We start from the raw sequence: 55798 nt of genomic DNA on the forward strand, positions 1-55798 counted from the left end.
GGGCTCCGTCGTCGACGAGCCCGGCGTAGCGCGCCGCCACGTCCATGTCCGACTTGGCCAGCACCATCTCCATGTTGGCGAGCGTCGCGGCGAAGAGCGGCCAGCCTTCCGCCATGTCGGCGACGAGCGCGGGGTCGCCCGCCTCCAACGCGGAGCCGACGCCGTACCAGCCGGGGAGCATTACGCGCGCCTGGGACCAAGAGAAAACCCAGGGAATGGCGCGCAGGTCTTCGATGCGGTCCGACTTGGTGCGGCTGGCGGGGCGCGAGCCGATCTTGAGGTTCGCGATCTCGGAGATCGGCGTCATCTGTCGGAAAAAGGCGCGGAACCCGTCCGTGCCGTAGACGAGGTCGCGATAGGCGCGGAACGCGGCCTCCGAGAGCGCCTCCATCGCCGCCGAGAAGCTCCCGTTCTCCGCGTTGGACAAGCGCGGCGGCTCCAGGCTGGCGAGCAAAGTCGCCGACGCCATCGCTTCGAGGTTGGTGACGGCGCTCTCGCGCGTGCCGTATTTGCCGGCGATGACCTCGCCCTGCTCGGTGATGCGGATGCGGCCCTGGACGGTGCCGGGCGGCTGGGCGCGGATCGCGGCGAAGCTCGACCCGCCGCCGCGCCCGACCGCACCCCCGCGGCCGTGGAAGAGCTGCATGGCGACGCCCGCCTCCTCGAACACGGGCGCGAGCGCCGACGACGCCTTGGACAGGTTCCACGTCGAGGTGAGATAGCCGCCGTCCTTGTTCGAATCCGAATAGCCGATCATCACCTCTTGGTGCCCGCGCGCGCGGGCGACGGCGGCGACCTCGGGCAGCCGGAGCCAGTCGCGCATGACGGCGGGCGCGGCCTGCAGGTCCTCGATCGTCTCGAACAGCGGCACGGCCATGATCGCGGCCTCGGGCGGGTCGCCGGGCCGGTAGAGGCCGACCTCCTTGAGCAGCAGATGCACTTCGAGCAGGTCGGAGACGGACTTGCCCATCGATACGATATAGGTGGTGATCGCCTGAGGACCGTAGGTCGCGTGCGCCTCCGCGGCGGCGGCCATGATCGCGAGCTCGGACGCGGTCTCGTCCGAATAGGCGGCGTAGCGGCTGACGAGCGGGCGGGGGCCGGCGAGCTCGCGGCGGAGGAGCGCGACGCGGGCGTCCTCGGGGAGCGCGGCGTAATCGGCCTCGACGCCGGCGACGCGCAGCAGCTCGGCGACGACGCGCTCGTGCACCGCCGAGTTCTGGCGCAGGTCGAGCGCGGCGAGGTGGAAGCCGAACAGCTCCACGCCACGGATCAGGCGGCCGAGCGCGCCGTCCGACGCGAGCGTGCCGTCGCCTTCCGCGAGGCCGCGCGCGAGCGTGACGAGGTCGGCGCGCAGGCTCGCGGGGTCCGGATAGGGCTCGCCCGCCAGGCGACCTGGGCGCGGCGCGGGCTTGCCCGTGTGCTTCAGGTGCGTAGCGGCGAGGCGCGCATGGATGCCCGACAGCGCGCGGCGGTAAGGCTCGTCGGCGCGGCTCGCGGCGTCGTCGCCTGAGCGGTCGGCGAGCTGCCGGACGGCGTCGGGCACGGGCGCGTGCTCGGCGGAGATGGAGAGCTCGGCGCCGAGCGCGTGCACGGCGTCCAGGTAGAATTGGAGCACCGTCTCGCACGCGCGCGACAGCGTGTGGCGGAGCGATTGGGCGTCGACGAAGGGGTTGCCGTCGCGGTCGCCGCCGATCCAGTTGCCGGGCTTGAGGAACGACGGCGCGCGCGCGCCCAGCGCACGGCTCCAGCGCTGGTGCAGCATGGGCAGCACGGGCAGGAACACGTCGCGCAGGTAGGAGAGCGCGGTCTCCACCTCGTCGGCGACGCCCAGCCGCTCGCGGCGGAGCACCCGGGTCCGCCAGAGCAGCGCGATTTGGCGGGCGACGGCCTCGTCGATCAGGTCGCCGTCGGGCGTCTCCGTCAGGCCGCGGTCGCGCATCGCCATCAGCGTGGCTATGTGGTTGCGATGGTCGATCATGCTCTTGCGCCGGACCTCGGTCGGGTGCGCGGTGAGCACGGGCACGACGAGCGCGCGGGCGAGCAGCGCCTCCACCTGTCCGCGGTCGACGCCCGCTTCCTCCAGCGTATGCAGCGCGGAGGCCAGGTCGGCGCTCTCGGTCTGTATGCCCTGCCGGTCCTCGGCCAGGTTGGCGAGCATGGAGAAGAGCATGAAGCCGCGGACGAAGCTGAGCGTCTCGTCCAGGTCGAGCCCGCCGAGCTGCAGGTCGAGCGCATCGTCGCCGGACCCGTCGCCCCGACCCTCACGATGCCGCTCGACGGAGGCGCGGCGGATGCGCTCCGTCGCCTCGAACAGCTTCGCCCCGCCATAGGCCCGGATCACGTCCCCGAGCTGCGCGCCCAGGTATCGGATGTCGGGGTTGTTCGCGACCGGGGGCGGGGTGGGCATCGGCATAGGCTCCGCTGACAGGCCACTCACCCTACTGCCCGCTCCGGGCTCGCCGGAAGGTTGTTCTTCTTACGGCCGGTAAAGAGAAGGGCGGTGCGCCGATAAGCCCGGCACGGGTGGAAAAAGAGCGCCTCAGTCCGGCGCCAGCGTGCCGTTCCGCGTCGTCTCCTGCTCCTCGGAGGTGACGGTGCCGTCCTTGTTCAGGTCCATGCGGTCGAAGCGCGCGATGGTGGCGTCGCTGAACTCGCCCTTGGTCACCTCGCCGTCGCCGTTGGCGTCGGCGCGCTGGATGCGCGAGTTGGCGCGGGGGAACTCGTCGGGCGTCAGCTTGCCGTCGGCGTTGCGGTCCAGCTCGTTGAAGCGGCGTTCCTGCTGGCCGCCCCAGTCGAGGCGCGACATCACCGCGGGCGGCACGAAGCCCGCAGGTGCGGTGCTGGTGTCGACGCTGCTCCCGCCGCCGTCGCCGCAGCCGCTCAAGCACGCCGCGACCAGTCCCAGCACGATCAACCGCATGCGCCAGCCCCGCTCAAGCTTCCAGTTCGACGTCCCAGTATAGCCAATCGTGCCACGTGTCGTGGAGATAGTTAGGGGGGAAGGAGCGGCCGTGCTCTTGCAGATGCCAGGATGTGGGGCGGATGGGCGCGATGTGGAGCGGCATATGCGCCTGGCGCGGGGTGCGGCCGCCCTTTTTGAGGTTGCAGGGCGCGCAGGCGGTCACGACGTTCTCCCACGTCGTGCGGCCGCCTTGCGCGCGGGGGATGACGTGGTCGAACGTCAGATCCTTTCCGACGCCGCAATATTGGCAGGCGAAGCGGTCGCGCAGGAACAGGTTGAAGCGCGTGAAGGCCGGGAACTGCGACGGCTTCACGAACTGCTTGAGCGCGATGACGGAGGGCAGCTTGAACGCGGTGTTGGGGCTGTGCACCTCGCGCTCGTAATGGGCGACGATGTCGACGCGGTCGAGGAACACCGCCTTGACCGCCGTCTGCCACGGCCACAGGCTCAAGGGGTAATAGGACAGCGGAGTGTAATCGGCATTGAGCACGAGCGCGGGACATGAGTCCGGGTGACGGATCAGGTCGGGGTGAAACACGGGCCCTCCCTCAAGCGACGCTGTGGCCCCGCCTTTGCCGGGGCGCGGTGACGCCTTGATGACAGCAGGCGTAACGACCGGTCAAGCGGAACGGTTGCCACAAGCGGTGGTGGATAACATGGGTGACAGGGCGCAAGGGGTCGGGGAGGTGGGGGTCGTGACCCGCTTCGCGCCGAGCCCGACGGGGCGGCTGCACCTGGGCCACGCATACTCGGCGGTGCTGGCGCACGACCATGCGCGGGCGCGGGGCGGGCACTTCCTGCTCCGCATCGAGGACATAGACGGGACGCGGAGCCGGCCGGAGCATGTGGCGGACATCCTCGACGACTTGGCGTGGCTCGGGCTGGAATGGGACGGCGCCCTGGTGTTCCAGTCGCAGCGGCTGCACCTCTACGCGGACGCGCTCGAGCGGCTGAAAGAGCGGGGGCTGGTCTATCCGTGTTTCTGCACGCGCGCCGAGATCGCGGAGGCGCTGTCGGCGCCGCATGGGAGCGCGCCGGTCTATCCCGGCATTTGTCGCGGCGTCGATCCGGAGCCGCGCATGCACTTGGCTCACGCATGGCGGCTCGACATGGCGCGCGCGGTCGCGGACGCCGGGCCGCTGGACTGGTGGGACGAGCGCGCCGGTCTCGTCCGCGCCCGTCCGCAAGACCAGGGCGACGTCGTGCTCGCGCGCAAGGACGCGCCGGCGAGCTACCACCTGGCCGTCACGATCGACGACGCCGCGCAGGGCGTGACCGACGTGGTGCGCGGCGAGGACCTGTTCGAGGCGACGCACGTCCACCGGCTGCTGCAGGCGTTGCTAGGGCTGCCGACCCCGCGCTATCACCACCATAGCTTGTTAACGGGGGCGGACGGGAAGAGGCTCGCCAAGCGGCACGGCTCGCCGTCGTTGCGCGACATGCGGCTGGCGGGTGTTAACGGGCGCGACCTGGCGAACGATCTACGGAACGGGACGGCGACGGTTGGCGTTCCCCCGGTTTCGGCATAGGTGGCACGCGCATGAACACGTTCCTCGTCATCCTACTGGTCGCGGCGATGATCGCGACGCTCGTGGCGCTGGTGCGCGGCATCATCGCCTTCCTGCAGGAGAGCCACGCCCAAGCGCGCGGGCAGGGCGGGCCGACCGACGCACAGCTGAAGTCGAACCGCGCGATGCAGATGCGCATCTTCTTCCAGGCGCTTGCGATCCTGGTGGTGGTCGTGATCCTGTTCGCCAACGGCCGTACTTCGTGATCGTGCGCGCTCGCGCGCGCAGCGGCGCCGGCCCGCTCCCCCACCCGGCCTCCCACAGAGTAGCCTGGCTGGGTGGCCGGGTGGGGGAGCGGGCCGGTGCCGCCCACAACTGATGGTCAAGCTCAACAGGATCTACACCCGGACCGGCGACGCCGGAGAGACGGGGCTGGTCGACGGGTCGCGCCTGTCCAAGGCCGACGTGCGCATGGCCGCGATCGGCGACGTGGACGAGGCGAACTCGGCGATCGGGCTCGCGGTGGTGGCGCTGGGCGGTCACGCGATCGCGGACGAGCTGCGCGTGATCCAGAACGATCTGTTCGACCTCGGCGCGGACCTGGCGACGCCGGGCGAGGACTTCGCGCCGTCGGAGATGGTGCTCCGCGTCGTACCCGCCCAGGTCGAGCGTCTGGAGCGCGCGATCGACGCGTTGAACGAGCATTTGCCGCCGCTGACCAGCTTCATCCTGCCGGGCGGCACGCCGGGAGCGGCGGCGCTGCACCTAGCGCGGGCGGTGACGCGGCGCGCGGAGCGGAGCGTCGTCGCGACGGGCGAGAATGCGAACCCGCAGGCGTTGGCGTACCTCAATCGGCTGTCGGACTACCTGTTCGTGGCGTCGCGGGCGGCGAACGGGGCGGAGGGCGACGTACTCTGGCGGCCGGGGGCGTCGCGCTAAGTCCCGCTCCCGCCGTCACCCTGAACTTGTTTCAGGGTCCAGCGTGGTACGCGCGACCAAGCCTGAGTCGTCCGTACAGCCATGGATGCTGAAACAAGTTCAGCATGACGGCAGGGGTGGAGTGGGGGTCGAGCTAACATTCGTTAGCCCATCGTGCTAAGCCTCCTGCAGCGGAGGTGGGGATGACGGCGACTCAGGCGACGGCCGAAACCGACGCGCTCCGGGCGGGGTTCGCGAACGTTCGCGCCTTGTCGGTCGCGCTCGCCGCACCCTTGTCGGACGCGGACGCGACCGTGCAGTCGATGCCGGACGCCTCGCCCGCCAAATGGCACCTGGCGCATACGAGCTGGTTCTTCGAGACGTTCGTGCTGCGCGACCATGTGGCCGGCTACCGCGCCTACGACCCGGCCTACGCCTATCTGTTCAACAGCTACTACGAGGCGGAGGGCGCGCGGCACGCCAGGGCGGCGCGGGGGATGATCACGCGGCCGTCGCTGTCGCAAGTGCTCGCTTATCGTGCGCATGTCGACGCGGCGCTCGCCGATGCGCTGCCGGGGTTGCATGCGGAAGCGCGGGCTCTGGTCGAGCTGGGGATGAACCATGAGCAGCAGCATCAGGAGCTGCTGCTTACCGACGCGCTGCACCTGTTCGCGCAGAACCCGCTGGAGCCCGCCATGTGGGCGCCCGAGCCCAAGGTGCCCGTCGCCATGCCGGGGCCGACCGGCTGGATCGAGGGACGCGAGGGCGCGGTCGAGATCGGGCATGGCGGCGGGAGCTTCGCGTTCGACTGCGAGGGGCCGCGGCATGTCGTCTGGCTTGCGCCACACGCGACCGCCGACCGGACGGTGACGAACCGGGAGTGGTGCGAGTTCATCGCCGACGGCGGCTACGCGCGCCCCGAGCTGTGGCTGAGCGACGGCTGGGCCTGGGCGCAGCGCGAGGGCGTCGCGGCGCCGCTCTACTGGGAGGAGCAGGGCGGGGTGTGGACGCGCTTCGGGCTCGACGGGCGGCGGCCGATCGACCCCGCCGCGCCGGTGACGCGGGTGAGCTTCTACGAGGCGGACGCATACGCGACCTGGGCCGGCGCGCGCCTGCCGACCGAGGCGGAGTGGGAGGCGGCTGCGTCCGCGCATGATCCGGCGGGCGGCAACCAGCTCGACGGTGCGGGGCCGGTGGAGCCTCGGCCTTCCACGTCTGGTCCGGCCTTCTTCGGTGACGTGTGGGAGTGGACCGGATCGGCGTTCCGGCCCTATCCGGGCTTCCGCGCAGCGGACGGCGCGGTCGGCGAATATAACGGCAAGTTCATGAGCGGGCAGTTCGTGCTGCGCGGCGGATCCTGCGTCACCCCGCGCGGCCACCTGCGGGCGAGCTACCGCAACTTCTTCCAGCCCGAGAAGCGCTGGCAGTTCACGGGCGTCCGACTGGCCCGCGATCTGTGAGCTTTCTGGACGACGTGCTCGCCGGGCTGGAGGCGCGGCCGCGCGCGATCCCGGCGCGCTGGTTCTACGACCGCGAGGGATCCGAGCTGTTCGAGGCGATCACGCAGCTGCCCGAATACTACCCGACGCGCACCGAGACGGCGATCCTGGAGCATGCGTGCGACGAGATGGCCGAACTGGTCGGACCGGGCCGTGCGGTGGTCGAGTTCGGCGCGGGATCGGCGACCAAGACACGTATCCTCCTCCGCTGCGTACGGCCGGCGGCGTACGTGCCGATCGACATATCGGGCGACTTCCTGCGCGAGGCGGCGGCGGCGCTCGCGGCCGAGTTCCCGGACCTGTCCGTGGTGCCGTTCGAGGCGGATTTCATGCGCCCGCTGACATTGCCCGACGCGGCAATGCGCGCGCCCAAGCTCGGTTTCTTTCCCGGCTCGACGATCGGCAATCTGGAGCCCGCGGGCGCGGTCGACCTGCTGCGTGCGATGCGCGGGTCGCTGGGGGAGGGCGCGTTCCTGCTGATCGGCGCGGACCGGGTGAAGGATCGCGACGTGCTCGTGCGGGCGTACGACGACGCGCAGGGCGTGACGGCGGCGTTCAACATGAACCTCCTCGCGCGGATCAACCGTGAGCTGGACGGGGACGTGTCGCTCGACGCCTTCCGCCATCGCGCGGTCTGGAATGAGGACGCCGCCCGGATCGAGATGCACCTAGAGGCGGTGCGCGACGCGGGCTTCACCGTCGGCGGCCGTCGCTTCTTCGTCGCGGCGGGCGAGACGATCCACACGGAGAACAGCCACAAATACACGCCCGAGAGCGCGCGGCTGCTGCTGCGCGCGGGCGGCTGGGAGCCGGTCCGCGCGTGGGAGGACGCGCGCGGGTGGTTCTCGGTGATCCTGGCGGAGGCTCGTCCCGTGCCCTCCGCGCCTTGAGCGGAGGGGAAGAACATGAAGGCGATCGCGATGGCCGCGCTGCTGCTGGCCGGACCGGCGGCGGCGCAGACGGCGGCCTACCCGAAGCGCGTGCCCGCGCCCGGCGGCGAGGTGGTGATCCCGAGTGCGGGGGCCGAACGCGCCTATGACGAGTACCACTACGCCCCCGCGCGGCGCGCGGGCGACTGGCTCTACGTGTCGGGCGTGGTGATCGGGCGCGCGCCCGGCGAGGGCAACGATGCCGCCGCGTTCAAGCTGCAGGTGCGCCGCGGCTTCGAGGCGCTACGCCGCATCCTCGCCGCGTCGGGCGCGCGGTTCGAGGACGTGGTGATGGTGAACAGCTTCCACGTCTGGGACGGGCCGGACTTCAAGGGCACGCGGCTGGAGCAGTACCAGGCGTACGACGCGGTCAAGAGCGAGTTCATGCCGGCACCCCACGCCGCCGCGACGGCGGTGGGCACGACGGGGCTGCTCGCGCCGGGCGGGATCGTCGAGGTGCAGGTGATCGCGTACGTGCCGCAGAAGCGGTGATCACTACTAAATTCCTCCCCCGCTTATAGCGGGGGAGGGGGACCAGCGTAGCTGGTGGAGGGGGAACAACGGGATGCGGCATCGCGCTGTACCCCCTCCACCACGCCCTACGGGCGCGGTCCCCCTCCCCCGCTTCTACGAAGCGGGGGAGGAAATTAGGGGTTCAGCGGGCGGGAACCACCTCCGCGCGCCAGTTCACGATGTAATCGATCGACCCCCGGCACTCGCCCATCGCGGCCGAGCGCACGAGGCGGAAGCGCGCGCCGTCCCAGGCGTAGTCCGACGACGTGCCGCAGTCGCCCAGGCCGCGCGCTTTCGGGAACTCGGACAGGCGGCGCGTCCGCGGGTCCCAGTCGCCGTTGACGAGCACGTTGCCGTCGCCGCCCTCGAAGCCGGGCACGGAATCGAAGCGGGCGGGCGACGTGCGGCCCTGCTCGTCGAGGACGTAGACGCTGGTCATGATGTTGTACGCGCCGTTGCCGCAGGGGTGGGTGACCAGCGCGAGGCTGTGGGTCGCGTCGAGACGGAAGGCCTGGGGCTCGACGCGGCCCTGCGCGTACTCGCAGGTGGCGTTGTCAGGGCCGATCAGCTTCGCCGCCGTCGCGGGGGCGAGTCGGCGCGGCGGCTTGGTCGTGGGCGCGGGCTCCACAACGCGCGGGAGCGGCGGGGGCGCGGGCACAGCGGCGTCCGGCTTCGGTCCCGTCCGGCGCAGCGCGCCCTGCGTGCCGAGCCGGCGCTGCCGCTCGTCCATGTAGAGGAACGCCGCCGCCAGCCCGGTAAGCGACGCCGAGGCGAGCGTGCGGCCGCGCAGGTCGGTGACCGCGGCGCGCTCGCCGTTCACCAGCGCCGAGGCCAGCGCGCGGTTGAAGGGCAGCGGGTCGCCCGTAAGCTGGCCCACGCGCTCGCCGTCGACGCGGAGCGTGACGTCGCGGGCGGCGAGCTCGCGCTCGGTCGTAAAGCTCAGCACCGGCGGGGCGTTCGGCGCGCCCTCGCGGTCGATCACGAGCAGGAGATACTCGGCCCGGTCCTCCCCGTCCGGCACCAGCGCCACCGCGCGGCACGCGCGGGCGTTGTCGCAGCCGACCGTCCAGTCCCCGAACGTCTTCAGCTCGCCGGGTTGCGGTTGGATCGCTTGGGCGGCAAGGGCGAGGAGGAACATGGTTTGAAGCGTAGAGCGGGACGGGCTGGATGAAAACGGTCGGCGTGATCGGGGCGGGACAGATGGGCGCGGGGATCGCGCAGGTGTCGGCGCAGGCGGGGTTCCGGACGCTGTTGTCCGACGTGGGCCGCGAGCGCGCGGAAGCGGGCCGCGCAGGCATCGCCAAGCTGCTCGACCGCGCGGTGTCGAAGGAGAAGATCACGGGGCAAGCGCGCGACGCGGCGCTCGCGCTGATCGAGCCGGTGGGCGCGGTCTCAGCGATGGCCGAGTGCGACATCGTCATCGAGGCGGCGACGGAGCGCGAGGAGATCAAGCGCGCGATCTTCCGCGACGTGGGCGCGGTGCTCCGCCCGGAGGCAGTGCTGGCGACCAACACCTCGTCCATCCCGATCACGCGGCTGGCGCAAGCCTCGCCCGACCCTGCGCGCTTCGTCGGCGTGCACTTCTTCAACCCCGTGCCCGTTATGGGGCTGATCGAGCTGATCCGCGGGCTGGCGACCTCCGACGAGACCGTCGCAAAGGTCGAGAGGTACGCGCAGGCGCTCGGCAAGCGCGTGGTGCGCGCCAACGACGCGCCGGGCTTCATCGTCAACCGCGTGCTGATGCCGATGCTCAATGAGGCGTGCTTCGCGCTGGGCGAGGGCGTGGCGACGATCCCCGACATCGACGCCGCGTGCCAGCTGGGGCTCAACCACCCGATGGGGCCGCTGACGCTGGCGGACTTCATCGGCCTCGACACCTGTCTGGAGATCACGCGCGTGCTTCACGAGGGGACGGGCGACCCCAAGTTCCGGCCCGCGCCGCTGCTCGTGAAATACGTCGAGGCCGGCTGGTACGGCCGCAAAACGGGACGCGGCTTCTACGATTATTCGGGACCCGATCCCGTGCCTACGCGCTAAAGGAGACGCATGACCTCCATCGGCATCTACGGCTCGCTCGGGCGCATGGGGCGCACGGTCGCCGACGTGATCGGCGACGCGGGCGCGACGCTCGCGGGCGGCGTGGACCGGCAGGGTGACTGCCGCCCGCTGGCGCACGAGGCGGACGTGCTGGTCGACTTCTCCATCCCGTCCGCGCTGCCCGAGCATCTGGAGGCCGCGCGCGCGGCGGGGACGCCGATCGTGATCGGGACGACGGGGCTCTCCGCCAAGCACCACCAGCTGATCGACGAGGCGTCGCGCGACGTGGCGGTGCTGCAAACGGGGAACACGTCCTTGGGCGTGACCTTGCTCTCCATCCTGGTGCGCGAGGCGGCGGAGCGGCTCGGGCCCGACTGGGACATCGAGATCGTCGAGATGCACCACCGCCACAAGGTCGACGCGCCCAGCGGCACCGCGCTGCTGCTCGGCGAAGCGGCGGCGGGCGGGCGCAACACGCAGCTGTCCGAAGTGCGCGTCGACGGGCGCGCGGGGCTGGTGGGCGCCAGGACGGAGGGCACGATCGGCTTCGCCTCCTTGCGCGGCGGGTCGGTGATCGGCGACCACCAGGTGATCTTCGCGACCGAGGGCGAGCGGATCGAGCTCGGCCATCGCGGCGAGGATCGGGTGATCTTCGCCAAAGGCGCGGTGCGGGCGGCGCTGTGGCTCGCGAACCAGCCGCCGGGTCGGTACCGCATGGGCGACGTGCTGGGCCTGTGACCGAAGAACAGGTCTTCGAGTTCTATCGCCGCCTGGCCGAGGCGAACCCCGCGCCGGAAACGGAGCTGCGCTGGATCAACCCCTACACGCTGCTCGTCGCGGTGGCGCTATCGGCGCAGGCGACGGACGTGTCGGTCAACAAGGCCACGGGGCCGCTGTTCGAATTGGCCGACAACCCCGCCGCGATGGTCGAGCTCGGCGAAGAGCGGTTGCGCGACTTCATCAAGACGATCGGGCTCTACAACTCCAAGGCGAAGAACGTCATCCTGCTCAGCCAAATGCTCCTCGACGAGTATGGCGGCGAGGTGCCGCAGGACCGCGACGCGCTCGAACGGCTTCCGGGTGTGGGGCGCAAGACCGCCAACGTCGTCATGAACTGCGCGTTCGGCGCGGAGACGATCGCGGTGGACACGCACATCTTCCGCGTCGGCAACCGCACGGGCTTGGCACCCGGCAAGACGCCGCTCCACGTCGAACTCGCGCTGGAGCGGGTGACGCCCAAGCCTTTCCGACTGGGCGCGCACCACTGGCTGATCCTGCACGGCCGCTACGTCTGCAAGGCGCGCAAGCCCGAATGCTGGCGATGCATCGTCCGCGACCTCTGCGCGTTCGAGCCCAAGACGCCCCCGCCGCCGGGCGCGACCGAGGTCATCGCCGATGCGTAAACTCCTGCCCTTCCTCCTGCTCGCCGGCTGCGCCGGGTCGAGCGCCGCGCCGGACGGGCTCGCCGCCGCCGACCGCATCCCCGCCGCCACGTCGGCGGGCGAGCCGGAGCAGTGCATCCCGATCCGCTCGATCCGCGAGAGCCGCGTGCGGTCCGACCAGGTGATCGACTTCGTCACCACCGGCCGGCGTACCTACCGCGTGACGCTGCCGCAGCGCTGCCCGGGGCTCGGCTTCGAGCAGCGCTTCACCTACGCGACGTCGCTCGACCGGCTCTGCGCGCAGGACATCATCACCGTGCTCTATCAGGGCGGCGCCCCGCAACGTGGTGCGAGCTGCGGCTTGGCCCCGTTCCAGCCGGTGACGCTCGCGACAAGGCGCTAGCTTACGCGGTCGCGCCCTGCTAACGGCGGACTCCACGCACCCGTAGCTCAGCTGGATAGAGCGCTGCCCTCCGAAGGCAGAGGTCACAGGTTCGAATCCTGTCGGGTGCGCCACCGCGCAGCGCGGGAGAGGGCGGCCGAGCCGCCCCACCCGCGCAAGCGCGGCCGGCCTTGCACCGCGAGGACCGACGACGCGGCTTTGCCGCGGCGCTCCTACAAGACTCCTCCCTCATTTGACGCCAGCTTTGCCACCACTGCGTCCCGCAACTTGCCATTTGTAGATTGCACAGCTACGTCGTGCCATATGGCAAGTAGCTCGGCAGCGACGCTCACCAAAGTGGCCAGCGAGGCGCGGCCGTTCTCGCCCGAACCGATCAGCGACGAGGAGGCGGCGGCGATGTTTCGGGCGTGCCTCAACCTGTTTCGGCTCTGGGGCGTGACGGACGAGCAGGCGGCGGTGATGCTCGACCTGCCGCGGCGGACGTTCGCGCGGTGGAAGGCGGAAGGGCCGGGGCGGATGGGGCGCGACGGCAAGGCGCGGCTGTCCAACCTTATGGGCGTCCACAAGGCGCTGCGGATCATCTTCCGCGACCCGGCGCGCGGCTATGCTTGGGTTAAGGCCGGGAACGACGCGTTCGGCGGGCGGTCGGCGCTCGACGTGATGCTGGGTGGCGAGCTGACCGATCTCATGCGCGTGCGGCGCTACCTCGACGCGGAGCGCGGCGGCTGGTGATCGATCCGGCCGGCGTGCCGGTCGCGCCCGTTCGGTGGCGGGCGGCGCGGCGGATCATCCGGAGCCTGCACCCGCCCATCGACCTGTTCGAGGACGTGGCGGACCCGGAGGACTGGCCGCTGCTGATCGCGGCGGAGCAGAAGACCAACCCCCGGCTGATGGAGACGCTGGGCGCGCTCGACCTGGTGCCGCCCGCGCGCCGCATGTCGGGGCCGGGCGCGACGTTCCTGATGGCGCCGTTCACGCACGCCAGCCCCGACCGGCCGAGCCGGTTCGGCGCAGGGAGCTACGGCGTGCTCTACGCGGCCGAGCGGTTCGAGACGGCGCTGCTCGAGACGATGCACCACCACGCCCGCTTCATGGCGGCGACACGCGAACGGGCGGGCTGGACGTCGCAATTCCGCGAGCTGCTGCTCGACGTGGACGCGCCGCTGCACGACCTGCGCGGGCCGGGGTTCGCGGCGGCGCTCGATCCGGACGACTACTCGGTTCCGCAGCGGCTCGGGGCGAGCTTGCGGGCGGGCGGGTCGGAAGGGGTAGTGTACCCTAGCGTGCGCGATGCGGGCGGAACGTGCGTCGGGCTGTTCTTCCCGAATTTTGTGTCGAACGTCGTCCAGGGCCGGCACTTGGACTATCACTGGAACGGCGAGCGCGTGGACCTGTACCGTGACGCGGGCAGCGGCGAGGTGTACCGGGTGTCGCTAGCCGCGGCGGCGTAGCGACAGCACCGCGACGGGCGCTGCCAACCCCGCCCAGGCGAGCCAGTCGACCCAGCCGTCGCCGAGCAGCCCCGCGCCCAAGCCCACCGCCGTGCCGCCCGCGATCAGCGTCGGGGTCAGGAGCGTGCGGCCCGCCGTCCTGCGCCGTTCGAGGCGCGACACCGCTCAGTGCGCCTCGGCGAGCTCGCCCGCCTTGAGCAGCTCGCGCACGCGCACGCTTGCCGGGCCGGCGTTGCGGCGGGACCAGAGGCGCAGGCCCGTCCACAGGACGACGATCGTCATGACGTCGAGCAGCGCCCAGAGCAGCTTCATCGGCAGCCCGGCATAGTCGCCGAAGTGGAGCGGCTGTGCCAGCAGCAGCGCCTGCATGTACCAGGGCATGGGCCTGACCGCGTCGAGCGACCCGTCGCGCGCATCGACGAAGGCGGGGGTGAGCAGCTTTTCGGTCAGCGGCGTCGCGCCCTGCAGGAACACGGCGACGTGGCGGTCGCTGCTCCAGCTGACGCCCGGAAAGGCGATGAACTGCGGCCGCATGCCGGGTGCGGCGCGCATCGCGGCGTCTAGCGCGGCTTGGACGGAGCCGGGGCGCACGGAAACGGCCTCGCCCGAGGCGGCACCCGCGATGGCGGCGAGCTGGTCGCGCTTCCACACCTCGGTGATCGGGATCACGGCGGCGTTGATCGAGCCCGTCAGCGCGACGACCACCGCCCAGAGCGCGGTCGCGGCGCCGAACAGGTTGTGCCGGTCGAGCCGGCGGACGCGCGCGCTCTTGTCCGCCCGCACGGTGCCGAAGCGCAGCCGCGCCATGAACGGCACGTAGAGCACGACGCCCGACACGACCGCCGCGACGAACAAGAGGCCCATGAGACCGAGGAACAGCTCGGCGGGCAGGCCCAGCATCATGTCCTTGTGGATCTGTAGCAGCACGTCCGTGACGCCCGGCGGGTGCGGCGGCAGGGCCTCGCCCGTGCGTGCATCGAGCGACTGAAAGCGCATCAGATGCTCGGGCGCGTCCGGCGTAGGGCCGCTGGTGACATTCACGACCGGCCGGTCGGTGTCGAAGCTCAGGTAGAGCGGCACCTCGCCCAGCCGGTCGGCGAGCGCGCGGGCGAGGAGCGTGTCGAGGTCGAGCGGCTTCGTGCCCTCCGGGACCGGCGACAGCGCCTGCTCGGGCGCGAAAGCCGCGTCGATCTCGTCGTGGAAGACGAGCGGCAGCCCCGTGACGCAGAGCATGAGCAGGAACGCGGTGCAGACGAGGCTCGTCCATTTGTGGACGAGGAACCAGGCCGTGAGCGCGCGCCTGCTCACCGTCGTCAGAACCGCTTCGTGACCGCGAACAGCACTTGCCGCGGCGCGCCGTAGAAGGCGCCCACCGGCCCCGTCGCGCGCGCGACGTAGCGCTCATCGAGGATATTCGACCCGTTCAGCGAAAAGCGCCAGCCCGGCACGTCGTAGCTGACGATCGCGTCGACGAGCGTCGCCGCCTCGCCCCGGTACACGACGGGGTTGAACGGCCCCGGCAGCGACCCCGCGCTGGAGCTGGTGTAGCGGCCGCCGAGTCCCAGGCCGAGCCCGGCGAGCGCGCCGCGTTGGACGTTGTAGTTCACGAACAGCGACGCTTTGTGCTTCGGCGTCACGGCCAGCTCCACGCCGACCTCCTGGGCGACGTTGCTCTCCAGGATCTCCGGATCGTTGTAGCTGTAGGCGGCGTTGATCGACAGCTGCTCGCGGATGCGCGCGACCAGCTCCACCTCGCCGCCACGGATGCGGACGCGGCCCGTCTGCGTCCCGAACACCGGGCCGGTGCTCGGCGAGGTCTGGACGACGTCGTCCTGGGTGATCCGGAACAGCGCGGCGGTGGCGAACAGGCGGATGTCGGGCGACAGGCTGCGCGCGTCGTACTTGACGCCCGCCTCCCACTGCTCGCCCGTGGTCGGCTCGAACGCGCGGCCCGTGGCGGCGTCGCTGCCCAGCACCGGCTCGAACGAGGTCGAGTAGCTGACGTACGGCGCGATCCCGTCCGCGCTGACGTATGTCGCGCCGAGGCGGTAGGTGAAGCGCTCCTGCTCGACGCGCGTCTCGGCGGCGGGGGCGGTCACGGCGAGGAAGGGCGTCAGATAGTCGCTCCGGACCCAGTCGTAGCGGCCGCCCAGGATGAGCGACAAGGGTCCGAGCCGCAGCTGCTCCTGCGCGTAGATCCCGGTCTGCTTCAGGCGCTGGTCGTTGAAGCGGCTCTGATAGCCCGGCTGGAGCTGCTCGCCCGGCGTCGCGTAGACGGGGTCGAACACGTCCAGCGTGCCCGCCGGCCCGAAGGTGAACGCCGCCTCGTTGTCGACCGTGCGGTAGTCGACGCCGACGAGCAGCGTATGACCGACGAACCCCGTCGCGAAGGTCGCGTCCAGCCGGTTGTCGGTCGCGAAGCTCCGCACGTCCTCCGCATAGGTGAAGTTCGACTGCGTGCCCGTACGCCCGTCCTCGGCCAGCGCGGTGACGTACACGCCGATCGGCGCGCGCTCGCGATAGTCGTTCCAGCGCGTGTTCGACACGAGGCGCACGCCCTCCGCGAGCCGATGCGTCAGCTCGAACCCGCCCGAACCCTGGCGGCGCGTGAAGCGGTTGCGCGGGTCCGCCAAGTTCGTGCGCTGGCTGATCGCGCCGTTCGGGTTGGGGAGCAGCGTGCCCGCCACGGGCAGGAAGCCGCCGTTCCCGCCGCGCCCGCTGTCATACTGGTAGTATCCGAGCCCGGTCAGCGTCGTGTCGGCGCCCAGCCGCCACGTCGCCGTCGGCGCGACGTACACGCGCTTGGTGTTGGTGGAGTCCGCGATCAGGTCGCGGTCGCGATACAGGCCGGTGACGCGCGCGTCCCAGCCGTCCGCCACGGGGCCGGTGACGGTGCCCGCCAGCTCGTAGAAGCTGTCGGTGCCCGCGATCGCGCGCAGCTCGCCGCCCAACTCCGACTCGGCGCGGCGGCTGACGAGGTTATAGATGCCCCCCGGCGGCGCATTGCCGTAGAGCGTCGACACGGGGCCTTTCAGCAGGTCGAGCGATTGGAAGCCGTACAGGTCGACGCCGACCGACGCGATCGACGACGAGGCGGGCGCGGGCAGCCCGTCGACATATTGGCGCGGGATGAAGCCGCGCACCGTGAAGAAGTCGTACCGCGCGTCCGGCCCGTAATTCTCGCCGAATACGCCCGCCGTGTACCGCACCGCCTGCTGCACGTCGACGAAGGTGAAGAGGTCGATCTGGTCGCGGGTGACGACCGACACCGACTGCGGCGTTTCGATGAGCGGGATGTCGGTCTTGTTCGCCGACTGCCCGCCTTCGGGCACGTAGTTCGGCGCGCGGACGATCACGTCGCCGTCGGCCGTCTCCACCGTCTCGACGGAGGAGCCCTCCGCCTGCACCGTGTCCATCTGCGCGAGCGCCGCCGCGGGGAGACCCGCCGCCAGCACCATCGCGAGCGCGCCGCCCGCCCTGAGCTCGGTTCCATTCATTGCCGCGCGCATTGGCGCGACTGCGAACGATTAGCAATAGCAGACTGGGCCTGCTCGGACGATTTGTCCTACTTACGCCCGAGCGGCGGCGCGAAGTTAGCTCTCGCGGTGCGCGCGATGTCGCGGCCGAGCTTCTCGCCGGCTTCCGCCGAGTAGCGGAAATGGACGCCGCCCAGGATGCGGCTCTCGCTCGCCTGGCGCGCGTAATCGGCCCAGCGCATGCCGGCGATGCCCGCGCCCGGCATCGCCGACGACGCGAAGCGCGCGTCCGCCGTGCGCTCGCCCAGCTCCGCCTCCATCAGCGCCGCGAAGGTGGACGCGCCCGTGCAATGGCCGCACGGATATTCGGGCGACATCGGCGTGCGCAGCAGCGGCTCCCAATTGGGGTCGCCTTGCGTGGCGGGGTTGCCGTCCTTCTCGCCCAGCCGGATCGCGGTGACGGGCCGCCAGCGCAGGATCTCCAGCTTGGACGTGTCGATCACCATGACGGCGTCGATCTGCGTCATCCGGACGAGCGCGTTCAGCCGGGCGTTGTCGACCAGCCGCCGTCCGGGTCGACCGAACACGGCGCGCAGCGTCTGTTCGGGGTCCTCCGCCTCGATCCAGAAGCGCGCGGTCGCGGTCTGGGCGGGGGTGCGCGCCGTGCTGTCCTTCGCGCCCACGCGCTTCGTTTCTTCATAGCTTCGCGTGTACGCGTCCGAGGTGAGCGGCGGGGGCGGGGCAGGCTGCACCGTCTTCAGGCTGGGCAGCAGCCAGGGCTTGTAGCCGAACGCCCAGGGCGGCGGGCCTGGATCGGTGGTGCTGTCGTACAGCCCCGACGTCGTCGGCGGCACATAGGGCGGGAAGGGACCGGCAGGGTCGAACACGACGCGCGCCAGCGCCGCCTTGGCCGCCTCGCGCCCGATCCGCTCGCCTTCGAGCTTGGCGGGGCCGTCGGCGATGCGCGACAGGTTGAACGCGAGCGCCTCGTCGAGCGGCGCCTTCTTATCGGGGAACACCGCCACCAGCACGCCGTGCGCCGCGACCGACACCGCCGCTTCCGGCGACGCCGGGCCGCTCGCGGGCGCGATGCCGAAATAGGGGCGGTAGCGCCGGTCGGCGGCGTTGGCCGCCTCGAACATCGCCGCCGCGACGCGGCCGGGCGCGGCCATGGTCGCGGGCGAGCGGTTTGGCTGCCCGCCGGGGGTGGACGCGCGGTTCGCCTCGCGCAGGTGCGTGAACGCCGCCTCCATCCAGTCGCCCACCGGCTCGGCCCGCGCCGATCCCGCTACCAGCGCCAAGGCGGCCGCCATCATCCTGATCTTCATGCCTTCCTCCCTTTTATCGTCGTTCTCCGGCCGGGTCGGCGAGCCTGGACGCGTGCAGGTGCGCGATCCGCCAGCCCTGCGCGTCGCGCCGCCACAGGACCGAGCGACGGCCGGGCCAGGCGCCCTCGCCGAGGTGGAACGTCAGCAGCGCCGCGCCGTCGGCGACCCTGTCGACGCGCAGGTCGCGCGGCGCGATCGTCAGATAAGGCGGGCTGCTCTTCGCCGAGCGGGCGCGCAGCTTCGCGAACTCGGCGGTCCAGGTAGCAGGGAGCTGCGCCGGATCGACGCGCCGCCCGCCCGCTTGCCCCGGACCTGGCATGAACAGGCTGGCGTCGGCCGCGAAGAAGGTGAGGAAGCGGGGTAGGTCGAGGTCGTTGAACGCGGCGAGCCACGCCGCGGCAGCCTGCTCCACACCGTCCCGCTCCGCCGCCCCGGTGCGCGTGGCCAGCAGCAGCGCGGGGGCGGCGAGCACCAGCCGTCGCTCTAGACTTGTCGGCTCTCGTCTCGGTGGCGGCATCGGGCGCGGAGATTGGCCCCGCTCGGGCCCGCGGTATTGTTCAAATCCGCCATACCGCGGCGGCGATCAGCTCCACAGCGCGATGGGCTCGCGCACGCCCGCCGCCCAGCGGCTCATGATGACGCCGCGGGCCAGCGGCGCGCGGCCCTTCAGGAACGCGCCGGGCGTCGCGCCCACGAAGCGGTTGAAGCAACGGATGAAGTGCGCCTGGTCGGTGTAGTCCTCGCCCGCGGCAGCCATCCAGTCGGGCGCGTCGCCCACCGCCATGCGCGCCGCCGCGCGCAGCGTCCGGTATTTGAGCGCGAGCTGCGCGGGCGCGGCCCCGTGCGTCGCCGCCGTCAGCCGTTCGAGCTGGCGCTGCGACAGGCCGATCTCGTCCGCCAACGCGCCGATGTCGTGGCGGCCCGGCGCGCTCAGCCAGCGGTCCACCGCCGCGATGCGCGGGTCCGCCGCGCGCGCCGCCCGCTCGAACAGCCTGCGGTGGAACGCATCGGCGATCTCCGCGCGTCTCGCATCGTCGGGTGCCGACCGCGCCGCATCGAGGAAGCGCTCCGCCGGCCCGTCGCCCCAGATCGCGCCGCCTTCCACGCGGTCGTTCGCGATCTCGGCGGCGGCGAAGCGCGCCAGCAGCGCCCATCCGGCCGGCAGCAGCCCCGTGCCGAGCACCACATGGTGGTCGCGCCCCTCGATCGTCACCGCCGCATTGCTGGGCCCGATCAGCGCTACGTCAGGCGCGGGCAGCGGCGGGCCGTCGCCGACGCGGTAGGTGCACGTCCCCGACAGCAGCAGCTGCGTCTGCGGCAGCAGCGCGCCCAGTCGGTCCGTATAGACGGGCGCGTTGGACCGGAACACGTAGTGGAGCGAGACCAGACCCCGGAGCGCGGGGCTGGGCGGGAAATAGCTGAGCTGCGGGAACATCGGACGATCTCCCCCTAATCGCGACGCGCGTTCTACCCGATCGCCGCCGTCGCGAGAAGAGGGCCGGTCCGGCCCCTTCGCTTCCGCATCGAGCCTTTCTTAACGGCGGCACGCTAATCATCCGCGCCGATTCGGAACGGAGGGGAAAGGTGACGGACCGCGGCGGCCAAGAGATCGACGTGCTGACCCTGCTGGCGGAGCTGCCGGCGGGCGTGGCGCTGTTCGGCGAGGCGGGCGAGCTCAGGGAGGCGAACGACGCCTTCCGGCAAATCGTCGAGGTCAAGGGACCGCCGTTCGACTTCCGGGCGCTGTTCGGCGCGGAGCCCGATCGGTTCGCGGCCGGGGGCGGCGGCGACGCGGTCGTGCTCGGCGGGCGGCACCACGCCGTCGCGGCCAAGCGGCTGCCGGGTTTAGGCTGGCTCGTTCACGCGCAGGAAGTGACCGCCTGGGTCGAAGCCTCGGCCAAGGCGCGCGAGGCCGCGGCGCGCGACCCGCTCACCGGCCTGCCGAACCGCCTGACCTTCATGCCGGAGATCGCGCGCGCGGTGGCGGACGTCGACCACGCCTCCGCGTTGCTGATGATCGACCTCGACCGCTTCAAAGGCGTGAACGACACGCTCGGCTACCCGGTCGGCGACGCGCTGCTCAGGAAGGTGTCGGACCGCCTACAGGCGTCCCTGCGCGCGACGGACACGGTGGCCAGGCTCGGCGGCGACGAGTTCGCCGTGCTCCAGACCGGCGTCGCCCAGCCCGCAGGCGCGGAGACGCTGGCCAAGCGCCTCGTCGAGGTGCTCGGCCGCCCCTATGTCGTCGACGGCCACATGATCGACATCGGCGCCAGCGTCGGCGTGTCCTTGTCCGACGGCTGCGCGTCGCCGGACGAGCTGGTGAAGCAGGGCGACATCGCGCTCTACCGCGCCAAGCTCGGCGGGCGGGGCCGCTACTGCTTCTTCGAAGGCCGCATGGACAAGGAGATGCAGGACCGCCGCGCGCTGGAGCTCGACCTCCGCCGCGCGCTCGCGCTCCGGCAGTTCGAGCTCCACTACCAGCCGCAGATGGAGCTGGAGACGCGCACGATCACCGGCATGGAGGCGCTGATCCGCTGGCGGCACCCCACCAGAGGACTGGTGCCGCCGTCGGACTTCATCCCGCTCGCCGAGGAGACGGGGCTGATCGTACCGATCGGCGAATGGGTGCTGCGCCAGGCCTGCGCCGACGCCGCGCGCTGGCCCGCCGACATCGCGATCGCCGTCAACGTGTCCGCCAAGCAGCTCGCCACGGCCAAGCTGGTCGATGCGGTCCGCGACTCGCTCGACCGCTCGGGCCTGTCCGCCACGCGGCTCGAAATCGAGATCACCGAATCGGTGCTGATGAGCGACCTCGCAGGCTGCGTCTCCACGCTCCACAAGCTGCGCGAGCTGGGTTGCAAAGTGTCGATGGACGATTTCGGCACCGGCTATTCGTCCTTGAGCTACCTGCGCTCCTTCCCGTTCGACAAGATCAAGATCGACCAGAGCTTCGTGCGCTCGGGCGACGTGGAGAAGAACGCCGGCATCGTCCGCGCCATCACCGCGATCGGCAAGCATCTCGGCATGACCACCATCGCCGAAGGCGTGGAGACGGCGACCCAGCTCGGCTCCATGAGGCACGAGGGCTGCGGCTCCGTGCAGGGCTATCTCATCAGCAAGCCCGTGCCCGCCGACGAGGTCGCGGGCGTCCTCGACCGCCTGCGCGCGGAGCCGCCGCGCGAGGAGCGCGTCGTGGCCGTCGCGCCCGCACCCGAGCCTCAGCCGGTCGCGGTGGTGGAACAGGGGCTCTACCGCCTCGTCTACTACAGCCGCAACGCGATCTGGGGATTGGACGAGGAGGTGAGGGCGTCCGTCCAGAACATCCTTGCCGCCTCGCGCCGCAACAACGCGGAGGCCAAGGTCTCGGGCGCGCTGATGTTCACCGACGGCTATTTCGCCCAGGTGCTCGAGGGCGACCGCGCCGAGGTGGAGCGCGTGTTCGAGCGCATCCAGCTCGACGACCGCCATTCGGACGTGCAGCTCCTGAGCTTCGAGGCGGTCCCGACGCGCGTGTTCCCGACCTGGAGCATGGCGTTCGTCGGCAACTCGGCCGCGGGGCGCGAGATGTTCGGCCACTACGCGTCCACCACCGGCTTCGACTTCGGGGCCGCCGACGGCGACGCGATGGTCGCGCACCTCAAGCAGCTGCTCGTCGAGGAGGACCAGCCGACGCGCCGCGCGGCCTGATCACATGGCGAGCGGCGCGGTGTAGCCCGTCAGCTCCAGGTACCCGCGCCCGCCCGTGGTGCGTACCGCGCCCTCCCAATAGACGGGCAGCCCCGACCGCCGGCTGTCCAGCTCCTGCGCGGGGAAGAGCGGCTGGAGTGGGAAGCGGCGCACGCCCTCGGGCAGCCGCACGCTCAACTCCTGCGCGACCGGGTAGACCGCCCCCGTCGCAGCACTCCGCCAGCGCCGGAGCGTGCGGAAGCGCACGTCGCCGGGCGCGAACTGCGTCACGCGCCCGTTCGCACGCCTGAGCGATCCGCCCGCCCACACGACCCCGCCGCCTTTGCGCCGGACCTGGAACGCGGTCAGCGCCGAGCCGTCGTCGAGGTTGAGCCCCGTCCAGTCCCAGCCCTCGGCTTCCGGGCTCAGGAAGTCCGACGACCATTCCCGGTCGAGCCACGCCTCGCCCGTCACCCGCTCGTGCGCGGTCCCCCGCGCCGCGACGCCCGACACGCGCAAGTGGGGGAGGGAGTAGTAGTAGCTCGCCTGAGACGGCCGCGGCCCTTTGCGGCTGTAGCCGTTCACCCCTTGCGCGATCGGCGGCTGGGTGGGCTGGAACGTCAGGTCCAACACGAACTCTTCCGTCCCCACCCGCGTCGCGAAGCGCCCGTCGGGCAGCCGGCGCAAACGCCAATCGCGGATCGCCACGTCGGCGTCGCCCACCTTCGCACCCGCCAGCCCGAACCCCGCCCGCGCGGAGCGCTCCCCGTGCAGCAGCCGCCCCACGCGCGGGTCGGACAGCGCCGCGTGCGCGAACAGCACCTGGCGCGCCGCGAAACGGCTCGGATTGGCGTCACCCACCGGCGGCCGCGTGCGAAAGAAGGTGACCTGGAACCCCATGTCCTGCCCCCGCTCGGTCCGAAGCCAGCCCGTCACGTACCACCACTCGATCCGGTACGCCGGGTGCGCGCCGTGGTCGGCGGGGAAGCGGAAACCCGCGTGCGGGCGCACCTCCGGATACCGGACCGGCGCGGCGAGCGCGGCGCTCGCCACGAGCAGCAGGAGCGACGCGAGCACCCGCATCACCAATCCTCACGCACCGCCAGCACCGCATCCTTCGCGGTCGCGCGTCGCCCCGCCAGTACCGCCGTTCCCGCGCCCGCGAGCACCAGCGCCGCGACCACCCCCGCCACCGTTCCCCAGGGCACGCGCGTCGTCATGGTGAAGTTGAAGCTCTGCGGGTTGATGACGTGGATCAGCACCTGCGCCAGCGCCCCGCCGAGCAGCACCCCCGCGACCCCGCCCACCAACCCGAGCAGCGCGCCCTCCAGCCCCAGCATCGCCGTGATCTGCCGCTTGGCGACGCCCAGGTGCCGCAGCATCCCGAACTCCCGCGTGCGCGCCATGGTCTGCGCCGACACGGTCGCGGCCACGCCCGCCAGCCCGACCAGGATCGCCACCCCTTCGAGCACGTACGTCACCGCGAAGCTTCGGTCGAACAGCTCGAGCGCGAACCGCCGGAGCGCACGCGGTGCCGCGAAGCTCGTCAGTCGCCGCTGCTCGGGCTCCAACCGCGCGAGCATCGCCCGCCCGACGCCCTCGCCGCGCACGCCGGGCGCGAGCGTCACCGCCGCCTCGTCGCGCGTCGCGTCGCCCGTCAGCCGCTGATAGTCGCCCGCGCGCAGCACCACCGCCCCGAACTGCCGCGCATAATCGCGCCACACACCCGCGACGTGAAAGCGCGCGGCTCCGCCGCTCACCGGCAACCGTATGGTCTCGCCCGGATCCCAACCGTAGAGCCGCCGCGCCGGCTCCGATACCCAGACGGGCACCGTCCCCGGCGGAGAGCTGACGCGCTCGACCGACCCGATCAGCGCGTCCGGCCGCCCCGTCTCAGCCCGCGCGATCAGCGTCACGGGCGGCCGCTCGGGCTTGATCGTCAGCGGCAGCTGGCGGCTGAACGCGATCTCCTGGACGCCCGGCGTTGCGCGCAACGCCGCCTGCGCCGCCGGATCGAACCCCGGCCCACCTTCGACGCGCAGGTACAGGTCGGCGGCAAGCACCTGGCCCAACCACTCGTCTACGGCACCACGAAAGCTCGTCACCATGGTCGCCATCGCGATCATCAGCGCGGTCGAAGCGACGATGCCGCACAGCGCGGTCGCCGCCTCGCCCGGCGCGCCGTGGATATGACGGACCGCGAGCAGCGCGGGCACGCGCGCCGTCGGTCGCTTCGCCAGCGGCCCAAGCAGCCGCCGCGCCAGCCACGGCACCCCCGCCACGCCGCCCGCCAGCAGCAACGCCATGCTCGCGAAGCCGAACAGCGGCAGCCCGCCTACTGCCGGCAGCAGCGCGGCGCCTGCGCCTGCAACGAGCAGCACCAGCGCCGGCCGCCACGGCACCGGCGCGCGCGGATCGAGCACGTCGCCCGCGTTCTTGAGCGCGGCCGCCGGTGCCGCCCGCGACGCCGCCCGCGCCGGCAGCACCGATCCCAGCACCGCCGCGGCGAGCCCGAGCAGGAAGAACACGATCGCCGCCGCCGGCTGGAACGCCACGCGCCCGCTCGCACCGTTGAAGTAGCCCGCGCCCAGATCGCCCCCGAACAGCCGCAGCGCGAGGCTCGCCAGCCCGTACCCGATCGCCAGCCCCGCCGCCGAGCCGATCAGCCCGATCAGCAGCCCCTCCGCCGCCACCGCCGCGACGATCCCGCGCTTGGGCAGCCCCAGCGTCCGGAGCAGCGCGAACGCCCGCAAGCGCCGCGCGACCGACAGCGACTGCGCCGAGAACACCAGGAACCCGCCCGTCAGCAGCGCGACGAGCGCCAGCATGTCGAGGTTCACGCGATACGCCCGCGACAGCCCCGCGCCCTGTTGCGCCTCGGCTTCGGCCCCGCTCAGCGTTGCGTCGGCGGGCAGCAGGTCGGAGAGCGCCGCCTCCGCCGCGGTCCGGTCCGCTAGTTTCAAGTCTATCCGATCAAGCCTACCCAGCCGCCCGAACCGCCACTGCGCCGCGGCGATGTCGAGGACGCCGATCGCCTGCCCCTCGCCGATCGCGGGCAGCAGCCCCGCGACCGTCAGCGGCACGGTGCGCCCGTTCGCGGTGACACTCACCCGCGCGCCCACCCGCGTCTCCAACTGCGCCAGCGCCTCGCGCGACAGGAACAGCGCGTCCTCGCCGAACACCTCGTCGCCGCGCGCATCCGGCCCGTTCGGGCGCTGGCCGACCAGGCTCGGCGTGACGTTGGCGGCGCGCATCACGTCGAGCCCGAGCAGGTCGAACCGCCGTCCGTTCGCTTGCGCGCGCAACCGCACCACCGGGCTCGCATCCGCCACGCCCGCCGCGAGCGCCACGCGCGGGTACAACAGTTCGTCGAACCCCAACGGGCTCGACGCCCGCACGGCGAGTTCCGCCGCCCCGTTCACCCCCGTGACCGCGCGGTCGAACGAGCGCAGCGCCGACCCGTTCACCAGATGCACCGCGAACCCCAGCGCCACTCCCACCGCGATCGCGACCGCAGTGAGCGCGAACCGGAGGGGATGCCATCGCCACTCGCCGGCGATGAGCCAGCTCAGGGCGAGGCGGGAGCGGACGAGGCCCGGTTCCGCCTTCATGATCCTCCCCCAGCTTGCTGGGGGAGGGGGACCAGCGAAGCTGGTGGAGGGGCCCGCCGCGCCAGCGGCGTCCCGCCGCTCGCCCCTCCACCACGCCCTGCGGGCGCGGTCCCCCTCCCCGAGACGAGCTCGGGGAGGATTGACGGATCAGCTCGACTCACCGCTCCACCAGCCCCTCCGCTGTCAACGTCAGCACCCGGTCCGCCACCGCCGCCGTCGCCTCCGAGTGCGTCACCAGCACCGCCGCGGCACCCCGCTCGCGCACCGCGTCCGCGAAAAGCGCGAGCACGCGCCCCGCCGTCTCCGGGTCGAGGTTCCCCGTCGGCTCGTCCGCCAGGATCAGCGCCGGCGAGTGTACCAGCGCCCGCGCGATCGCGACCCGCTGCAGCTCGCCCCCCGACAAATCGCGCGCATAGCCGTCGCCGCGCCCCGCCAGCCCAACCGCCCCCAGCATCTCCTCCGCTCGGCTAGCCGCCGCCCGCGCATCCGGCCGCACCAGCGCCAGCGGCAGCGCGACGTTCTGCCGGAGCGTCAGATAGGGTAAAATGTGGAAGGCCTGGAACACGAACCCGATCCGCTCGCGCCGGAGCCGCGTCCGCGCCGCCTCGTCCAACGGCCCGAGCGCCACGCCTTCCACCAGCACCTCGCCCTCATCGGCATCGTCCAGCCCCGCCAGGATGTTGAGCAGCGTCGACTTGCCCACCCCCGACTCCCCCAGGATCGCGACCAGCTCGCCCGCCTCCACGGCGAGGTCGAGCCCGCCGAACAACCGCCGCGCGGGCGGGACTGACTTGGCGAGATCGCGGACGGAGAGGAGGGGGGAGAGAGCAGGCATGTAGAAGTGCTTCCGTAACGCGGAGCGTAGGAAAACGAGCCGACTACTCACGCACCGTATGAACGGGATACATAGCTCGCTGGCCCCATATTTCGGCTGTGGCACGCACGAGGGTTGAGATGACCGAACGCGAGCGTCCGTACTTGGTCTGCTACGATTACGGCACGGGTGGTCTGTGGTGGTGGATCACCGCGCGCTCGCCAGATGAAATTACCCGCACGTATCGAGACGTCACCGTACTCGACCCGCCGCCCCTTTGGTGGAATGGTGAGCAGGACCGGCTCGCCACCCACCTGCGAGTTGGCGAAACGAGACCCGGCCTCGACCTGCTCAAGGTGGACTGACGGTCAAGCGCCCGACGCTAGTTCGTCCCCGTGCCGGGGAGGAACTTAGGGCTGTCCTACAAGCCGCGGTTGTGATCCAAGCTGTTCGATGCACGCACGAACCGCCCGCCAGTTTAGCGCCACCAGCGCCGTAGCGGCCGGCCATATGCAGTCGCACGACGTGCACGAAAGTTTCACGGCGACGACACGGAATTGCCGAACGGGCGGGAATGTTGCGAAGTTAGCCGAACGGCGGCGGGCGGAAGCGTACCGGAGGTCGCCCGCATCCTGCACGCTCGTCCCGATTCGCCCGGCGACCCGCGCGTGTCCTTCCGACCCGTCCCACCCCCGTCATGCCGGACTTGTTCCGGCATCCATCGTCGTGCGGGCGATCCCGCCGGAGTGCGCGGACCACGATGGACCCCGGAACAAGTCCGGGGTGACGACAAGGGAACTAGGAAAGTGACTATCCCTCCCATTCGCGCTGAGCTTGTCGGAGCGCCGTCCTTCTCTCTACCGGTGCAACCGAGAACAGCGCTTCGACGAGCCTAGCGCGAACGGACGTGAGAGGACCCGCCCCATGCCCCATTACGGCGATTACCAGAACCAGATCTACTTCGCCGGCCTTCAGGGCGTGACGCCCAAGCTCCCCGTCGACTACGCCACGCTCGTCGCCCGCGCGCAGGCCGCGATGCCGCCCCAGGTGCTCGCTTACGTCCAGGGCGGCTGCGGCGACGAGCATACGCAGGACTGGAACGTGCAGGCTTTCCACCGCTGGGGCATGGTCCCGCGCATGATGGTTGACTGCACGGCCCGCGACCTCTCCGTCGAGCTGTTCGGCCGCCGCTATCCGAGCCCGCTCTTTATGGCCCCCATCGGCGTGAACGGTATCTGCACGCAGGACGGACACGGCGACCTCGCCGCCGCCCGCGCGTCGGCCATGACGGGCGTGCCGTTCTGCGCGTCGACGCTCTCCAACGATCCGCTCGAGGACGTAGCGAGGGCGTGCGGTGACACGCCCGCTTTTTTCCAGCTCTACACGCCGCGCTCCAGGGAACTCGCCGAGAGCCTCGTCTCCCGCGCCGAGGCCGCCGGCTACCAGGCGATCGTGGTGACGCTCGACACCTGGGTCACGGGCTGGCGGCCGCGCGATCTGAACGTCGCGAACTTCCCCCAGCTCCGCGGCGCGGTGCTCCGGAACTACTTCTCCGACCCGGTCTTCCGGTCGATGCTTCCCACGCCGCCTGAGGAGGATCCGAAGGCCGCGATCCTCGCCTGGGCGGGCGTGTTCGGGAAGGTGCTCACCTGGAACGACCTGCCCTGGCTGAAGGGCATGACCAAGCTGCCGATCATCTTGAAGGGCATCTGCCACCCCGACGACGCCCGCCGTGCGGTCGACGGCGGGGCCGACGCCATCTACTGCTCCAACCATGGCGGCCGCCAGGCGAACGGCGGGATCGCCGCGATCGACTGCTTGTCCGCCGTCGTCGAGGCGGCGGGCGACACGCCCGTGCTGTTCGACTCGGGCGTCCGCTCGGGCACTGATGTCGTCAAGGCGGTGGCGCTCGGCGCGCGCATGGTGGGACTGGGGCGGCCCTACACCTACGGCCTCGCGCTCGACGGCGCGGAGGGCGCCGCACATGTGATCCGCTCCGTGCTCGCCGAGGCCGACCTGCTCATGGCGGTCAACGGCTATCCGACCATCGCCGACGTGCGTCAGGCGGGAGCGGTGCGCCAGTGACGCCGCGCGAGCTCCTCGGCACTGCGCGCGTGCCCGGCGGCGAAGAGCTGCGCCTGTTCCGCCGCGGGGCCGACCACATGATCGTGCTCGACCGCAACGAGCTCATGAACAGCCGCATGAGCGGGTCGGAGGAGGCGCTGGCCACGATGACCTGCGCGCGCCTCCGCGGCCGCGCCGCGCCCAGGCTCCTCATCGGCGGCTACGGCATGGGCTTCACGCTCCGCGCCGCGCTGGCCGTGCTCGGCCCGAAAGCGCGCGTCATCGTCGCCGAGCTCGTGCCGGAGATCGTCGAGTGGGCGAGGGGGCCCATGGCCGCGCTCACCGCCGGCTGCCTCGACGACCCGCGCGTGGCGCTGGAGATGGCCGACGTCGCCGACGTGATCGCCGCTGCGCCGGGCGCGTACGACGCGATCCTCTTGGACGTCGACAACGGCCCCGACGGCCTGGTGCGCGCCGACAACGACCGCCTCTACTCGCCCGCCGGCCTCGCCGCCGCTTGGCGAGCGCTGACGCCCGGCGGCGTGCTCGCCGTCTGGTCCGCCGCGCCCGACTCCGCCTTCACGAAGCGCCTCGCCCGCGCCGGCTTCGCGGTCGAGGAGGAGGCGGTCCGCGCCCGCGGCAACGGCAAAGGCCCGCGCCACGTCATCTGGTTCGCCCGACGACCATCCTGACCCGACCGCGCCACGATCCGGCGCAATGAACTAGCGGTGTTCACATCTGAAAGCGCAACTTTCCGAGCGAGAGATCAGCAAAGCTGTCCCATTTACGTCATTGACCCGGCTCGATAATCCGGCCATTAACTTCTCTTAACGCTGGGGCGCACGAACGCCCGGCATCGGGTTGGGGGTCGCTTTGGGGTTGTTGGCGTTGGCCGCATCGGCGGCGTTGGCGGGTTCCGCCCCGGCGATCGCGCCCGCCCAGGGTGCGTCGCCTGCGCTGATCTGGCGCGACATCGCCCGCCTCAACATCCTCTGCCTCGCCCAGTCGAGCGCCGGCGTCGACCAGGCGGTGCAGGCGCGGCTGTGCGAGCGCGCGCGCGGCCTCGCGGCGCAGGGTGCGCCCGTGCCGGTGCGCGCCGTCGCGCTCGGCGACCCGGCGGTGCTCGCGCCGGACGCGGTCACCATCCTGATCCACGCCTCCGTCGAGCCCGGCGCGCGACTGCTCGCGCTGTCGGTGCGCCCGTTCCGCAACTCGGCCGAGCAGACCGCCACGTTGTTCGCCGCCGCGCCGCGCGCGGTCGACCTGCGCGGCGGCGACGCCGCGACCGACCGCGCGCTCGCCGCCGCGCTCACCGAGACCTTGCCCTGGCGCGCACGTCCCGCCGGCGCGCGCCCGATCCGTTAAACCAGTCCACAAAGGGGAGAAGTCGATTGTCCGAATATTATGAGGTAGTTTCCGCTGACGCCGAGCACCTGGCGCTGGAGGGCTGCACCTGCCCGATCTGCACCGGCGACGTGCTCGTCACGGGCTCCGATGAAGCGTCGCTCGATCCGTCGGCGGGCGGCACCTTCAACGGCAAGCCGATCTGGACGCCCGAACAGGTCGCCGCGCACCTGAACCGCACGGGCGGCGGCTTCGCCGACGGCTATCGCGACACGGCCAATGTCGGGCGGCAGAACAATATCGGCGACGACAACAGCGTCATCACCTTCGGCTTCTTCAACACGCAGCAGCAGCTGTTCGACAACGGCTATGTCTACCGGAACGCTTCCGGGCAGCTCGCCGGCCTGAGCGAGTATTTCAACTTCGCCGCCTTCTCCGACGCGCAGCGCGCCGCGACGCGCGAGGTGATGCAGGCGTGGGACGACGTTGCCGCCGTCAGCTTCCGCGAAGTCGGCGCCGACGAAGCCGACATGAACTTCGGCAACCTCGCTAGCGCGCCCACCACCCAGGCCTATGCGCGCATCCCGACCGCCGCGCTCGACGCGACCTTGGGCGGCCAGGTGCGCGAGATCGGCGGCGACAGCTGGATCTCGGCCAGCCAAGCGAGCAACTTCCAGCTCGACGAGGGCGGCTACGGCATGCAGACGCTGCTGCACGAGGCCGGCCACTCGCTGGGCCTGAGCCATCCGGGCGGCTACAACGCGGCGCCGGGCGTCTCCATCACCTACGCCGCGAACGCCGAATACGCGCAGGACACGCGCGCCTACAGCGTCATGTCCTATTTCCAGGGCAACGTGATCGCGGGCGTGCGGCACTTCGACTTCAACATCTCCACCACCGTCTATTCGGCGGTGCCGCTGATCCACGACATCGCGGCGATCCAGGCGATCTACGGCGCGGACACCACCACCCGCACCGACGACACGGTGTACGGGTTCAACAGCACCGCCGGGCGCGACTCCTACGACTTCGCCAAAACGCCCGCGCCGGTCATGGCGATCTGGGACGCGGGCGGCGTCGATACGCTGGACGCGTCGGGCTACGCGACCGAGCAGCTCATCGACCTCACGGCCGGCTCGCTCAGCAGCATCGGCGGCGTCACCTACGACACCGCGCCCTCCTTCGAGCAGGTGAACGCCAACCGCGCCGCCGCAGGGTTCGCGCCCGTCGCGCGGGCGACCTACGACGCGAACATGACGGCGCTGCAGGGGAACGCGTTCGTCGGCCGCCTAACGGATAATGTCGGCATCGCCTATGGCGTGACGATCGAGAACGCGAAGGGCGGCTCCGGCGTCGACACGATGATCGGCAACGACGTGGCCAACATCCTGGAGGGCGGGGCCGGCGCCGACAAGCTGAGCGGCCGCGCCGGCGACGACAAGCTCCTCGGCGGCGAGGGCGACGACCAGCTGTTCGGCGACGCGGGCGCGGACCGGCTCGAGGGCGGCGCGGGCGCCGACCGTCTGAACGGCGGCGACGGCCTGGACCTGATGATCGGCGGCGCGGGCGCGGACCTGTTCGTCGGCGAGATCACCGCGACCAAGGTGGTCGGCAAGATCGGCGCCGTCTCGGTCGACATGGTCGCCGATTTCGAGGCCGGGCTCGACAAGCTCGACCTGAGCGGCATCGACGCCAACGCGCTGGTGGACGGCGACCAGGCGTTCAGCTTCATCCGCTCGGCCAACCCTAAGAACGCGGGCGAGCTCGCGCTGCGCTCCTTCGGCAACGTCAACGCGGCCGAGTCGGTGCTCGGCTTCGACATCGACGGCGTCGACGGCGCCAGCCCCTATGCCGGCCAGGTGACGGTGCTGCTGGGCAATGTCGACGGCGGCGAGCCCGACTTCGCGCTGGTCCTGTTCGGGACGCGCTCGGTCGCGCTGGACGATCTGCTCCTATAAAGGCGCGAGCCTCGCGCGACGAACGCCCCCGGAGCGCCATGCTCCGGGGGCGTTTTCGTTCAGGCGGACGAGGTGAGCCGCAGGCCGACCGCGCCGGCCAGGATCAGCGCGATGCAGACGAGCTGGAACGCGCTCAGCCGCTCGCCGAAGAACATCACGCCCAACGCCGCCGCCGCGACGATGCCCACCCCCGACCAGATGGCGTACACCACGCCCACGGGCAGCACGCGGAGCGCCGGGGCGAGCACCCAGAAGCACAGCGAGTAGCAGAGGATCGACAGCGATCCCCATCGCCACTTCTCGAACCCGTTCGACAGCTTGAGGAGGAACGTACCCAGTATCTCCAGCGAGATCGCCAGCGCGACCAGCACCCAGGCCGTCACGCCCGCACCCGGTTCGCCACCAGATCGTCCACCACCGCCGGGTCGGCGAGCGTGGAGGTATCGCCCAGGCCGCCCGTGTCGCCTTCCGCGATCTTGCGAAGAATGCGCCGCATGATCTTGCCGGACCTCGTTTTCGGCAGGGCAGGGGCGAATTGTAGCGCGTCGAGCGTGGCGATGGGCCCGATCTCGCGCCGTACCCAGGCTCTGAGCTCACCGTGCAGCTCCTCGCTCGGGGATGCGTCGGCGTTGAGCGTCACATAGGCGTAGATGCCCTGGCCCTTCACGTCATGCGGCATGCCCACCACCGCGGCTTCCGCAACCTGCGCGTGGAGCACAAGCGCGCTCTCCACCTCCGCCGTGCCCAGCCGATGGCCCGACACGTTGATCACGTCGTCCACGCGGCCCGTGATCCAATAGTACCCGTCCGCGTCGCGCCGGCACCCGTCGCCGGTGAAGTACATGCCCGGATAGGTGGTGAAGTAGGTCTGGAAGAAGCGCTCGTGGTCGCCCCAGACGGTGCGCATCTGCCCCGGCCAGCTCGCGGCGATGCACAGGTTGCCCGACGCCTCGCCCTCCAGCTCGCGCCCGTGCTCGTCCACCAGCACCGGCCGGACGCCCGGCAGCGGCTTGGTCGCCGATCCCGGCTTCAGGTCGGTCGCGCCGGGCAGGGGAGCGATCATCGCGCCGCCCGTCTCCGTTTGCCACCAGGTGTCGACGATCGGGCAGCGACCCTCGCCCGCGACCTCGTGGTACCAGCGCCACGCCTCCGGATTGATCGGCTCGCCCACCGTGCCGAGCAGCCGCAGCGACTTGCGCGACGTGGCCAGCACCGGCTCGTCGCCCTCCTTCATCAGCGCCCTGAGCGCGGTCGGCGCGGTGAACAGCGTGTGCACCTGGTGCCGGTCCACAACCTGCCAGATGCGCGACGCGTCCGGCCAGTTGGGCAGGCCCTCGTACATCAAGGTCGTCGCCCCGTTCGCGAGCGGGCCGTAGAGGATGTAGCTGTGCCCCGTGACCCAGCCGATGTCCGCCGCGCACCAGAACACGTCGCCGGGCCGGTAATCGAAGCAGAGCGCGTGCGTGTAGCTCGCCCAGAGCAGGTAGCCGGCCGTCGTATGCAGCACGCCCTTGGGCTTGCCCGTCGAGCCGCTGGTGTAGAGGATGAACAGCGGATCCTCCGCGTCCATCTCGGCGGGGACGCAATCGTCGTCGGCCTGCAGCAACTCCTGGTGATACCAGCGGTCGCGCGGCCCCATCGGCACGTCGGCGCCGGTCGCCTGGACCACCAGCACCGTCTGGAGCGACGGCGCCTTCTCGGCCGCCTGGTCGACGGTGCGCTTCAGCGGGATGCGCTTGCCGCCGCGCCGGCCCTCGTCGGCGGTGACGACGATCTTGGACCCGCAATCCTCGATCCGCCCCGCCAGCGCGTCCGCCGAGAAGCCGCCGAACACCACCGAATGGATCGCCCCCAGCCGCGCGCAGGCCAGCACCGCGAACGCCGCTTCGGGGATCATCGGCATGTAGATCGTGACCCGGTCGCCCTTGGCGACGCCGAGCCGCGCGAGGACGTTCGCGAACCGGCACACCTCCGCGTGGAGTTCGCGATAGCTGATCCGCCGCGGCTCCTCCGACGGCTCGTCCGGCTCCCAGATGATCGCCGTCTCGTGCCCTCGCTCCTTCAGGTGCCGGTCGACGCAGTTGTACGCCGCGTTGAGCTTACCGTCGGCGAACCAGCGGACGCGGAAATCGGCTTCGTCGAACGACCAGTCGCCCGCCGTCGTCGGCTCGGCGATCCAGTCGAGCCGCTCCCGGGCGCGGGCGAGCCAGAAGCCGTCGGGATCGTCGACCGACTCGCGGTACAGCCGTTCATACTCGGCGCGGTCGACGCGGGCGCGCTCCGCCCAGTCCTGCGGCACGGGGTAAACGGCTTCTGTCATGCGGGCCTCCCTTCGCCGCTTCCTGCCGGACGGGGGGCGGATTGCGCAAGCCCGCAGCTTGCGCCTACAGGCTTGGGTCAGGTCGTGTAGCGAGGAGAGGGTCGTTGTCGTCGACGATGCAGGAGCTGGAGACGAAACGGGCCGCGGCGCGCCTCGGCGGCGGCGAGAAGCGCGTCGCCGCGCAGCACGCCAAGGGCAAGCTCACCGCCCGTGAACGCCTCGACGTGCTCCTCGACGAGAACTCGTTCGAGGAACTGGATATGTTCGTCGAGCACAACTGCATCGACTTCGGCATGGCGGAGCAGGTGTACCCCGGCGACGGGGTGGTGACCGGATCGGGCACGATCAACGGCCGCCTCGTCTTCGTCTTCTCCCAGGATTTCACCGTGTTCGGCGGCTCGTTGTCGGAACGGCACGCGCAGAAGATCTGCAAGGTCATGGACATGGCCATGAAAGTGGGGGCGCCCGTGATCGGCCTGAACGACAGCGGCGGCGCGCGCATCCAGGAGGGGGTCGCCAGCCTCGCCGGCTACGCCGAGGTGTTCCAGAGGAACGTGCTCGCGTCGGGCGTCGTGCCGCAGCTCAGCCTTATCATGGGCCCCTGCGCGGGCGGTGCGGTCTACTCGCCCGCCATGACCGACTTCATTTTCATGGTGAAGGACTCGAGCTACATGTTCGTCACCGGCCCCGACGTGGTGAAGACGGTGACGAACGAGGTCGTGACCCAAGAGCAGCTGGGCGGCGCGGTGACGCACACGACCAAGACGAGCGTCGCCGACGTCGCGTTCGAGAACGACGTAGAGGCGCTGCTCGCCGCGCGCGACTTCGTCGATTTCCTGCCGCTCTCGAACCGTGAAGGGGTCCCGGAGCGTCCGACCGCCGACCCCTGGGACCGCGTCGAGGACTCGCTCGACACGCTGATCCCCGCCTCCGCCAACCAGCCCTACGACATGCACGAGCTGATCCGGAAGGTCGTGGACGAGGGCGACTTCTTCGAGGTCCAGCCCGCCCACGCTGCCAACATCATCTGCGGCTTCGGCCGCGTGGAGGGCCGTACGGTCGGCGTTGTCGCCAACCAGCCTATGGTCCTGGCCGGCGTGCTCGACATTAACTCGTCCAAGAAGGCCGCGCGCTTCGTCCGCTTCTGCGACGCGTTCGAGATCCCGATCATCACCTTCGTCGACGTGCCCGGCTTCCTGCCCGGCACCGCGCAGGAGCATAACGGCATCATCAAGCACGGCGCGAAGCTGCTCTTCGCCTATGCCGAGGCGACCGTGCCCAAGATCACCGTGATCACGCGCAAGGCCTATGGCGGCGCCTACGACGTCATGGCGTCCAAGCACCTGCGCGGCGACTTGAACTACGCCTGGCCCACCGCCGAGATCGCGGTGATGGGCGCCAAGGGCGCCGTCGAGATCATCTTCCGCGGCCGCACACCCGAAGAGATCGCCGAGCGCACCGCCGAATACGAAGCACGTTTCGCGAACCCCTTCGTTGCCGCCTCCAAAGGCTTCATCGACGAGGTCATCCAGCCGCACTCCACCCGCCGCCGCATCGCGCTAGGATTGCGCAAGTTACGCGGCAAGCAGCTCGAGAACCCGTGGAAGAAGCATGACAACATCCCGCTCTAACGGCCCACGTCGGCCTGCCTGGGTGCGCTGGCTGGTCATGCTCGGCGTGGTCGCGGCGGTGCTGACACTGTTAATCCGGCTGGCGGATTACCTTCTGTGAAGGACGCACGATGAACCTCGGCCGCCTCAACCATGTCGGCGTCGCTACGCCCTCCATCGAGCGCTCGGTCGAGACCTACCGCACGTTGCTCGGCGCGACTGCGGTCGGCGAGCCGTTCGACTTGCCCGCGCAGGGCGTGCGCGTGTGCTTCGTCGACGCGCCGAACACGCAGGTGGAGCTGATCCAGCCCTTGGACGAGAAATCACCGATCGCTGGCTTCCTCGCCAAGAACCCGGCGGGCGGGCAGCACCACCTCTGCTTCGAGGTGCCGGACATCCAAGCCGCCGTCGCCGAACTTGAGGAGCGCGGCGCGACCGTGCTGGGCGAACCGCGTATCGGCGCGCATGGGACGCCGATCGTGTTCGTCCACCCGCGCAATTTCGGCGGCGTGCTGGTGGAGCTGATGGAGGAGCCGAAAGGCGATCATTGAGCATAGGGGAGGGCGCATGACCGAATACCGGACGATCCTGGCGGAGCGCCGCGGCGACGTGCTCCACTTGACGCTGAACCGCCCCGAGCGGTTGAACGCTCTGTCGCTGGAGAGCGCGGAGGAGATGTCGGCGGCGCTGGCGAAGCTCGACGGCGCGCGCGCGGTGCTGATCACGGGGGCGGGGCGCGCCTTCTGCTCGGGCGCGGACTTGCAGGCGCGTGGCGAACGCTCGGTGAGCGGCGGCGAGGCGTCGGACGAGGCGCTGACCCGCTGGTACAACCCGCTAATGGCGCGCCTCGCCGAGCTGCCCGTCCCGGTCGTCACCGCGGTGAACGGCCCGGCGGCGGGGATCGGCTGTTCGCTCGCGCTCGCCGCCGACTTTGCGGTCGCGGGACGCTCGGCCTACTTCCTCCAGGCGTTCGTCAATATTGGCCTGGTGCCCGACGGTGGGGCGTCGTGGATGCTCCCGCGCTTGGTGGGCAAGGCGCGCGCGACCGAGATGATGATGCTAGGCGAGAAGATCGGCGCGGAGAAGGCGGAAGGCTGGGGCCTGATCCACGCGTGCGTGGACGACGACGCGCTGATGGAGCACGCGACCGCGCTCGCCGATCGCCTCGCGCGCGGGCCGACGGTGGCGTTGGGCGTCATGCGGCGGAACATTGCGCGGGCGATGGACGGGACCTACGGCGACGCCATGCAGCGCGAGGCGGCCGGACAGCGGACCGCCGCCGGAACAGCCGACGCCATCGAAGGCGCCCGCGCGTTCCTGGAGAAGCGGGCGCCCGCGTTCAAAGGACAGTGACATGGCGGAAGAGTCGGACATCGTAGGCGTCACGGGGCCGCTCGCACCCGGCGAGGACCCGGGGCTGGCCCCAACGCCGCGCGACCTCCCCGAGCCGCCGCGCACCGCATCACTCGCCGACTGGGAGAAGCTCGCGGCCAAGGAGGTCAAGGGCGCGGACCTGACCTGGGCGACCCCGGAGGGGATCGACGTCAAGCCGCTCTACACCGCCGACGACGTTCGCCGAGACCCGGGCCTGCCCGGCTTCGCGCCCTTCACGCGCGGCGTTCGCGCGTCGATGTACGCGGGGCGGCCCTGGACCATCCGCCAGTACGCCGGCTTCTCGACCGCCGAGGAGTCGAACGCCTTCTACCGCCGCAACTTGGCGGCAGGGCAGAAGGGGCTGTCGGTCGCCTTCGATCTCGCCACCCATCGCGGCTACGACAGCGACCACCCGCGCGTCGTGGGCGACGTCGGCAAGGCGGGCGTCGCCATCGACTCGGTGGAGGACATGAAGATCCTGTTCGAGGGCATCCCCCTCGATCAGATGTCGGTCAGCATGACCATGAACGGCGCGGTGATCCCGATCCTCGCCTTCTTCATCGTCGCCGGGGAGGAGCAGGGGGTCGAGCGCGCCAAGCTCGACGGGACCATTCAGAACGACATCCTCAAGGAGTTCATGGTCCGCAACACGTACATCTACCCGCCCGAACCCAGCATGCGGATCGTGTCGGACATCATCGCTTATACATCGCGCGAGATGCCCAAGTTCAACAGCATCTCCATCTCCGGCTACCACATGCAGGAGGCGGGCGCGACGCAGGTGCAGGAGCTCGCCTTCACCATCGCCGACGGCCGCGAGTACGTAAAGGCGGCGATGGCGTCCGGGCTGGACATCGACAAGTTCGCCGGCCGCCTCAGCTTCTTCTTCGCAATCGGCATGAACTTCTTCATGGAGGTGGCCAAGCTCCGCGCCGCGCGCACGCTCTGGCACCGCGTCATGACGGAGCTGGGCGCGAAGGACGAGCGGTCCAAGATGCTGCGCACCCACTGCCAGACGTCGGGCGTGAGCCTCCAGGAGCAGGACCCGTACAACAACGTCATCCGCACCACGATCGAGGCGCTGGCGGCGGCGCTGGGCGGCACCCAGTCGCTCCACACCAACGCGCTCGACGAGGCGATCGCGCTCCCCACCGACTTTTCGGCGCGCATCGCGCGCAACACGCAGCTCGTACTGCAGGAAGAGACGGGGATCACCAAGGTCGTCGATCCTTTGGGCGGCAGCTACTACGTCGAAGCGCTGACCCAACAGCTGGTCGGCAGGGCGACCGAGCTCCTCGACCGCATCGAGCGCGAGGGCGGCATGGCGCGGGCCGTCGCGGCGGGCTGGCCCAAGGCGATGATCGAGGAGGCGTCCGCCGCCCGCGCCGCGCAGGTCGACCGCGGCGAGACGGTGATCGTCGGCGTGAACAAGTACCGCCCGGCGCAGGACGACCCGATCGAGATCCTGGAGGTCGACAACCACGCGGTGCGCGAGGGCCAGATCGCGCGCATCAACCAGGTGAAGGCGGGTCGTGACGAAGACGCCTGCCGCCGCGCGCTCGACGCCTTGCGCGAGGGTGCGCGGGGCAGCGCCAACCTGCTCGAGCTCGCCGTCGAGGCCGCCCGCGCCCGCGCCACCTTGGGCGAGATTAGCCAGGCGATGGAGGACGTGTTCGGCCGCTACGGCACGCAGCCCACGCCCGTACGCGGCGTCTACGGCGGCTCCTACAAGGACGATGCGCGCTGGGACCGCCTGACCGATGGCGTTGCCGCCACCGAGCGCCGCATGGGCCGCCGCCCGCGCATGCTGGTGGCCAAGATGGGCCAGGACGGTCACGACCGCGGCGCGAACCTCGTCAGCTCGATGTTCGGTGACTTGGGATTCGAGGTCGTGCCCGGCCCGCTGTTCCAGACGCCGCAGGAAGCCGCCCGGCTCGCGATCGACAGCGACGTCGACGTGGTCGGCGCGTCCAGCCTCGCCGCTGGGCACAAGACGCTTATCCCCGAGCTGATCAACGAGCTGCGCGACGCAGGGCGCGCGGATATCAAGGTCGTGGCGGGCGGCGTCATTCCCGCGCGGGACTACCAGACGCTGCGCGACGCGGGCGTGCAGGCGATCTTCGGGCCGGGCACCAACCTGATCCACGCGGCGGAGGAGGTGTTGCGCCTGCTGGGCCACAACATGCCGCCGGAGCAGGAGGCGGCGGAGTGACCGACGACGAGACCCGCGTCAAACCAGCCGACCAAGCCGGGCCGGCGCACTACGGCGAGGCGCTGCTCTACGACCTCGCCAAATTCATCACCACGCTCTCGCTGCTCATATTGGGTGGCCTTCTGACGGTTCGCGAAGAGACGCAGGCGGGTGAGTTGAAGCCCACCAGCGTCATCTTGGTGGCCGTGGCCGTCGCGATCGCGGGCGTTCTGGCGTTCTCGGCCGCTACATCCCTGGCCGACGCGCGGGCGAGAGGGCGCGAGCCGCAGCGATGGCTGCCGCTGCAGATCAGAGCCTCCGGCCTGTTCATGGGTGTAGGGGTCGGCGCATTCCTCGCGATCTGGCTTGATACCCTGTCGTGAACTGGGCGCGTCCCGGTAAGTCGATCGCGACATGACCTTGGGCTTCTCCGTCGCCGAGCTTGCTCCTGTCGGCTCCGCGCCGGGCGGGCTGAAGATGGGGCTGCGACGACTTTCCGAAGCGGACTGGCTCCAACGTGATTTCGACCGCGCTGCCCGCGCGTCCGTGTTCGACGCGCATCCGGACGCCGTGCGGGTCCTGCCCGAAGCCGAATCGGCCGTCCGCGAGCTCGCCGCCATGCTCGGCGTTCCCGGCGGCCTCGCCGAAGCCGCACGGGCGACCTGGGAGGACCTCTGTCTCCTGCTCCCCGGCCCCGACGGCGCCTACCGCCTGGTCGCCGGCGCGGTCGGCTTCCCGACCGACTGGCGGCTCCACGAGAAGATGGGCCTGCCGCTCGCCGAGGTGCACGCGCCCATCCACGGTTATGCGGAGAAGCTGTCGAGCGGGGTGGACCATTTCTTCGCGACGCTCCGACCCGGCCCGATCTTCGGCCGCGCCAATTGGTTCGTCGTGCCGACGGCTGACTGGCGCTACCTGCCGGAGGGCGATCCCGCCGAGCGCTTCGCGCAGGTCACCCCCGACAACGCCGGCCGGACGCTTTTCGTCCGCTGCGAGCGCCAGACGCTCCGCCGGCTGCCGGACAGCGGCGCGGTGCTGTTCACCATCGGCATCCACGTCGCCCGGCTCGACGCACTGCCGGACAGCGTCGTCCAGGGCGTCGCCCACGCCGTCATCGCCGTGCCTGCAGGCGAGCGCGAGCGTCGTGCTGCCCCGTACTACGCCGATGCGCTCGCGGCCTACGCTTGCGGCTTGGCCGATCGAACGGCAAGGAGCGCGGCATGATAGGAGAGAGCGTGCAAACAACCCCGTTCGTTTCGAGCCCAGTCGAGAAACGGATCCAGGCGCACCCCGCGGAGGGCGTCGCTGGCGCGACACCCTCGACCGAGCTCGACACGAACGGGGAGGGTGGCGGGCCCGCGCTCGACGAGGTCCGCACCGACTGGACCCGCGCCGAGATCGCCGCGCTGTTCGACCTACCCTTCACCGAGCTCGTCTTCCGCGCCGCCGAGGTGCACCGCACCCACCACGCGCACGGCCAGGTCCAGCTCGCGACGTTGCTCTCGATCAAGACCGGCGGCTGCCCGGAGGATTGCGGCTATTGCTCGCAATCCGCCCACGCCGACACCGGCCTCACGGCGACCAAGCTCATGGACGTCCGCGCCGTGCTCCAGGCGGCGGCGCAGGCCAAGGACGCGGGCTCGCAGCGCTTCTGCATGGGTGCCGCCTGGCGTAACCTCAAGGACCGCGACATGGACGCGATCTGCGCCATGGTGGAGGGCGTGCGCGCCATGGGGCTGGAGACGTGCATGACGCTTGGCATGCTCGAACCGCACCAGGCCCGGCGCCTCGCCGACGCCGGCCTCGACTATTACAACCACAATATCGACACCTCGCCCGAGCGCTACGGCGAGGTCATCTCGACGCGCACCTTCGCCGACCGGCTGGAGACGCTGGAGAATGTGCGCGAGGCTGGCATCAACGTCTGCTGCGGCGGTATCGTCGGCATGGGCGAGACGCGCGAGGACCGCGTCGGCTTCGTCCACGCGCTCGCCACGCTCCCGCGCCATCCGGAAAGCGTCCCTGTCAACGCGCTCGTGCCGGTCAAGGGCACGCCCTTGGGCGATATGCTCGCCGACACCCCAATGGCGAAGATCGACGACATCGAGTTCGTCCGCACCGTCGCCGTCGCGCGCATCACCATGCCGATGAGCACCGTCCGCCTCTCCGCCGGCCGCGAGAGCATGGGGGAAGCGACGCAGGCGCTCTGCTTCCTGGCGGGCGCGAACTCGATCTTCACCGGTGACAAGCTGCTCACCACCGGCAACCGCGGCGACAGTGCCGACGCCGCATTGTTCGCGAAGCTGGGGTTGACGCCGCTCGCGGGCGAGGAACCGATGCGGGCGGCAGCGGAATGAATGACGCTTTGGAGTTCAGCGCGGACGAGCTGAATATGCTCAACAACTGCCTGAACGAGCTGTGCAACGGCGTGCGCATCGAGGACTGGGAATTTCAGACGCGCATCGGCTGGACCCGTGCCGAGGTTCGGGAGCTGCTGGATAAGATCAACATGCGCCTTCCGGCTGTGAGAAGGTGAGGGATAGGCGAGGCTAATGTTCAACAAGATCCTGGTCGCCAACCGCGGCGAGATCGCGTGCCGGGTGTTCCGGACCGCCAAGCGCATGGGCCTGAAGACGGTCGCGGTCTATTCCGACGCCGATGCGCGATCCCCGCACGTGCTGATGGCCGACGAGGCGGTGCGGCTCGGGCCCGCGCCGGCGGCGGAGAGCTACCTTAAGGCCGAGCTGATCCTGCTCGCCGCCAAGGAGACGGGCGCGGACTGCATCCATCCCGGCTACGGCTTCCTCTCCGAACGCGAGTCGTTCGCGCGCGCCTGCGCCGACGCCGGCATCGCCTTCGTCGGCCCGCCGCCGAACGCGATCGCGGCAATGGGCGACAAGATCGAGTCGAAGAAGCTCGCCGCCCAGGCGGGCGTCAACGTCGTCCCCGGCTATCTGGGCGACATCGCCGACACGGACGAGGCGGTCCGCATCGCGTCCGACATCGGCTACCCCGTGATGATGAAGGCGAGCGCCGGCGGCGGCGGCAAGGGGATGCGGCTCGCCTGGTCGGAGCAGGACGTGCGCGAGGGCTTCGAGGCGACCAAGCGCGAGGGCCTGGCGAGCTTCGGCGACGACCGCGTGTTCATCGAGAAATTTATCGAATCGCCCCGCCACATCGAGATCCAGGTGCTCGGCGATCAGCACGGCAACATCGTCTATCTGGGCGAGCGCGAATGCTCGATCCAGCGCCGCCATCAAAAGGTCGTCGAGGAGGCGCCGTCGCCCTTCGTCACCCCCGAGATGCGCCGCGCCATGGGCGAGCAGGCGGTGGCTCTGGCGAGGGCGGTCGGTTACCACTCGGCGGGCACCGTCGAGCTGATCGTGTCGGGCGCGGACACGACCGGCAAGAGCTTCTACTTCCTCGAGATGAACACGCGGCTCCAGGTCGAGCACCCCGTCACCGAGGCGGTGACGGGCGTCGACCTGGTCGAGCAGATGATCCGCGTCGCCTATGGTGAAAAGCTGCCGTTCGGCCAGGACGACATCACGCTCACCGGCCACGCGATCGAGAACCGCGTCTACGCCGAGGACCCGTATCGCGGCTTCCTGCCGAGCATCGGGCGGCTGGTGCGGTACAACCCGCCCGAGGCCGACGCGCGTCAGGAGCCGGTCACCCCACCCCCGTTCGCTTCGAGCGCTCCCCAGCGTGTCTCGACTGAGCTCGACACGAACGGTGGAGGGGGCGGCCCCAGCCCTCAACCGTTCGCTTCGAGCGTAGTCGAGAAGCCTTTGGGCGATGACGGCCTGATCTGTTTCTCGACTACGCTCGAGACGAACGGAAGGGGCGAGGCTACGAACGGGAGTGGTTACGTCCGCGTCGACGACGGCGTCGCCGAGGGCGGCGAGGTGTCGATGTTCTACGATCCCATGATCGCCAAGCTCGTCACCTGGGCTCCCACGCGCGATGAGGCCGCCAACCTTCAGGTCGCGGCGCTGGACCAGTTCGAGATCGTCGGGCCGGGCCACAATCTCGACTTCCTCTCAGCCCTCATGCAGCACCCCCGCTTCCGCTCGGGCGAGCTGACGACGGGGTTCATCGCCGAGGAGTATCCGGAGGGCTTCCAAGGCGCGCCTGCGACCGCGGAGCTGACGCAAACGCTCGCCGCCGTCGCCGCCTTTGCTGCCACCGCCCACGCCGACCGCGCGCGGCGCGTGGACGGGCAGCTGGGGCGTCGCTTGACACCGCCCGCCGACTGGGTCGTGCGGATTGGCGGCGAGGACCACGCGGTCCACGTCTCGACCGACGGCCTGACCGTCGATGGCGAGCCGCTCGACCTGTCGATGGAGTACACGCCCGGCGACCGCGTGGTGGAGGTCGAAGCGGGCGAGGAGAGCTACGCGGTCAAGATCGAGCGCGCCCCCGCCGGCTTCCGCCTCAACGCGCGCGGGCGCACGCACAAGGTCCGCGTGCTGCCCGCCCGCCTCGCGCCGCTGGCGCAGCACCTGATCGAGAAGGTCCCGCCCGACCTGTCGCGCTACCTGCTCGCGCCCATGCCGGGTCTGCTCGTGCGCCTGCACGTGGGCGTGGGGGACCGCGTCGAGGCCGGCCAGCCGCTCGCCGTCGTGGAGGCGATGAAGATGGAGAACATCCTGCGCGCAGGTAAATCGGGCACGGTCAAGACGGTCGAGGCCAGGCCCGGCGAGAGCCTGGCGGTGGACGCGGTCATTCTCGAACTGGAGTGAGCGCCGCCTGACGCGCGCGCGGACGGACCAGCGCGCGCAGCTCTTCCAGCTCCTCAGGGGTGTCGACGTCGATCAGCTCGGCCGGGCTGGTCACGACGTGCCGCCCGCCCCTGACCAGGTCGCGCGCGCCTTGGTCGCCCCGGAGCGACATGAGGAAGTCGAACCGGTCGCGCCCGAAGATGCCGGGCGGCTTGGTCTGCGTCCCGTCCGACGAGGCGACGACGTGCGAAGGATTGTTCGCCACGTCGAACATCCGGTACACGTGCGAGACGGTGACGCGCGGCATGTCGGCGAGCGCGAACATGACAGCCGCCGCATCGTGCCGGCGCGCGAACTCGACGCCGCGGCGGACCGAGCTGGCGATACCCTCGGCGGCCTCGTAGTTCCGGATCATCTCGAAGCCGTGGGCGGCGTAGTCGATGCGGCACCGATCCACGACCGCCGCGCGCGCCAGGAACGGCATGTCCTCCAGCGTGACGGCGACATGGACGCCCAGCGGCTTGCCCAGGAACTCCTCGTCCAGCTTGGAGCCGACATCGCCGTACCGCGCCGACCGGCCGGCGGCGAGGAGCACGAGCGCGGTGTTCTCAATCGTGATCATGGAACGCCCTCACGGTGGCGGCGGCGATCGACAGCGCGATCTCCGACGGGCCGACGGCGCCGATGGGGAGCCCGACCGGGCCGTCGATCCGGTCGATGTCGTGAGTGGGAACGCCCGCTTCGGCCAGGCGCTCCCGCCGCGCGGCATGGCTGCGTTTGCTCCCCAGCGCGCCGACATAGGTGGTCGGGTGGCGGAGCGCCTCGATCAGCGCGGGGTCGTCGATCTTGGTGTCGTGACTGAGCGTGATCACCGCCGTCGCCGGACCGGGCTTGTAGGCTGCGATCGCCTCGTCCGGCCAGCGATCGTCGAGAGTCGTGTCGGGGAAGCGCTCGGGCGTGAGGAACCGCGCGCGGGGGTCGATGACGACCGCCCTCATGCCCAGCGTGCGGGCGAGGCCGACCAGCGACTGCGCGATCTGCACCGCGCCCACGATCAGCAACCGGCGCGGCGGGTCGTAGCGGTTGACGAACACCTCGCCCGTCTCCTGCGGGCGCAGCAAGGAGTGACCGGTGGCGAGGTCGGTCGTGACCGTCAGCGACCGACCATCCTCGCGCGCCTCGGTGACGCGGTCGAACAGTTCGGGGTCGAAGCCGTGCGCGGAGACGGGCTGCACCATCACCGCGATCTCGCCGCCGCAGGGCAGGCCCACCTCCCAGGCGGCGGCGTCGGCGACACCGTAGCGCTTCAGCTGAAAGGGCGCGCCCGCGATCACGTCGGCGGCGGTCTGCAGGATGTCGGTCTCGACGCAGCCGCCCGACACCGACCCCTCGAACCGGCCGTCGGCGTGGACGAGCATGTGGCTGCCCTTCGGGCGCGGCGCGGAACCCCAGGTGGACACGACGGTCGCGATCGCCATCGGCTCGCCCCTCCAGGCGTGCGCGGCGGCGAGGACGCTGTCGTTGTCCGTCATGAAACCGTCCCAAGGGGCGGGCACGTTCCCGCCCCGGCCACAACGTAGGTGATCAGCTTGGTTCCGCAACGACTGGTGCTTGTCCCGCTGCTCGCGCTGGCGTCCTGCGCCGCGCCGGGGCAGGGGACGCGCATGGAGAAGCCGCTCTCGCCCCCTATCGTCATCGCGCACCGCGGCGCCAGCGGCGAGCGGCCGGAGCACACGATCGCCGCCTACGACCTGGCCATTGCGCAAGGCGCGGACGTGATTGAGCCCGACCTTGTGCCGACCAAGGACGGCGTGCTCGTCGCCCGGCACGAGAACGAGATCGGCGAGACGACCGACGTGGCCGACCGCCCCGAGTTCGCCGCGCGCCGCACGACCAAGACGATCGACGGGCGGGCGGTGACGGGCTGGTTCACCGAGGACTTCACGCTCGCCGAGCTGAAGCGGCTTCGCGCCCGCGAGCGGCTGCCCAAGCTCCGGCCCGGCAACACCGCTTTCGACGGGCAGGAGGCGATCCCGACGCTGCAGGAGGTGATCGACCTCGCCAAGCGCCGCTCGGCCGAGCTGGGGCGGACGATCGCCATCTACCCGGAAACCAAGCTCCCGACCTATTTCGCCTCAATCGGGCTCGGCACCGACGAGCCGCTGGTGCGCGCGCTCCACGCCGCCGGCTGGTCGACTGCGGACGCGCCCGTGTTCATCCAGTCGTTCGAGGTCGCCAACCTCCGACGCTTGTCGAAGCTGACCCGCATCCGCTTGATCCAGCTGCTCGACGCGACGGGCGGCCCGGCGGACGGCGCACGGCCCAGCTACGCCGCGATGGCGACGCTCGACGGCCTACGCGACATCGCCGGCTACGCCTGGGGGATCGGCCCCAACAAGGCGATGCTGGGCGGCCGTGGCGGCGCACTCGTCCGCGACGCGCACCGGGCGGGCCTGCGCGTCCATCCCTGGACGTTCCGCGCGGAGAACCAGTTCCTGGCCCAGCCTTTCCGCCGCGGCGAGGACCCGGCCGGGCGCGGCGATTTGCACGGCGAGATTGCGGCCGCGCTTCGCCTTGGAATAGACGGATTTTTCACCGACTTTCCGGCAACAGGCGTCCTCGCCGTCAAGGAGCACCAGTAATGCGTAAGACCGTTCTCGCCGCCGCGCTCGCGCTGCCGCTCCTTTCGGGCGGCTGCATCGCGCGTACCGCCTGGAACGTCGCCACCGCGCCGGTCAAGGTCGCGGGCCAGGTCGTCGACTGGACCACGACGAGCCAGGACGAGGCCGACCGCAACTACGGCCGCGAGATGCGCAAGAAGGAAGCGCGCGAAGGGCGCGAGCGCCGCGAGTACGAGCGCCGCTGCCGTCGCAACCCGGACCGCGACGAGTGCCGCGGCTATGACGGCTACGTCGCCGCTAACGACAACTGAGCGCCTGCGCGACTACGATCAGAACCTCGGGCTTGAGCTGCACCCATAGGTGCGAGCTCCTGACCTCGACCGCGTCGCAATGCTCGTCGCGGCAGATCTCGCCGGCGACGAGCCCGTCCGTCCGGCTCCAGATCGCGGTGGCCGGGACGGGCAGGGGACTCGCGATCAGCGCCGCCCGCTCGACCACTGCGGGACTGTCCAGCCGCTCGCCCGTGACAATCTCGAACGCTCGCCAGACATTCGTCGCCCGGCCGGAACCCGCGAAAGGCGAGCTGATGGTGACGACCTGCCGCACCAGATCCGGCCGCCGATGCGCCACTAGCCGCGCGAGCATGCCCCCCAGGCTGACGCCGACCAGCGCCACCGGCCCGGCCTCCGCCGCCAGCGCCTCCACACGCGCGATCAGCCGCTCGGCGTCGGGGCCGACGCTGCGCACGCCCAGGTTGCGGCCCAGCCCCCAACCCTCGACGCGGTAGCCCAGCCGCCGCAGGAAGCGCCTGAGCAGGAAGTTCGAGCGGTCCGAGTTGAACATCCCCGGCAGCAGCATTACCGCACCGCCGCTCGCCGCCGGCACGCCCCTGACCCGCGCCCGGTGCCGCCACCAGGTCGCGAGCATCCACACCGCGCGCGGGAACTCCGCGGCCCAGAGCAGCTTTGACGGCGGGCGGGGCGTCAGAACCAGTTGAGCACCGTCACCGGAAACGGCGTCCACCTGCCCACGCGCACGCCCGCGTGGCGCAGCGCCTCGCCCGTCCAGGCGTTGCAGGTCCGCCGGAAGGAGTAGCTGCCCTTCGCGTCGTAGAACACGTCGTACGGCCCATACCCGCGATAATGGCGCGGCGCGTCGGCGAAGGTGCGGCGGATGAAGTCGGCCAGCCGCCGATACTCCTCCGGCCGGAGCGTGATCGCGCGCACCTCCACGCCCGGTATCGGCTCGGGCACGTGGTCGACATGGACCAGCGTGTCCTCGCTCCCGCGCGCCGCCGCCAGCACGGTCGCGGGCTTCACCTCCGACCAGGTGGGCGTCTCGAGATAAAAGGCGCGGTCGCCCCAGCCGAAGGACAGGTGCGTGTGTCCGCCATAACGCGGGTCCGCCAGGTGCTCTGGCCGCACCAGCGGCCGCCAGTCGACGCCCTCCGCCACCTTGGGGACGACGATGCCGGTGTGGACGCCGTTCGACTCGACGAAGATGCGCACGCCCTCCGCCGGCGGCCGCCACGCGTCGTTCGCCGGGATCGCGCCGCCGACCAGCCCAGCCACGGCGTATAAGGCGAGCGCGACAAGCAAGGTGCCGACCGCACCCGCGACCCAGATCGAGGCAACCCGGGCCCAGCCCAACGCGTTTCGTTTCAGCACCGCCCCATGTTAGAGCCGCGCCATGGCAGAAGATACCCACGCTCTCGACCGCCCGCCGGAAGGCGCCAACGCCGACTGGACGATCCCGCAGAACTGGGAGCGGTTCACCGCGGAGGAGCACGCCACCTGGGACACGCTGTACCAGCGCCAGATCAAGCTGCTGCCCGGCCGCGCGTCGGACGCGTACCTCCGCGGGCTCGACCAGCTCAAGCTGTCCGAGAGCGGCATCCCTAATTTCGAGGAGCTGTCCGACCGGCTGGAGAAGCTGACCGGCTGGCGCGTCGTCGCCGTGCCGGGGCTGGTGCCCGACGACGTGTTCTTCGACCACATGGCGAACCGCCGCTTCGTCGCGGGCAACTTCATCCGCCGTCCCGACCAGCTCGACTATCTTCAGGAGCCCGACGTCTTCCACGACGTGTTCGGCCACGTCCCCATGCTCGCCGACCCCGTGTTCGCCGACTATGCCGCGGCGTACGGGCGCGGGGGCTTACGCGCGCTCGAGCACGACGCGATCAAGTACCTGTCGCGCCTCTACTGGTACACGGTCGAGTTCGGCCTGATCCGCCAAGGCGAGGACCTGCGCATCTACGGCTCCGGCATCGTGTCGAGCTACGGCGAGAGCATCTTCGCGCTCGACGACCCCAGCCCCAACCGCATCGCGTTCGACCTGAAGCGCGTGATGCGGACCGAGTACCGGATCGACGACTATCAGCAGAATTACTTCGTCATCCCCAGCTTTGACGAGCTGCTGCGCGTGACGGTTGAGACCGACTTCGCCCCGCTCTACGCCGAGATTAAGGCGCTGCCCGACATTCCCGTCGCCGAAATCGTGGAAGGCGACGAACTGATCACCCGCGGCACGCAGGACTACGCCCGAAGCAAGCTGGCGGCCTAGCAATCCTCCCCCGCTTACAGCGGGGGAGGGGGACCAGCCGCAGGCTGGTGGAGGGGGAGCAACGGGATGCGGCATCGCCCTGTACCCCCTCCACCACGCCCTGCGGGCGCGGTCCCCCTCCCCCGCTGTAAGCGGGGGCGGAATCTAGGTATCTGTCGCCCAGGCGTTCCGATCGCTATTCGCCGGCGCGACTGAGGAGACCGTCTCGCCCGCCCGAAGAAGCAGGATCGTCCAGTCTCCCCGCCGCTCGCTCCGCTCCAGCGCGCATCCGGCGGCGCGATATGCGTTCACCACCGCGTCCGCCTGAGTCTCGAGCAGCCCCGCCAGCACCACCGCCGCCCCCGGCGCGGCGATCGCCGCCACCTCCGGCGCCATCGCGATCAGCGGGCCGGCTAGGATGTTGGCGATCACCAGGTCGAATGGCGCGCGCTCCTGAATGGCCGGATCGCGCGCGCCATCGGCGACGACGAGGTCGATCCGCTCGACGCCGTTCACCTCCATGTTCTCGCGTGTCACCTCGATCGCGACCGGATCGATGTCGGTCGCCATGATCTGCGCGTCCGGCCACAGCTCGCGCGCGGCGAAGGCTAGCAGCCCCGTGCCGGTGCCGAGATCGACCGCGTTCGCGAACCGGCGCTCGGCCAGGGCGTCGAGCACGTGCAGGCACCCCGCCGTCGTCTCGTGGTGCCCCGTCCCGAACGCCTGTCCCGCCTCGATCAGGAACGCGCGTCCGCCCGGCGGTGGCTCGACCGGAAAGGCGGAGGTGTGCACGACGAAACGGCCTTCGCGGATCGGCTCCAGCCCCGCCTGGCTCAGCGTGACCCAGTCCTCGTCGCCCAGCCCCTCGACCCGCGGCTCGACTGCGACGCTCGACGTGAGCGCGCGGATCGCGGCCAGCGCCGCCGCATCCGGCTCACCCTCGACATAGGCGTCCAGCCGCCAGCGCCCGGTCGCCTCGTCCTCCTCGGTCACGAGCAGGACCACGCCCTCCATCTCCGCGTCGCCGATCGCCTCGGCCTCCGCCTTGGTGCAGGGCAGGGTGACTTTCCAGCTATCTTTGTTGGGCGCGCCGCCGGACGAAGAAGTGGTGCCCACTTCTTCTGGCGGACGCTCAGCGGACATAGCTCGCGCCGTTCACGTCGATCACCGCGCCCGTCATCGACGGCGGCGCGTCGAACGCCAGGAAGCGCGCGACCTCGGCCACCTCCTCCGGCGTCGCCACCCGGCCGAGCGGGATGTCGGCCAGGAGCTTGTCGCCGCCGCGGCTGGCGAGGTAATCCTCCGCCATCCCCGTCATCGTGAAGCCCGGGCAGATCGCGAAGGCCAGGATGCCCTCCGCCGCGTAGCCCCGCGCGATCGTCTTGGTCATCGCGACCATGCCCGCCTTGGACGCGGCGTAGTGCCAGTGCTGGGGCGAGTCGCCGCGATAGGCCGCGCGGCTCGCGACGTTGACGATCCGGCCGCCGACCCCGCGCCCGCGCCAGTGGAGCACGGCCAGCCGGCACAGCTCGGCGGACGCGGTCAGGTTGACGCGCATCGTGCGCTCCCAGTCCGCGACCCACTCGTCGCCGTCGCGGTCGAGCGAGTTCGCCTCGAACACGCCGGCGTTGTTGACGAGCACGTCAATCGCGCCGCCCGCCTCGTCGAGCGCCCGCGCCCATAACTGGCGCGGGCCGGCGGGATCGGCGAAGTCGGCGGGGATGCCGCTCTTCGTGCCATGGCCGATGAGCCGGACGCCGCCCTGCGACAGCGCCGCCGCGATCGCCGCGCCGATGCCGCGGCTGGACCCGGTGAGGAGGATGCTGGTCATCGCGCCTCCCTAGACGGGCCGGCGCGGGCGCGTCGAGCCTGGTCTAGGCGGCCCCGGCCGAGAAGGCTTCGGCCGCGCCGCGCAGGTCGCGCAGCTGCACACCCATGTCGCCGAAGCGCCCGCCCAGCCGCTCGATCTCCGTCGCCATGACATGCGCGTCGGTCCGCACCGCGCCGATCGTGTTGGACATCGTGTCCGCCGCCAGTGCCGTCTCGTCCACGGCGGCGGTGATGGCTGTGACGGTCTGCGCCTGCGCTTCCATGGCGTAGCGGATGCGCTCGGCCGACTCCTGCACCTCGGCGACCGTGGCCTTGATGGAGGCGTTGGTCTCGACGGTCGAGCGGGTCGCGGACTGGATGGCGGCGATCTTGGCCGCGATGTCGTCGGTCGCGCGCGCGGTCTGGTTGGCCAGGCTCTTCACCTCCTGCGCCACCACCGCGAAGCCGCGGCCCGCGTCGCCGGCCCTCGCCGCCTCGATCGTGGCGTTGAGCGCCAGGAGGTTGGTCTGGCCCGCGATGTCGCGGATCAGCCCCAAGATGCTCTCGATCGACTTGGCGTGGTCGGACAGCGCCTCCGACATGCCCACCGCCTGGCCGGCTTGCGCGGACGCTCGCGTGGCGATCTCGGCCGCGGCCTCCACCTCCACGCGCGCGTCCTCGATCGCGCGGATCAGGCCGGCCGCCGTCTGCGCCGCCTCGCGCATCGCCACCGCCGACTGCTCAGCCGCCGCCGCGACCTCGCTGGCCTTGTCGGCCATGCCCTGGGTCGCCGCCGTCGCGCCTCGCGCCTGATCGCGCACGCCCTCGCCCAGCGACGCCGCGTGCTCGATCGTGCGCGCGATGCCTTCGCGGAAGCGGTCCAGGTGCGCCGTCCGCGCCGCGCGCGACGCTTCCTCCTCCGCCGCGACGATCGCCTCCGCGCTGATGTCCGCCTCGATCTGCCCGAGCCGGGCCATCGCGTCCGCGACGGTGGCGAAGCCGGCGGGATCGTCCCGCATCTTGCTCGCCAGGATCGCGATCGAGCGGCTCCGTCCGCGCGCCAGCGCCGCCAGCAGCGTGGAGAGGGGAACGCCGGCGGCCCGCGACTCGACCGCGTGCTGCGCCGCCCGGTTCCGCCATCCGTCCTCGGAGGGATCGAGATAAGCGTCGCGGGCATAGGCGAAGCTGCCCTCGACGCGCTCGGCGACGACGGCCGGCGTCAGGGACCCCTTCAGATGCGCGGCGCCCGGCAGCTCCAGATAAGCGCGCCAGAACTCGGCGGCCACTTGGCGGTAATCGTCGTCGGTCAGGTGCGAGGTGATCAGTCGGCAAGCGGGGCCGATCGCACCGTCCCAGTCGTAATCCGCCAGATGCTCCGCCATGGGGCGGAGCCGCGGACCGATGGTCATGCGGCGACCTTGGCCGCGAACTCGCCCGCGCTGGTCTTCAGTGTGGCCAGCCGCCCGTCGAGCAGGTCGAAGCCCTTGCCCACGCCCTCGATCTCGCTCGCCACCGTTTCCGTGTCCTCACGGATCGCGGCGATGGTGTCGCTCATGCAGTCCGCCGCGAGCGCGGTTTCGTCCACGGCGGCGGTGATGGCGGTAACGGTCTGCGCCTGCGCCTCCATGGCGTAGCGGATGCGCTCCGCCGACTCCTGCACCTCGGCGACGGTGGATTTGATGGAGGCGTTCGTCTCGACCGTCGAGCGGGTGGCCGACTGGATGGCGGCGATCTTGGCCGCGATGTCGTCGGTCGCGCGCGCGGTCTGGTTGGCCAGGCTCTTCACCTCCTGCGCCACCACCGCGAAGCCGCGGCCCGCGTCGCCGGCCCTCGCCGCCTCGATCGTGGCGTTGAGCGCCAGGAGGTTGGTCTGGCCCGCGATGTCGCGGATCAGCCCCAAGATGCTCTCGATCGACTTGGCGTGGTCGGACAGCGCCTCCGACATGCCCACCGCCTGGCCGGCTTGCGCGGACGCTCGCGTGGCGATCTCGGCCGCGGCCTCCACCTCCACGCGCGCGTCCTCGATCGCGCGGATCAGGCCGGCCGCCGTCTGCGCCGCCTCGCGCATCGCCACCGCCGACTGCTCAGCCGCAGCGGCGACCTCGCTCGTCTTGCCCAGCATGCCGCGCGCCGCGGCCGAAGCGCGCGTGCCCTGGTTGCGCAGCGAGTGGCTCTCCTCGTTCGTGCTGCTCGCGAGCGCGGCGATGCCGTCGCGGAACTCCGCCGCCAGGCGATCGCGCGCCGACTGCGAGCCGTGCTTGCGATAGCCGTTGTAGATGGCGACCGTGATCTCGCCTTCCAGCGCCGACAGCCGCATCAGCGTGTCGATCAGCGAGGGCAGCCGCGCGTCGTCGCGCTGGACGCGGCGCATCAGCACGTCCAGCGCCGCGCGGTCGCTCGCGCTCACCATCGACAGGAGGACCATGGGCGACACGTCGGCGGTGAAGGCCGCGGCGACCGAGCGCTCGATCGATTCGATCCAGGCGCGCCCGCGCGTGTCGAGGAAGCGGTTGCGCAGGAACTCCACGCCGATGTCGATCATGCGGTCGTTCTCGGCGGGCGCCCAGACGCGGTGCGCGTCGAAGCAGCGCTTCCACTGCTGCCAATAGGCGTCGGCGACGCTGCGCGCCTCGGGCTCGAGCACCGCCCACGCGTCGCGCGCGGCGGCGGTGAGCACGCCGTCGGCGTCGAACGCGCGCAGCCGCGCCGGCAGGTCGATCGTCGCGGCGATGGAACCGGGAACGGGCAGGTTGTTGGACACGAGGATGTTGGCTCCGCTTCTGTTCCCGGCGGATTACCGGCTCATAGGTTAAAGCCGGGTTAGGTGCGGCCCGGCCCGCCGCTTGCATCGCGGCCCGTCCGGCCTAATAGGCGGGCCATCTTTTCCTCCGCTTTTCTGTCGGGACGCAAAGCCTTGGCCAGCAGACCTCAAGCACGACCGCTCAGCCCACACCTCACCATCTGGAAGTGGGGACCGCACATGGCGGCGTCGATCGCGCACCGCGTCACCGGCGTCGGCATGGCGCTGGTCGGCGTGCCGCTGTTCGTCTGGTGGCTGGCGTCCGTCGCGGGCGGCGCGGAGGCGTATGGAACGTTCCGCGACGTGTTCACCGTCGCCTCCGGCAAGCTCAACATCGTCGGCTGGGTGGTCGGGATCGGCCTCACCTTCGCGTTCTTCGAGCACATGGCGACGGGCGTGCGCCACCTCGTGCTCGACACGGGCGCGGGCTACGAGCTCAAGCGCAACAAGATCGGCGCGCTGGCCTGCCCAGTCATCGCACTGGTGCTGACGGCCGCGTTCTGGCTCTGGATGGGGCTCCGCTGATGGGTACGGGAACGAGCATCGGCCGCGTGCGCGGCCTCGGCGCGGCGAAGGAGGGGACGCATCACTGGTGGCGTCAGCGCCTGACGGCGGGATCAAACTTCCTGCTCATGGCGTGGTTCATCTTCTCGCTGACGCGGCTGACCGGCTTCGACTACGCCAGCATCCGCCTCTGGATGGAGAGCGCCTGGGTGGCGGTGCCGCTGCTGCTGCTCGTCACCTCGGTCTTCTATCATTTCCGGCTCGGGCTGCAGGTCGTTATTGAAGATTACCAGCATAACGAGTCCAGGGTCGTGTTTCTGGTGCTGCTCAACCTATATACGCTGGCGGTTTACGCGACCGCCGTTTTCTCGATCCTGAAGGTCGCTTTCGGAGCAGCAAGCTAATGCCGGCAGCCTACAAGGTTATCGACCACACTTACGACGCCGTCGTCGTCGGCGCGGGCGGCTCGGGCCTGCGCGCCACCATGGGCATCGCCGAGGCCGGCCTGAAGACCGCCTGCATCACCAAGGTGTTCCCGACGCGCAGCCACACCGTCGCCGCGCAGGGCGGCATCGCGGCCTCGCTCGGCAATAACTCGCCCGACCATTGGTCGTGGCATATGTACGACACCGTCAAGGGCTCCGACTGGCTCGGCGACCAGGACGCGATCGAGTACATGGTCCGCGAGGCGCCTCAGGCCGTCTATGAGCTCGAGCATGCGGGCGTGCCGTTCAGCCGCAACGACGACGGCACCATCTATCAGCGCCCCTTCGGCGGCCACATGCAGAACATGGGCGAGGGCCCCCCGGTGCAGCGCACCTGCGCCGCCGCCGACCGCACCGGCCACGCCATGCTCCACGCGCTGTACCAGCAGTCGCTGAAGTACGACGCCGACTTCTTCATCGAGTATTTCGCGCTCGACCTCATCATGGAGAACGGCCAGTGCCGAGGCGTGATCGCGCTATCCATGGAGGACGGCTCGATCCACCGCTTCCGCGCGCACGCGGTGGTGCTGGCGACGGGCGGTTACGGCCGCTGCTACTTCTCCGCGACGAGCGCCCACACCTGCACCGGCGATGGCAACGCCATGGTGCTGCGCGCCGGCCTGCCGCTTCAGGACATGGAGTTCGTGCAGTTCCACCCGACCGGCATCTACGGCGCGGGCGTGCTCATCACGGAGGGCGCGCGGGGTGAGGGCGGCTACCTGACCAACTCCGAGGGCGAGCGCTTCATGGAGCGCTACGCACCTAGCGCCAAGGATCTCGCGTCACGCGACGTCGTCTCGCGCTCGATGGCGATGGAGATCCGCGAGGGCCGGGGCGTCGGCAAGGAGAAGGATCACATCTACCTTCACCTGAACCATATCGACCCCAACGTGCTCCACGAGCGCCTGCCGGGCATCACGGAGACGGGCAAGATCTTCGCGGGCGTGGAC

At 70.8% G+C, this 55798-nt stretch carries 56 protein-coding genes and 1 tRNA gene (2 of these 57 only partly in view); 34 read left to right on the forward strand and 23 right to left on the reverse strand.

Annotation, left to right across the window (positions count from 1 at the left end; genetic code table 11):
- The 3 genes from ppc to CKY28_RS11240 form a co-directional block, all read right to left on the reverse strand.
- A protein-coding gene (gene ppc, locus CKY28_RS11230) for a phosphoenolpyruvate carboxylase (RefSeq protein ID WP_095998624.1) crosses the window boundary here: on the reverse strand, positions 1-2410 show its 5' portion. The gene continues 269 nt to the left of window position 1, outside the view; only the first 2410 of its 2679 coding nucleotides appear in the window; the start codon lies at positions 2408-2410; its stop codon lies beyond the left edge, outside the window.
- 132 nt (positions 2411-2542) lie between these two features.
- Complete coding sequence (locus CKY28_RS11235) at positions 2543-2923, reverse strand: EF-hand domain-containing protein (protein WP_095998390.1); 381 nt, start codon at positions 2921-2923, stop codon at positions 2543-2545.
- Positions 2924-2936: 13 nt separating this feature from the next.
- Complete coding sequence (locus tag CKY28_RS11240) at positions 2937-3503, reverse strand: HNH endonuclease (protein ID WP_095998391.1); 567 nt, start codon at positions 3501-3503, stop codon at positions 2937-2939.
- 118 nt (positions 3504-3621) lie between these two features.
- Here CKY28_RS11240 and gluQRS point away from each other — a divergent pair, with 118 nt between their 5' ends.
- The 6 genes from gluQRS (at position 3622) to CKY28_RS11270 (ending at position 8311) form a co-directional block, all read left to right on the forward strand.
- Positions 3622-4494: a tRNA glutamyl-Q(34) synthetase GluQRS gene (gene gluQRS, locus CKY28_RS11245; RefSeq protein WP_095998625.1), complete on the forward strand. Its 873-nt coding sequence runs from the start codon at positions 3622-3624 to the stop codon at positions 4492-4494.
- Positions 4495-4505: 11 nt separating this feature from the next.
- Positions 4506-4739 (forward strand): twin transmembrane helix small protein, encoded by a 234-nt coding sequence (locus CKY28_RS11250; RefSeq protein WP_095998392.1) that lies wholly within the window; start codon positions 4506-4508, stop codon positions 4737-4739.
- A gap of 112 nt (positions 4740-4851) precedes the next feature.
- Positions 4852-5412: a cob(I)yrinic acid a,c-diamide adenosyltransferase gene (locus CKY28_RS11255; RefSeq protein WP_095998393.1), complete on the forward strand. Its 561-nt coding sequence runs from the start codon at positions 4852-4854 to the stop codon at positions 5410-5412.
- Positions 5413-5594: 182 nt separating this feature from the next.
- The gene (egtB, locus tag CKY28_RS11260) at positions 5595-6851 is read left to right on the forward strand and encodes an ergothioneine biosynthesis protein EgtB (RefSeq protein ID WP_095998394.1); all 1257 of its coding nucleotides are present in this window, start codon (positions 5595-5597) and stop codon (positions 6849-6851) included.
- Positions 6848-7780 carry an L-histidine N(alpha)-methyltransferase gene (gene egtD, locus CKY28_RS11265; protein WP_245841789.1) on the forward strand — a complete coding sequence of 311 codons (933 nt, stop codon included), beginning with the start codon at positions 6848-6850 and terminating at the stop codon, positions 7778-7780. The genes egtB and egtD overlap by 4 nt, the downstream gene beginning before the upstream one ends.
- Before the next feature lie 15 nt (positions 7781-7795).
- Complete coding sequence (locus tag CKY28_RS11270) at positions 7796-8311, forward strand: Rid family hydrolase (RefSeq protein WP_095998396.1); 516 nt, start codon at positions 7796-7798, stop codon at positions 8309-8311.
- 163 nt (positions 8312-8474) lie between these two features.
- Here the strand turns inward: CKY28_RS11270 and CKY28_RS11275 are convergent, their stop codons facing one another.
- On the reverse strand, positions 8475-9470 hold the full coding sequence (locus CKY28_RS11275; RefSeq protein ID WP_095998397.1) for a DUF1176 domain-containing protein: 996 nt from the start codon (positions 9468-9470) through the stop codon (positions 8475-8477).
- Positions 9471-9499: 29 nt separating this feature from the next.
- Between CKY28_RS11275 and CKY28_RS11280 the strand changes: the two genes are divergently transcribed.
- From CKY28_RS11280 to CKY28_RS11310, 7 genes are all read left to right on the forward strand, one after another.
- A complete protein-coding gene (locus CKY28_RS11280; RefSeq protein WP_095998398.1) occupies positions 9500-10369 on the forward strand; it encodes a 3-hydroxybutyryl-CoA dehydrogenase in 870 nt (289 codons plus the stop codon).
- 9 nt (positions 10370-10378) lie between these two features.
- On the forward strand, positions 10379-11107 hold the full coding sequence (gene dapB, locus CKY28_RS11285; RefSeq protein ID WP_095998399.1) for a 4-hydroxy-tetrahydrodipicolinate reductase: 729 nt from the start codon (positions 10379-10381) through the stop codon (positions 11105-11107).
- Positions 11104-11772 carry an endonuclease III gene (gene nth / locus CKY28_RS11290; RefSeq protein WP_095998400.1) on the forward strand — a complete coding sequence of 223 codons (669 nt, stop codon included), beginning with the start codon at positions 11104-11106 and terminating at the stop codon, positions 11770-11772. The genes dapB and nth overlap by 4 nt, the downstream gene beginning before the upstream one ends.
- The gene (locus tag CKY28_RS11295; protein WP_245841790.1) at positions 11765-12154 is read left to right on the forward strand and encodes a DUF6491 family protein; all 390 of its coding nucleotides are present in this window, start codon (positions 11765-11767) and stop codon (positions 12152-12154) included. The genes nth and CKY28_RS11295 overlap by 8 nt, the downstream gene beginning before the upstream one ends.
- A gap of 36 nt (positions 12155-12190) precedes the next feature.
- A tRNA-Arg gene (locus CKY28_RS11300) sits at positions 12191-12267 on the forward strand.
- Between the two features lie 190 nt (positions 12268-12457).
- Positions 12458-12886, forward strand: a complete 429-nt coding sequence (locus CKY28_RS11305; protein WP_095998401.1) for an MbcA/ParS/Xre antitoxin family protein — start codon at positions 12458-12460, stop codon at positions 12884-12886.
- Complete coding sequence (locus CKY28_RS11310) at positions 12883-13605, forward strand: RES family NAD+ phosphorylase (protein WP_095998402.1); 723 nt, start codon at positions 12883-12885, stop codon at positions 13603-13605. The genes CKY28_RS11305 and CKY28_RS11310 overlap by 4 nt, the downstream gene beginning before the upstream one ends.
- Here CKY28_RS11310 and CKY28_RS11315 read toward each other — a convergent pair.
- The 6 genes from CKY28_RS11315 to CKY28_RS11340 form a co-directional block, all read right to left on the reverse strand.
- Positions 13588-13767: a hypothetical protein gene (locus CKY28_RS11315; protein WP_095998403.1), complete on the reverse strand. Its 180-nt coding sequence runs from the start codon at positions 13765-13767 to the stop codon at positions 13588-13590. The genes CKY28_RS11310 and CKY28_RS11315 overlap by 18 nt on opposite strands.
- Before the next feature lie 3 nt (positions 13768-13770).
- Positions 13771-14913, reverse strand: a complete 1143-nt coding sequence (locus CKY28_RS11320; RefSeq protein WP_245841791.1) for a PepSY-associated TM helix domain-containing protein — start codon at positions 14911-14913, stop codon at positions 13771-13773.
- A gap of 5 nt (positions 14914-14918) precedes the next feature.
- Positions 14919-17102 (reverse strand): TonB-dependent siderophore receptor, encoded by a 2184-nt coding sequence (locus tag CKY28_RS11325; RefSeq protein WP_141243916.1) that lies wholly within the window; start codon positions 17100-17102, stop codon positions 14919-14921.
- Positions 17103-17170: 68 nt separating this feature from the next.
- Complete coding sequence (locus CKY28_RS11330) at positions 17171-18409, reverse strand: vanadium-dependent haloperoxidase (protein ID WP_095998405.1); 1239 nt, start codon at positions 18407-18409, stop codon at positions 17171-17173.
- Positions 18410-18422: 13 nt separating this feature from the next.
- On the reverse strand, positions 18423-18881 hold the full coding sequence (locus CKY28_RS11335; protein ID WP_176473060.1) for a YybH family protein: 459 nt from the start codon (positions 18879-18881) through the stop codon (positions 18423-18425).
- 111 nt (positions 18882-18992) lie between these two features.
- The gene (locus CKY28_RS11340; protein ID WP_095998407.1) at positions 18993-19844 is read right to left on the reverse strand and encodes a helix-turn-helix domain-containing protein; all 852 of its coding nucleotides are present in this window, start codon (positions 19842-19844) and stop codon (positions 18993-18995) included.
- Between the two features lie 149 nt (positions 19845-19993).
- Between CKY28_RS11340 and CKY28_RS11345 the strand changes: the two genes are divergently transcribed.
- A complete protein-coding gene (locus CKY28_RS11345; protein WP_217989579.1) occupies positions 19994-22099 on the forward strand; it encodes an EAL domain-containing protein in 2106 nt (701 codons plus the stop codon).
- Here the strand turns inward: CKY28_RS11345 and CKY28_RS11350 are convergent, their stop codons facing one another.
- The 3 genes from CKY28_RS11350 to CKY28_RS11360 form a co-directional block, all read right to left on the reverse strand.
- Positions 22100-23161, reverse strand: coding sequence for a lipocalin-like domain-containing protein (locus CKY28_RS11350; protein WP_095998408.1), 1062 nt, complete (start codon positions 23159-23161; stop codon positions 22100-22102). It abuts the gene before it with no gap.
- Positions 23161-25689, reverse strand: a complete 2529-nt coding sequence (locus CKY28_RS11355; protein ID WP_095998409.1) for an FtsX-like permease family protein — start codon at positions 25687-25689, stop codon at positions 23161-23163. Before CKY28_RS11355 ends, CKY28_RS11350 begins: the two co-directional genes overlap by 1 nt.
- Before the next feature lie 157 nt (positions 25690-25846).
- On the reverse strand, positions 25847-26524 hold the full coding sequence (locus tag CKY28_RS11360; protein WP_095998410.1) for an ABC transporter ATP-binding protein: 678 nt from the start codon (positions 26522-26524) through the stop codon (positions 25847-25849).
- Positions 26525-26643: 119 nt separating this feature from the next.
- Here CKY28_RS11360 and CKY28_RS11365 point away from each other — a divergent pair, with 119 nt between their 5' ends.
- From CKY28_RS11365 to CKY28_RS11385, 5 genes are all read left to right on the forward strand, one after another.
- Positions 26644-26868 (forward strand): hypothetical protein, encoded by a 225-nt coding sequence (locus tag CKY28_RS11365; RefSeq protein WP_095998411.1) that lies wholly within the window; start codon positions 26644-26646, stop codon positions 26866-26868.
- Between the two features lie 559 nt (positions 26869-27427).
- A complete protein-coding gene (locus CKY28_RS11370) occupies positions 27428-28588 on the forward strand; it encodes an alpha-hydroxy-acid oxidizing protein (RefSeq protein WP_095998412.1) in 1161 nt (386 codons plus the stop codon).
- Entirely contained in the window at positions 28585-29259 is a 675-nt protein-coding gene (locus tag CKY28_RS11375) for a polyamine aminopropyltransferase (protein WP_095998413.1), read from the forward strand. The genes CKY28_RS11370 and CKY28_RS11375 overlap by 4 nt, the downstream gene beginning before the upstream one ends.
- Positions 29260-29473: 214 nt before the next feature.
- Positions 29474-29932 (forward strand): hypothetical protein, encoded by a 459-nt coding sequence (locus CKY28_RS11380; protein ID WP_176473061.1) that lies wholly within the window; start codon positions 29474-29476, stop codon positions 29930-29932.
- Positions 29933-29958: 26 nt separating this feature from the next.
- The gene (locus CKY28_RS11385) at positions 29959-31869 is read left to right on the forward strand and encodes a M10 family metallopeptidase C-terminal domain-containing protein (RefSeq protein ID WP_095998415.1); all 1911 of its coding nucleotides are present in this window, start codon (positions 29959-29961) and stop codon (positions 31867-31869) included.
- Positions 31870-31928: 59 nt separating this feature from the next.
- On the opposite strand, the gene CKY28_RS11390 is transcribed toward CKY28_RS11385, so the two are convergent.
- Both CKY28_RS11390 and acs read right to left on the reverse strand, forming a co-directional pair.
- Positions 31929-32252, reverse strand: coding sequence for a DMT family transporter (locus CKY28_RS11390; RefSeq protein ID WP_095998416.1), 324 nt, complete (start codon positions 32250-32252; stop codon positions 31929-31931).
- The gene (gene acs, locus CKY28_RS11395) at positions 32249-34189 is read right to left on the reverse strand and encodes an acetate--CoA ligase (RefSeq protein WP_095998417.1); all 1941 of its coding nucleotides are present in this window, start codon (positions 34187-34189) and stop codon (positions 32249-32251) included. Before acs ends, CKY28_RS11390 begins: the two co-directional genes overlap by 4 nt.
- A gap of 116 nt (positions 34190-34305) precedes the next feature.
- On the opposite strand from acs, the gene CKY28_RS11400 reads away from it, so the two are divergent.
- The 9 genes from CKY28_RS11400 (at position 34306) to CKY28_RS11440 (ending at position 44109) form a co-directional block, all read left to right on the forward strand.
- Positions 34306-35820 (forward strand): acyl-CoA carboxylase subunit beta, encoded by a 1515-nt coding sequence (locus tag CKY28_RS11400; RefSeq protein ID WP_425442511.1) that lies wholly within the window; start codon positions 34306-34308, stop codon positions 35818-35820.
- Between the two features lie 110 nt (positions 35821-35930).
- Entirely contained in the window at positions 35931-36350 is a 420-nt protein-coding gene (gene mce, locus CKY28_RS11405) for a methylmalonyl-CoA epimerase (RefSeq protein WP_095998419.1), read from the forward strand.
- Positions 36351-36366: 16 nt separating this feature from the next.
- Positions 36367-37152: an enoyl-CoA hydratase-related protein gene (locus CKY28_RS11410; protein ID WP_095998420.1), complete on the forward strand. Its 786-nt coding sequence runs from the start codon at positions 36367-36369 to the stop codon at positions 37150-37152.
- Position 37153: 1 nt separating this feature from the next.
- Positions 37154-39385, forward strand: a complete 2232-nt coding sequence (gene scpA / locus CKY28_RS11415; RefSeq protein WP_095998421.1) for a methylmalonyl-CoA mutase — start codon at positions 37154-37156, stop codon at positions 39383-39385.
- Positions 39382-39747, forward strand: a complete 366-nt coding sequence (locus tag CKY28_RS11420; RefSeq protein WP_095998422.1) for a hypothetical protein — start codon at positions 39382-39384, stop codon at positions 39745-39747. Before scpA ends, CKY28_RS11420 begins: the two co-directional genes overlap by 4 nt.
- A 31-nt stretch (positions 39748-39778) precedes the next feature.
- On the forward strand, positions 39779-40588 hold the full coding sequence (locus CKY28_RS11425) for a heme-dependent oxidative N-demethylase family protein (protein WP_095998423.1): 810 nt from the start codon (positions 39779-39781) through the stop codon (positions 40586-40588).
- A gap of 53 nt (positions 40589-40641) precedes the next feature.
- Positions 40642-41721, forward strand: coding sequence for a biotin synthase BioB (bioB, locus tag CKY28_RS11430; RefSeq protein ID WP_176473074.1), 1080 nt, complete (start codon positions 40642-40644; stop codon positions 41719-41721).
- Positions 41718-41900 (forward strand): hypothetical protein, encoded by a 183-nt coding sequence (locus tag CKY28_RS18695; protein ID WP_095998425.1) that lies wholly within the window; start codon positions 41718-41720, stop codon positions 41898-41900. The genes bioB and CKY28_RS18695 overlap by 4 nt, the downstream gene beginning before the upstream one ends.
- Positions 41901-41916: 16 nt before the next feature.
- Positions 41917-44109, forward strand: coding sequence for an acetyl-CoA carboxylase biotin carboxylase subunit (locus CKY28_RS11440; RefSeq protein WP_095998426.1), 2193 nt, complete (start codon positions 41917-41919; stop codon positions 44107-44109).
- On the opposite strand, the gene CKY28_RS11445 is transcribed toward CKY28_RS11440, so the two are convergent.
- Positions 44090-44710, reverse strand: coding sequence for a nucleotidyltransferase family protein (locus tag CKY28_RS11445; RefSeq protein ID WP_095998427.1), 621 nt, complete (start codon positions 44708-44710; stop codon positions 44090-44092). The genes CKY28_RS11440 and CKY28_RS11445 overlap by 20 nt on opposite strands.
- Positions 44697-45620, reverse strand: coding sequence for an XdhC family protein (locus tag CKY28_RS11450; protein ID WP_095998428.1), 924 nt, complete (start codon positions 45618-45620; stop codon positions 44697-44699). The genes CKY28_RS11445 and CKY28_RS11450 overlap by 14 nt, the downstream gene beginning before the upstream one ends.
- A gap of 132 nt (positions 45621-45752) precedes the next feature.
- Between CKY28_RS11450 and CKY28_RS11455 the strand changes: the two genes are divergently transcribed.
- Positions 45753-46730 carry a glycerophosphodiester phosphodiesterase gene (locus CKY28_RS11455; protein WP_095998628.1) on the forward strand — a complete coding sequence of 326 codons (978 nt, stop codon included), beginning with the start codon at positions 45753-45755 and terminating at the stop codon, positions 46728-46730.
- Positions 46730-47020 (forward strand): hypothetical protein, encoded by a 291-nt coding sequence (locus CKY28_RS11460; protein WP_095998429.1) that lies wholly within the window; start codon positions 46730-46732, stop codon positions 47018-47020. The genes CKY28_RS11455 and CKY28_RS11460 overlap by 1 nt, the downstream gene beginning before the upstream one ends.
- Here CKY28_RS11460 and CKY28_RS11465 read toward each other — a convergent pair.
- Both CKY28_RS11465 and CKY28_RS11470 read right to left on the reverse strand, forming a co-directional pair.
- A complete protein-coding gene (locus CKY28_RS11465; protein WP_245841792.1) occupies positions 47007-47732 on the reverse strand; it encodes an esterase/lipase family protein in 726 nt (241 codons plus the stop codon). The genes CKY28_RS11460 and CKY28_RS11465 overlap by 14 nt on opposite strands.
- Entirely contained in the window at positions 47693-48376 is a 684-nt protein-coding gene (locus CKY28_RS11470) for a TIGR02117 family protein (protein ID WP_245841793.1), read from the reverse strand. Before CKY28_RS11470 ends, CKY28_RS11465 begins: the two co-directional genes overlap by 40 nt.
- Positions 48377-48398: 22 nt before the next feature.
- Here CKY28_RS11470 and phhA point away from each other — a divergent pair, with 22 nt between their 5' ends.
- On the forward strand, positions 48399-49271 hold the full coding sequence (gene phhA, locus CKY28_RS11475) for a phenylalanine 4-monooxygenase (protein WP_095998431.1): 873 nt from the start codon (positions 48399-48401) through the stop codon (positions 49269-49271).
- 144 nt (positions 49272-49415) lie between these two features.
- On the opposite strand, the gene CKY28_RS11480 is transcribed toward phhA, so the two are convergent.
- The 4 genes from CKY28_RS11480 to CKY28_RS11495 are packed head-to-tail and all read right to left on the reverse strand — an operon-like array spanning position 49416 to position 53808.
- The gene (locus CKY28_RS11480; RefSeq protein WP_245841794.1) at positions 49416-50366 is read right to left on the reverse strand and encodes a 50S ribosomal protein L11 methyltransferase; all 951 of its coding nucleotides are present in this window, start codon (positions 50364-50366) and stop codon (positions 49416-49418) included.
- Between the two features lie 16 nt (positions 50367-50382).
- Positions 50383-51081: an SDR family NAD(P)-dependent oxidoreductase gene (locus tag CKY28_RS11485; protein WP_095998433.1), complete on the reverse strand. Its 699-nt coding sequence runs from the start codon at positions 51079-51081 to the stop codon at positions 50383-50385.
- Positions 51082-51124: 43 nt separating this feature from the next.
- Positions 51125-52468: a methyl-accepting chemotaxis protein gene (locus tag CKY28_RS11490; RefSeq protein ID WP_245841795.1), complete on the reverse strand. Its 1344-nt coding sequence runs from the start codon at positions 52466-52468 to the stop codon at positions 51125-51127.
- The gene (locus CKY28_RS11495) at positions 52465-53808 is read right to left on the reverse strand and encodes a methyl-accepting chemotaxis protein (protein ID WP_095998631.1); all 1344 of its coding nucleotides are present in this window, start codon (positions 53806-53808) and stop codon (positions 52465-52467) included. Before CKY28_RS11495 ends, CKY28_RS11490 begins: the two co-directional genes overlap by 4 nt.
- A 165-nt stretch (positions 53809-53973) precedes the next feature.
- Here CKY28_RS11495 and sdhC point away from each other — a divergent pair, with 165 nt between their 5' ends.
- The 3 genes in view from sdhC to sdhA are tightly spaced (each overlapping or abutting the next) and all read left to right on the forward strand, a layout consistent with a single transcriptional unit that may run on beyond the window.
- On the forward strand, positions 53974-54384 hold the full coding sequence (sdhC, locus tag CKY28_RS11500) for a succinate dehydrogenase, cytochrome b556 subunit (RefSeq protein WP_095998434.1): 411 nt from the start codon (positions 53974-53976) through the stop codon (positions 54382-54384).
- Positions 54384-54767, forward strand: coding sequence for a succinate dehydrogenase, hydrophobic membrane anchor protein (sdhD, locus tag CKY28_RS11505; protein ID WP_095998435.1), 384 nt, complete (start codon positions 54384-54386; stop codon positions 54765-54767). The genes sdhC and sdhD overlap by 1 nt, the downstream gene beginning before the upstream one ends.
- Positions 54767-55798, forward strand: partial view of a succinate dehydrogenase flavoprotein subunit gene (gene sdhA / locus CKY28_RS11510; RefSeq protein WP_095998436.1) — the 5' portion only. 771 nt of this gene lie beyond the right edge of the window; only the first 1032 of its 1803 coding nucleotides appear in the window; the start codon lies at positions 54767-54769; the stop codon falls past the right edge of the window. Before sdhD ends, sdhA begins: the two co-directional genes overlap by 1 nt.

This window comes from Sphingomonas lenta, from assembly GCF_002288825.1.
GTDB classification, from domain to species: domain Bacteria; phylum Pseudomonadota; class Alphaproteobacteria; order Sphingomonadales; family Sphingomonadaceae; genus Sphingomonas; species Sphingomonas lenta.

Excerpts from the sequence above, each read along its gene's own strand:
- CKY28_RS11235 (WP_095998390.1), bottom strand. The coding sequence starts at position 2,923 with ATGCGGTTGATCGTGCTGGGACTGGTCGCGGCGTGCTTGAGCGGCTGC.
- gluQRS (WP_095998625.1), top strand. The coding sequence starts at position 3,622 with ATGGGTGACAGGGCGCAAGGGGTCGGGGAGGTGGGGGTCGTGACCCGC.
- CKY28_RS11250 (WP_095998392.1), top strand. The coding sequence starts at position 4,506 with ATGAACACGTTCCTCGTCATCCTACTGGTCGCGGCGATGATCGCGACG.
- CKY28_RS11255 (WP_095998393.1), top strand. The coding sequence starts at position 4,852 with ATGGTCAAGCTCAACAGGATCTACACCCGGACCGGCGACGCCGGAGAG.
- egtB (WP_095998394.1), top strand. The coding sequence starts at position 5,595 with ATGACGGCGACTCAGGCGACGGCCGAAACCGACGCGCTCCGGGCGGGG.
- CKY28_RS11270 (WP_095998396.1), top strand. The coding sequence starts at position 7,796 with ATGAAGGCGATCGCGATGGCCGCGCTGCTGCTGGCCGGACCGGCGGCG.
- CKY28_RS11275 (WP_095998397.1), bottom strand. The coding sequence starts at position 9,470 with ATGTTCCTCCTCGCCCTTGCCGCCCAAGCGATCCAACCGCAACCCGGC.
- CKY28_RS11280 (WP_095998398.1), top strand. The coding sequence starts at position 9,500 with ATGAAAACGGTCGGCGTGATCGGGGCGGGACAGATGGGCGCGGGGATC.
- dapB (WP_095998399.1), top strand. The coding sequence starts at position 10,379 with ATGACCTCCATCGGCATCTACGGCTCGCTCGGGCGCATGGGGCGCACG.
- CKY28_RS11295 (WP_245841790.1), top strand. The coding sequence starts at position 11,765 with ATGCGTAAACTCCTGCCCTTCCTCCTGCTCGCCGGCTGCGCCGGGTCG.
- CKY28_RS11305 (WP_095998401.1), top strand. The coding sequence starts at position 12,458 with ATGGCAAGTAGCTCGGCAGCGACGCTCACCAAAGTGGCCAGCGAGGCG.
- CKY28_RS11325 (WP_141243916.1), bottom strand. The coding sequence starts at position 17,102 with ATGAATGGAACCGAGCTCAGGGCGGGCGGCGCGCTCGCGATGGTGCTG.
- CKY28_RS11330 (WP_095998405.1), bottom strand. The coding sequence starts at position 18,409 with ATGAAGATCAGGATGATGGCGGCCGCCTTGGCGCTGGTAGCGGGATCG.
- CKY28_RS11340 (WP_095998407.1), bottom strand. The coding sequence starts at position 19,844 with ATGTTCCCGCAGCTCAGCTATTTCCCGCCCAGCCCCGCGCTCCGGGGT.
- CKY28_RS11350 (WP_095998408.1), bottom strand. The coding sequence starts at position 23,161 with ATGCGGGTGCTCGCGTCGCTCCTGCTGCTCGTGGCGAGCGCCGCGCTC.
- CKY28_RS11355 (WP_095998409.1), bottom strand. The coding sequence starts at position 25,689 with ATGAAGGCGGAACCGGGCCTCGTCCGCTCCCGCCTCGCCCTGAGCTGG.
- CKY28_RS11360 (WP_095998410.1), bottom strand. The coding sequence starts at position 26,524 with ATGCCTGCTCTCTCCCCCCTCCTCTCCGTCCGCGATCTCGCCAAGTCA.
- CKY28_RS11365 (WP_095998411.1), top strand. The coding sequence starts at position 26,644 with ATGACCGAACGCGAGCGTCCGTACTTGGTCTGCTACGATTACGGCACG.
- CKY28_RS11370 (WP_095998412.1), top strand. The coding sequence starts at position 27,428 with ATGCCCCATTACGGCGATTACCAGAACCAGATCTACTTCGCCGGCCTT.
- acs (WP_095998417.1), bottom strand. The coding sequence starts at position 34,189 with ATGACAGAAGCCGTTTACCCCGTGCCGCAGGACTGGGCGGAGCGCGCC.
- CKY28_RS11400 (WP_425442511.1), top strand. The coding sequence starts at position 34,306 with ATGCAGGAGCTGGAGACGAAACGGGCCGCGGCGCGCCTCGGCGGCGGC.
- mce (WP_095998419.1), top strand. The coding sequence starts at position 35,931 with ATGAACCTCGGCCGCCTCAACCATGTCGGCGTCGCTACGCCCTCCATC.
- CKY28_RS11410 (WP_095998420.1), top strand. The coding sequence starts at position 36,367 with ATGACCGAATACCGGACGATCCTGGCGGAGCGCCGCGGCGACGTGCTC.
- scpA (WP_095998421.1), top strand. The coding sequence starts at position 37,154 with ATGGCGGAAGAGTCGGACATCGTAGGCGTCACGGGGCCGCTCGCACCC.
- CKY28_RS11425 (WP_095998423.1), top strand. The coding sequence starts at position 39,779 with ATGACCTTGGGCTTCTCCGTCGCCGAGCTTGCTCCTGTCGGCTCCGCG.
- CKY28_RS18695 (WP_095998425.1), top strand. The coding sequence starts at position 41,718 with ATGAATGACGCTTTGGAGTTCAGCGCGGACGAGCTGAATATGCTCAAC.
- CKY28_RS11440 (WP_095998426.1), top strand. The coding sequence starts at position 41,917 with ATGTTCAACAAGATCCTGGTCGCCAACCGCGGCGAGATCGCGTGCCGG.
- CKY28_RS11445 (WP_095998427.1), bottom strand. The coding sequence starts at position 44,710 with ATGATCACGATTGAGAACACCGCGCTCGTGCTCCTCGCCGCCGGCCGG.
- CKY28_RS11450 (WP_095998428.1), bottom strand. The coding sequence starts at position 45,620 with ATGACGGACAACGACAGCGTCCTCGCCGCCGCGCACGCCTGGAGGGGC.
- CKY28_RS11455 (WP_095998628.1), top strand. The coding sequence starts at position 45,753 with ATGGAGAAGCCGCTCTCGCCCCCTATCGTCATCGCGCACCGCGGCGCC.
- CKY28_RS11460 (WP_095998429.1), top strand. The coding sequence starts at position 46,730 with ATGCGTAAGACCGTTCTCGCCGCCGCGCTCGCGCTGCCGCTCCTTTCG.
- phhA (WP_095998431.1), top strand. The coding sequence starts at position 48,399 with ATGGCAGAAGATACCCACGCTCTCGACCGCCCGCCGGAAGGCGCCAAC.
- CKY28_RS11485 (WP_095998433.1), bottom strand. The coding sequence starts at position 51,081 with ATGACCAGCATCCTCCTCACCGGGTCCAGCCGCGGCATCGGCGCGGCG.
- CKY28_RS11490 (WP_245841795.1), bottom strand. The coding sequence starts at position 52,468 with ATGACCATCGGTCCGCGGCTCCGCCCCATGGCGGAGCATCTGGCGGAT.
- sdhD (WP_095998435.1), top strand. The coding sequence starts at position 54,384 with ATGGGTACGGGAACGAGCATCGGCCGCGTGCGCGGCCTCGGCGCGGCG.